This is a genomic window from Nocardioides sp., assembly GCF_035697785.1.
Taxonomy (GTDB): domain Bacteria; phylum Actinomycetota; class Actinomycetes; order Propionibacteriales; family Nocardioidaceae; genus Nocardioides_B.
This window is the reverse complement of record NZ_DASSCL010000051.1, coordinates 1-56,931: the sequence shown is the minus strand read 5'-3', so window position 1 is coordinate 56,931 and position 56,931 is coordinate 1. Positions and strand designations below refer to the sequence as shown.

General features: G+C 72.5%; 54 protein-coding genes (1 of these 54 only partly in view). 35 read left to right on the top strand and 19 right to left on the bottom strand.

Annotated features, from left to right (window positions below):
• Both VFH10_RS05475 and mgrA read left to right on the top strand, forming a co-directional pair.
• On the top strand, nt 1–370 hold the 3' portion of the coding sequence (locus VFH10_RS05475) for a hypothetical protein (RefSeq protein ID WP_325126735.1). It extends 458 nt beyond the left edge of the window; the window shows 370 of its 828 coding nt (coding positions 459–828); its start codon lies beyond the left edge, outside the window; the stop codon is at nt 368–370.
• Nucleotides 371–415: 45 nt separating this feature from the next.
• Complete coding sequence (gene mgrA / locus VFH10_RS05470; RefSeq protein ID WP_325126734.1) at nt 416–1,450, top strand: L-glyceraldehyde 3-phosphate reductase; 1,035 nt, start codon at nt 416–418, stop codon at nt 1,448–1,450.
• A gap of 39 nt (nt 1,451–1,489) precedes the next feature.
• On the opposite strand, the gene VFH10_RS05465 is transcribed toward mgrA, so the two are convergent.
• Nucleotides 1,490–2,077, bottom strand: a complete 588-nt coding sequence (locus tag VFH10_RS05465; protein ID WP_325126732.1) for an MOSC domain-containing protein — start codon at nt 2,075–2,077, stop codon at nt 1,490–1,492.
• 34 nt (nt 2,078–2,111) lie between these two features.
• Here VFH10_RS05465 and ppdK point away from each other — a divergent pair, with 34 nt between their 5' ends.
• Nucleotides 2,112–4,799, top strand: a complete 2,688-nt coding sequence (gene ppdK / locus VFH10_RS05460) for a pyruvate, phosphate dikinase (RefSeq protein WP_325126730.1) — start codon at nt 2,112–2,114, stop codon at nt 4,797–4,799.
• 84 nt (nt 4,800–4,883) lie between these two features.
• Here the strand turns inward: ppdK and VFH10_RS05455 are convergent, their stop codons facing one another.
• Nucleotides 4,884–6,146: an Nramp family divalent metal transporter gene (locus tag VFH10_RS05455; RefSeq protein WP_325126728.1), complete on the bottom strand. Its 1,263-nt coding sequence runs from the start codon at nt 6,144–6,146 to the stop codon at nt 4,884–4,886.
• A 142-nt stretch (nt 6,147–6,288) separates the two neighbouring features.
• Here VFH10_RS05455 and VFH10_RS05450 point away from each other — a divergent pair, with 142 nt between their 5' ends.
• Nucleotides 6,289–7,980 carry an ABC-F family ATP-binding cassette domain-containing protein gene (locus tag VFH10_RS05450; protein WP_325126726.1) on the top strand — a complete coding sequence of 564 codons (1,692 nt, stop codon included), beginning with the start codon at nt 6,289–6,291 and terminating at the stop codon, nt 7,978–7,980.
• Between the two features lie 3 nt (nt 7,981–7,983).
• On the opposite strand, the gene VFH10_RS05445 is transcribed toward VFH10_RS05450, so the two are convergent.
• A complete protein-coding gene (locus VFH10_RS05445) occupies nt 7,984–8,490 on the bottom strand; it encodes a MarR family winged helix-turn-helix transcriptional regulator (protein ID WP_325126724.1) in 507 nt (168 codons plus the stop codon).
• A 64-nt stretch (nt 8,491–8,554) separates the two neighbouring features.
• Here VFH10_RS05445 and VFH10_RS05440 point away from each other — a divergent pair, with 64 nt between their 5' ends.
• On the top strand, nt 8,555–9,799 hold the full coding sequence (locus VFH10_RS05440; protein ID WP_325126722.1) for an MFS transporter: 1,245 nt from the start codon (nt 8,555–8,557) through the stop codon (nt 9,797–9,799).
• Nucleotides 9,800–9,806: 7 nt separating this feature from the next.
• Here the strand turns inward: VFH10_RS05440 and VFH10_RS05435 are convergent, their stop codons facing one another.
• From VFH10_RS05435 to VFH10_RS05420, 4 genes are all read right to left on the bottom strand, one after another.
• The gene (locus VFH10_RS05435) at nt 9,807–10,130 is read right to left on the bottom strand and encodes a hypothetical protein (RefSeq protein ID WP_325126720.1); all 324 of its coding nucleotides are present in this window, start codon (nt 10,128–10,130) and stop codon (nt 9,807–9,809) included.
• A 44-nt stretch (nt 10,131–10,174) separates the two neighbouring features.
• Nucleotides 10,175–12,856, bottom strand: a complete 2,682-nt coding sequence (locus tag VFH10_RS05430) for a multicopper oxidase domain-containing protein (RefSeq protein WP_325126718.1) — start codon at nt 12,854–12,856, stop codon at nt 10,175–10,177.
• Nucleotides 12,853–13,968, bottom strand: a complete 1,116-nt coding sequence (locus VFH10_RS05425) for a hypothetical protein (RefSeq protein WP_325126717.1) — start codon at nt 13,966–13,968, stop codon at nt 12,853–12,855. Before VFH10_RS05425 ends, VFH10_RS05430 begins: the two co-directional genes overlap by 4 nt.
• A gap of 185 nt (nt 13,969–14,153) precedes the next feature.
• Entirely contained in the window at nt 14,154–15,593 is a 1,440-nt protein-coding gene (locus tag VFH10_RS05420; RefSeq protein WP_325126715.1) for a PLP-dependent aminotransferase family protein, read from the bottom strand.
• Nucleotides 15,594–15,654: 61 nt separating this feature from the next.
• Here VFH10_RS05420 and VFH10_RS05415 point away from each other — a divergent pair, with 61 nt between their 5' ends.
• On the top strand, nt 15,655–16,392 hold the full coding sequence (locus VFH10_RS05415) for a hypothetical protein (protein WP_325126714.1): 738 nt from the start codon (nt 15,655–15,657) through the stop codon (nt 16,390–16,392).
• A gap of 36 nt (nt 16,393–16,428) precedes the next feature.
• Here VFH10_RS05415 and VFH10_RS05410 read toward each other — a convergent pair whose 3' ends face one another.
• Complete coding sequence (locus VFH10_RS05410; protein WP_325126712.1) at nt 16,429–17,766, bottom strand: citrate synthase; 1,338 nt, start codon at nt 17,764–17,766, stop codon at nt 16,429–16,431.
• Nucleotides 17,767–18,153: 387 nt separating this feature from the next.
• Here VFH10_RS05410 and rplM point away from each other — a divergent pair, with 387 nt between their 5' ends.
• Genes rplM through VFH10_RS05385 form a run of 5 tightly spaced genes read left to right on the top strand, consistent with a single transcriptional unit; the run spans nt 18,154 to nt 22,654 of the window.
• A complete protein-coding gene (gene rplM, locus VFH10_RS05405; RefSeq protein ID WP_325126710.1) occupies nt 18,154–18,597 on the top strand; it encodes a 50S ribosomal protein L13 in 444 nt (147 codons plus the stop codon).
• A gap of 31 nt (nt 18,598–18,628) precedes the next feature.
• Entirely contained in the window at nt 18,629–19,147 is a 519-nt protein-coding gene (rpsI, locus tag VFH10_RS05400; RefSeq protein WP_325126709.1) for a 30S ribosomal protein S9, read from the top strand.
• Nucleotides 19,148–19,168: 21 nt separating this feature from the next.
• Entirely contained in the window at nt 19,169–20,533 is a 1,365-nt protein-coding gene (glmM, locus tag VFH10_RS05395; protein WP_325126707.1) for a phosphoglucosamine mutase, read from the top strand.
• Between the two features lie 57 nt (nt 20,534–20,590).
• Nucleotides 20,591–21,604, top strand: coding sequence for a GNAT family N-acetyltransferase (locus VFH10_RS05390; RefSeq protein WP_325126705.1), 1,014 nt, complete (start codon nt 20,591–20,593; stop codon nt 21,602–21,604).
• On the top strand, nt 21,605–22,654 hold the full coding sequence (locus VFH10_RS05385) for a GNAT family N-acetyltransferase (protein WP_325126703.1): 1,050 nt from the start codon (nt 21,605–21,607) through the stop codon (nt 22,652–22,654).
• Here VFH10_RS05385 and VFH10_RS05380 read toward each other — a convergent pair.
• The 3 genes from VFH10_RS05380 to coaA are packed head-to-tail and all read right to left on the bottom strand — an operon-like array spanning nt 22,590 to nt 26,069.
• Nucleotides 22,590–23,990 carry a bifunctional metallophosphatase/5'-nucleotidase gene (locus VFH10_RS05380; RefSeq protein WP_325126701.1) on the bottom strand — a complete coding sequence of 467 codons (1,401 nt, stop codon included), beginning with the start codon at nt 23,988–23,990 and terminating at the stop codon, nt 22,590–22,592. The two genes, VFH10_RS05385 and VFH10_RS05380, sit on opposite strands and share 65 nt — an antisense overlap.
• Nucleotides 23,991–24,050: 60 nt before the next feature.
• Nucleotides 24,051–25,049 (bottom strand): GNAT family N-acetyltransferase, encoded by a 999-nt coding sequence (locus tag VFH10_RS05375; RefSeq protein WP_325126699.1) that lies wholly within the window; start codon nt 25,047–25,049, stop codon nt 24,051–24,053.
• A gap of 57 nt (nt 25,050–25,106) precedes the next feature.
• On the bottom strand, nt 25,107–26,069 hold the full coding sequence (coaA, locus tag VFH10_RS05370) for a type I pantothenate kinase (protein WP_325126696.1): 963 nt from the start codon (nt 26,067–26,069) through the stop codon (nt 25,107–25,109).
• Nucleotides 26,070–26,132: 63 nt separating this feature from the next.
• On the opposite strand from coaA, the gene glmS reads away from it, so the two are divergent.
• Entirely contained in the window at nt 26,133–27,977 is a 1,845-nt protein-coding gene (glmS, locus tag VFH10_RS05365; protein ID WP_325126694.1) for a glutamine--fructose-6-phosphate transaminase (isomerizing), read from the top strand.
• Nucleotides 27,978–27,984: 7 nt separating this feature from the next.
• Nucleotides 27,985–28,335 carry a holo-ACP synthase gene (locus tag VFH10_RS05360; RefSeq protein ID WP_325126691.1) on the top strand — a complete coding sequence of 117 codons (351 nt, stop codon included), beginning with the start codon at nt 27,985–27,987 and terminating at the stop codon, nt 28,333–28,335.
• A 26-nt stretch (nt 28,336–28,361) separates the two neighbouring features.
• On the opposite strand, the gene VFH10_RS05355 is transcribed toward VFH10_RS05360, so the two are convergent.
• On the bottom strand, nt 28,362–29,363 hold the full coding sequence (locus tag VFH10_RS05355; protein ID WP_325126690.1) for a class I SAM-dependent methyltransferase: 1,002 nt from the start codon (nt 29,361–29,363) through the stop codon (nt 28,362–28,364).
• Between the two features lie 67 nt (nt 29,364–29,430).
• Between VFH10_RS05355 and VFH10_RS05350 the strand changes: the two genes are divergently transcribed.
• The 11 genes from VFH10_RS05350 (at nt 29,431) to tsaD (ending at nt 37,606) form a co-directional block, all read left to right on the top strand.
• A complete protein-coding gene (locus VFH10_RS05350) occupies nt 29,431–29,622 on the top strand; it encodes a PspC domain-containing protein (RefSeq protein WP_325126688.1) in 192 nt (63 codons plus the stop codon).
• 40 nt (nt 29,623–29,662) lie between these two features.
• Complete coding sequence (locus tag VFH10_RS05345; RefSeq protein ID WP_325126686.1) at nt 29,663–31,054, top strand: NAD(P)H-hydrate dehydratase; 1,392 nt, start codon at nt 29,663–29,665, stop codon at nt 31,052–31,054.
• Nucleotides 31,055–31,082: 28 nt separating this feature from the next.
• A complete protein-coding gene (gene alr / locus VFH10_RS05340) occupies nt 31,083–32,282 on the top strand; it encodes an alanine racemase (protein WP_325126684.1) in 1,200 nt (399 codons plus the stop codon).
• Nucleotides 32,279–33,394, top strand: a complete 1,116-nt coding sequence (locus tag VFH10_RS05335; RefSeq protein ID WP_325126682.1) for an alpha/beta hydrolase — start codon at nt 32,279–32,281, stop codon at nt 33,392–33,394. The genes alr and VFH10_RS05335 overlap by 4 nt, the downstream gene beginning before the upstream one ends.
• Nucleotides 33,391–34,344: a tRNA (adenosine(37)-N6)-threonylcarbamoyltransferase complex ATPase subunit type 1 TsaE gene (gene tsaE, locus VFH10_RS05330; RefSeq protein ID WP_325126680.1), complete on the top strand. Its 954-nt coding sequence runs from the start codon at nt 33,391–33,393 to the stop codon at nt 34,342–34,344. Before VFH10_RS05335 ends, tsaE begins: the two co-directional genes overlap by 4 nt.
• A gap of 10 nt (nt 34,345–34,354) precedes the next feature.
• Nucleotides 34,355–34,993 (top strand): tRNA (adenosine(37)-N6)-threonylcarbamoyltransferase complex dimerization subunit type 1 TsaB, encoded by a 639-nt coding sequence (tsaB, locus tag VFH10_RS05325; protein ID WP_325126678.1) that lies wholly within the window; start codon nt 34,355–34,357, stop codon nt 34,991–34,993.
• Nucleotides 34,990–35,406, top strand: a complete 417-nt coding sequence (locus VFH10_RS05320) for a GNAT family N-acetyltransferase (protein ID WP_325126676.1) — start codon at nt 34,990–34,992, stop codon at nt 35,404–35,406. The genes tsaB and VFH10_RS05320 overlap by 4 nt, the downstream gene beginning before the upstream one ends.
• A gap of 87 nt (nt 35,407–35,493) precedes the next feature.
• Nucleotides 35,494–35,640: a hypothetical protein gene (locus VFH10_RS05315; RefSeq protein WP_325126674.1), complete on the top strand. Its 147-nt coding sequence runs from the start codon at nt 35,494–35,496 to the stop codon at nt 35,638–35,640.
• A gap of 69 nt (nt 35,641–35,709) precedes the next feature.
• A complete protein-coding gene (locus tag VFH10_RS05310; RefSeq protein ID WP_325126673.1) occupies nt 35,710–36,084 on the top strand; it encodes a DUF1304 family protein in 375 nt (124 codons plus the stop codon).
• Nucleotides 36,077–36,517, top strand: a complete 441-nt coding sequence (locus tag VFH10_RS05305) for a MarR family winged helix-turn-helix transcriptional regulator (RefSeq protein ID WP_325126670.1) — start codon at nt 36,077–36,079, stop codon at nt 36,515–36,517. The genes VFH10_RS05310 and VFH10_RS05305 overlap by 8 nt, the downstream gene beginning before the upstream one ends.
• A gap of 42 nt (nt 36,518–36,559) precedes the next feature.
• Nucleotides 36,560–37,606, top strand: coding sequence for a tRNA (adenosine(37)-N6)-threonylcarbamoyltransferase complex transferase subunit TsaD (gene tsaD / locus VFH10_RS05300; protein ID WP_325126668.1), 1,047 nt, complete (start codon nt 36,560–36,562; stop codon nt 37,604–37,606).
• 9 nt (nt 37,607–37,615) lie between these two features.
• Here tsaD and VFH10_RS05295 read toward each other — a convergent pair whose 3' ends face one another.
• Together VFH10_RS05295 and VFH10_RS05290 are read right to left on the bottom strand one after the other, a co-directional pair.
• The gene (locus VFH10_RS05295) at nt 37,616–38,857 is read right to left on the bottom strand and encodes a hypothetical protein (RefSeq protein ID WP_325126666.1); all 1,242 of its coding nucleotides are present in this window, start codon (nt 38,855–38,857) and stop codon (nt 37,616–37,618) included.
• Nucleotides 38,854–39,444, bottom strand: a complete 591-nt coding sequence (locus VFH10_RS05290; RefSeq protein ID WP_325126664.1) for a SigE family RNA polymerase sigma factor — start codon at nt 39,442–39,444, stop codon at nt 38,854–38,856. Before VFH10_RS05290 ends, VFH10_RS05295 begins: the two co-directional genes overlap by 4 nt.
• 135 nt (nt 39,445–39,579) lie before the next feature.
• Between VFH10_RS05290 and VFH10_RS05285 the strand changes: the two genes are divergently transcribed.
• The 4 genes from VFH10_RS05285 to treZ all read left to right on the top strand — a co-directional run bounded on the left by VFH10_RS05285 (nt 39,580) and on the right by treZ (nt 45,493).
• Nucleotides 39,580–40,665 carry an S-(hydroxymethyl)mycothiol dehydrogenase gene (locus tag VFH10_RS05285; protein ID WP_325126662.1) on the top strand — a complete coding sequence of 362 codons (1,086 nt, stop codon included), beginning with the start codon at nt 39,580–39,582 and terminating at the stop codon, nt 40,663–40,665.
• On the top strand, nt 40,665–41,288 hold the full coding sequence (locus tag VFH10_RS05280) for an MBL fold metallo-hydrolase (protein WP_325126660.1): 624 nt from the start codon (nt 40,665–40,667) through the stop codon (nt 41,286–41,288). The genes VFH10_RS05285 and VFH10_RS05280 overlap by 1 nt, the downstream gene beginning before the upstream one ends.
• 93 nt (nt 41,289–41,381) lie before the next feature.
• Nucleotides 41,382–43,757 (top strand): malto-oligosyltrehalose synthase, encoded by a 2,376-nt coding sequence (gene treY, locus VFH10_RS05275; protein WP_325126658.1) that lies wholly within the window; start codon nt 41,382–41,384, stop codon nt 43,755–43,757.
• Nucleotides 43,757–45,493, top strand: a complete 1,737-nt coding sequence (gene treZ, locus VFH10_RS05270) for a malto-oligosyltrehalose trehalohydrolase (protein ID WP_325126655.1) — start codon at nt 43,757–43,759, stop codon at nt 45,491–45,493. Before treY ends, treZ begins: the two co-directional genes overlap by 1 nt.
• A 128-nt stretch (nt 45,494–45,621) precedes the next feature.
• Here treZ and VFH10_RS05265 read toward each other — a convergent pair whose 3' ends face one another.
• Nucleotides 45,622–46,482: a GNAT family N-acetyltransferase gene (locus VFH10_RS05265; RefSeq protein ID WP_325126653.1), complete on the bottom strand. Its 861-nt coding sequence runs from the start codon at nt 46,480–46,482 to the stop codon at nt 45,622–45,624.
• Between the two features lie 77 nt (nt 46,483–46,559).
• Between VFH10_RS05265 and VFH10_RS05260 the strand changes: the two genes are divergently transcribed.
• Nucleotides 46,560–48,251, top strand: a complete 1,692-nt coding sequence (locus VFH10_RS05260) for a glycoside hydrolase family 3 N-terminal domain-containing protein (RefSeq protein WP_325126652.1) — start codon at nt 46,560–46,562, stop codon at nt 48,249–48,251.
• 13 nt (nt 48,252–48,264) lie between these two features.
• On the opposite strand, the gene VFH10_RS05255 is transcribed toward VFH10_RS05260, so the two are convergent.
• The 3 genes from VFH10_RS05255 to VFH10_RS05245 are packed head-to-tail and all read right to left on the bottom strand — an operon-like array spanning nt 48,265 to nt 50,402.
• Complete coding sequence (locus VFH10_RS05255; protein WP_325126649.1) at nt 48,265–48,702, bottom strand: DUF3224 domain-containing protein; 438 nt, start codon at nt 48,700–48,702, stop codon at nt 48,265–48,267.
• A 60-nt stretch (nt 48,703–48,762) separates the two neighbouring features.
• Complete coding sequence (locus VFH10_RS05250; RefSeq protein WP_325126647.1) at nt 48,763–50,010, bottom strand: RNA polymerase sigma factor; 1,248 nt, start codon at nt 50,008–50,010, stop codon at nt 48,763–48,765.
• A complete protein-coding gene (locus VFH10_RS05245; RefSeq protein WP_325126645.1) occupies nt 50,007–50,402 on the bottom strand; it encodes a YciI family protein in 396 nt (131 codons plus the stop codon). The genes VFH10_RS05250 and VFH10_RS05245 overlap by 4 nt, the downstream gene beginning before the upstream one ends.
• A gap of 142 nt (nt 50,403–50,544) precedes the next feature.
• Between VFH10_RS05245 and VFH10_RS05240 the strand changes: the two genes are divergently transcribed.
• The gene (locus tag VFH10_RS05240) at nt 50,545–51,357 is read left to right on the top strand and encodes a helix-turn-helix domain-containing protein (protein WP_325126643.1); all 813 of its coding nucleotides are present in this window, start codon (nt 50,545–50,547) and stop codon (nt 51,355–51,357) included.
• Nucleotides 51,357–51,653: an MmcQ/YjbR family DNA-binding protein gene (locus tag VFH10_RS05235; protein ID WP_325126642.1), complete on the top strand. Its 297-nt coding sequence runs from the start codon at nt 51,357–51,359 to the stop codon at nt 51,651–51,653. The genes VFH10_RS05240 and VFH10_RS05235 overlap by 1 nt, the downstream gene beginning before the upstream one ends.
• 127 nt (nt 51,654–51,780) lie before the next feature.
• Here the strand turns inward: VFH10_RS05235 and VFH10_RS05230 are convergent, their stop codons facing one another.
• Nucleotides 51,781–52,956 carry a class I SAM-dependent methyltransferase gene (locus tag VFH10_RS05230; RefSeq protein WP_325126640.1) on the bottom strand — a complete coding sequence of 392 codons (1,176 nt, stop codon included), beginning with the start codon at nt 52,954–52,956 and terminating at the stop codon, nt 51,781–51,783.
• Between the two features lie 226 nt (nt 52,957–53,182).
• Between VFH10_RS05230 and groES the strand changes: the two genes are divergently transcribed.
• From groES to guaB, 4 genes are all read left to right on the top strand, one after another.
• Nucleotides 53,183–53,476 (top strand): co-chaperone GroES, encoded by a 294-nt coding sequence (gene groES, locus VFH10_RS05225; protein ID WP_325126637.1) that lies wholly within the window; start codon nt 53,183–53,185, stop codon nt 53,474–53,476.
• Nucleotides 53,477–53,607: 131 nt separating this feature from the next.
• Nucleotides 53,608–55,233, top strand: coding sequence for a chaperonin GroEL (gene groL / locus VFH10_RS05220; protein WP_325126635.1), 1,626 nt, complete (start codon nt 53,608–53,610; stop codon nt 55,231–55,233).
• Between the two features lie 156 nt (nt 55,234–55,389).
• Nucleotides 55,390–55,803, top strand: coding sequence for a VOC family protein (locus VFH10_RS05215; protein ID WP_325126634.1), 414 nt, complete (start codon nt 55,390–55,392; stop codon nt 55,801–55,803).
• Nucleotides 55,804–55,951: 148 nt separating this feature from the next.
• Nucleotides 55,952–56,931 (top strand): IMP dehydrogenase (gene guaB / locus VFH10_RS05210; RefSeq protein WP_325126633.1); only part of this gene is annotated, 980 nt, incomplete at its 3' end.

Sequence of the window (56,931 nt, the reverse complement as noted above, 5' to 3'; positions counted from 1 at the left end):
GATCTGGACCGACCTGCGAGTGCTGCGGGAGTACTCGCACGGCAACCTCTCGTCGTACTGGCAGAAGCAGGCGGACGCGATCGCGCAGTTCCCCGCGGAGGCGTCGAAGCCGGAGATCGTGACGTGGTTCGTGCTCGGCGTCACCCGGCTGCACCACCTGCTCGCCACCGACCGGCTCACCTCGAAGGACGGCGCCGGCCGGCACGTCGTGGACGCGTTCGGCGAGGAGTGGCGGATCCTGGCCGCGGAGGCGCTGTCCTACCGCGCGACCGGCGAGCGGATCGGGGTGCTGCCCGACGAGGAGCTGGCCGCGCAGCTGGTCGCCTTCGCGCAGCTCTCGGTGCGGGAGAGCCTGGCGCTGCGGCCCTGACCCGCGGGGTCCCGTGCACCGTCCGCACACGGCAGGATGGGTCTCATGACGACCTACGAGGCTGCGGCCGACCGCTACGACTCGATGGAGTACCGGTTCACCGGACACAGCGGGCTCAAGCTGCCCGCGATCTCGCTCGGCCTGTGGCAGAACTTCGGTGATGACCGGCCCGAGGAGACACAGCGGGCGGTGATCCGTCGGGCGTTCGACCGCGGCGTGACCCACTTCGACCTCGCGAACAACTACGGTCCGCCGTACGGCCAGGCGGAGATCAACTTCGGGAAGTACCTCGCCGAGGACCTCGCGCCGTACCGCGACGAGCTCGTCATCTCCACGAAGGCCGGATGGGACATGTGGCCGGGACCCTACGGCCAGGGCGGCGGCTCCCGGAAGTACGTCCTCGCCTCGCTGGACCAGTCGCTGAAGCGGATGGGCCTCGACTACGTCGACATCTTCTACAGCCACCGCTTCGACCCCGAGACGCCGGTCGCCGAGACGATGATGGCGCTCGACCACGCGGTGCGGACCGGCAAGGCGCTGTACGCCGGCATCTCGTCGTACAGCCCGTCGAAGACCCGCGAGGCCGCGTCGATCGCCCGCGATCTCGGGACGCCGCTGCTGATCCATCAGCCGTCGTACTCCATGCTCAACCGCTGGATCGAGAAGGGGCTGCTCGACGAGTGCGAGGAGCAGGGGATGGGCGTGATCGTGTTCACCGCGCTCGCGCAGGGCCTGCTGACCGACCGCTACCTCGACGGCGTCCCGGCCGACTCGCGGGCGGCGCGCACCGACAGCACGCTGCCCGAGGACCACCTCGACGACGCCACGCTGCGGCACGTCCGCCGGCTGAACGAGATCGCGCAGGAACGCGGCCAGAAGCTGGCGCAGCTCGCCCTGCAGTGGGCGCTGCGCGACCGCCGCGTCACCTCCACCGTGATCGGCGCCTCGTCGGTGCAGCAGCTCGACACCAACCTCGACGCCCTGAACGGCCCCCCGCTGACCGACGAGGAGCTCGCCGCCATCGACCAGAACGCCGTCGACTGCGGGATCAACCTGTGGGCGGGCGTCACCGAGGACTGACCCACCACCGATATCGGTAGTCCCACCGTGGTCCCACCGTCACGGGAGGGATACCGATATCGGGGGTTCGCCGCGGGACAGCACCCGCACCGGGTCGCCCGGACGGACCGTGCCGGGCGTGACGACCCGTCCGTTCATGCCGCGCAGCCGCAGGGCTCGGCCCTCGTCGGTGTTGACGAACCGGGTGGCCTCCTCGCCGTAGCGTTCGACGAACTTCGCGCAACCGGTGTGCGGGTACTTCGTCACCTCCACCACCGCCGACTCGCCGACCGCCAGGCGCGAGCCGGGCGGCAGGTTCGTGACGGAGAGGTCCAGGTCGACGTAGAGCTGGTCACCGGCCCAGGCGCGGTCCTCGTCGGTGTCCGCCAGCAGGGACACCATCCGGTGCCCCATCACGGTGATCGATCGGGCGACGTACGACGCGGTCATCTTCCCCCTGCGCCGGCCCCGCGCGGCCCAGTCGTCGCCCACCAGGCCGTGGTCGGGGTGCAGCTCGCCCGCGGTCACCACCTCGCGCTTCCGCGGGCCCGGACGGCGTACGACGAGGGCCAGCACGCCGACGTCTCGCGGCGCCGACCGCAGGTGGTCCAGATGCGGCTCGAGCGCCGAAAGGGGCCGGTGGTCCATGGACAGGATTCTGTCGTATCGACATAGTCGGGGAATGACGTACGTCTACGACTTCACCGAGGGCAGCAAGGACCAGAAGGACCTGCTAGGGGGCAAGGGCGCGAACCTGGCCGAGATGACGAACCTCGGCCTGCCCGTGCCACCCGGGTTCACGATCAGCACCGAGGCCTGCCGGGCCTATCTCGAGACCGGCGGGATGCCGGACGGTCTCGACGACGAGGTGAGCGCCCACTTGGCCCGGCTCGAGGACAAGATGGGCAAGCGGCTCGGGGACGCCGACGACCCGCTGCTGGTCTCCGTGCGGTCCGGCGCGAAGTTCTCGATGCCGGGGATGATGGAGACCGTTCTCAACGTGGGGCTCAACGACCGCAGCGTGCAGGGCCTCGCGGCGAAGGCGGGCGGGGACGAGCGGTTCGCCTACGACTCCTACCGGCGGCTGCTGCAGATGTTCGGCTCCACGGTGCTCGGCATCGAGCCCCACGTCTTCCACGAGGCGCTCGACGGGCTCAAGGAGGAACGGGGGGTCAAGAACGACGTCGACCTGACCGTCGACGACCTGCGCGAGCTGGTCACGACGTACAAGACCGCGATCCGCGAGCACACCGGCCGGGACTTCCCGCAGGAGCCGCGCGAGCAGCTCGACATGGCGACGCGTGCGGTGTTCGACTCGTGGAACACCGACCGGGCGGTGCTCTACCGCCGGCAGGAGCGGATCCCCGCCGACCTGGGCACCGCGGTCAACATCTGCTCGATGGTGTTCGGCAACGGCGGCGAGGACTCCGGCACGGGGGTCGCGTTCACCCGCGACCCGGCGTCGGGCTCGCAGGGCATCTACGGCGACTACCTGCAGAACGCGCAGGGCGAGGACGTGGTCGCCGGCATTCGCAACACGGTGCCGCTGGCCGACCTCGAGCGCATCGACAAGGCCGCCTACGACGAGCTGCTCCGGACCATGCAGACGCTCGAGGAGCACTACAAGGACCTCTGCGACATCGAGTTCACCGTCGAGCACGGCAAGCTCTGGATGCTGCAGACCCGGGTGGGCAAGCGGACCGCGGAGGCGGCGTTCCGGATCGCGTGCCAGCTCGTGGACCAGGACCTCATCGATGCCGACGAGGCGGTACGCCGGGTGACCGGCAGCCAGCTCGCGCAGCTGATGTTCCCGCGCTTCGACACCGAGGCGGAGCGGGTGAAGGTCGCGCAGGGGATGAACGCCTCGCCGGGGGCCGCGGTGGGCAAGGCGGTCTTCGACTCCAACACCGCCGTGGAGTGGAGCGACCGGGGTGAGGGCGTGATCCTGGTGCGTCGCGAGACCAACCCCGACGACCTGCGTGGCATGGTCGCGGCCCGCGGCATCCTCACCAGCCGCGGCGGCAAGACGTCTCACGCGGCGGTCGTCGCGCGCGGCATGGGCCGCACCTGCGTGTGCGGCGCGGACTCACTCGACGTGGACGTGAAGGCGAAGCGCATGACCACCGCGGACGGGTCGGTGATCGCGGAAGGCGACGTGATCTCCATCGACGGCACGACCGGCGAGGTGTTCGCCGGCGAGGTCCCCGTGGTCGACTCGTTCGTGGTGCGGCACTTCGAGGGCGACGAGGCAGCCGAGGGCGACGAGCTGGTCGGCGCCGTGGCGCGGCTCATGGATCACGCGGACGGGCGCCGACGGCTCGGCGTACGCGCCAACGCGGACACGCCCGAGGACGCCGCCCGTGCGCGCCGCTTCGGCGCCGAGGGCATCGGGCTGTGCCGCACGGAGCACATGTTCCTCGGCGACCGGAAGTCTCTCGTGGAGGACCTGATCGTCGCGGAGTCGACCGAGGAGCAGGAGGCCGCGCTGTCGGCGCTGCTGCCGATGCAGCGCGACGACTTCCACGGCATCCTCGAGGCGATGGACGGGCTGCCGGTGACGATCCGGCTGATCGACCCGCCGCTGCACGAGTTCCTCCCCGACTACACCGACCTGTCCGTGCAGGTGGCGCTGGAGGACGAGCGCGGCAACCGCGACAGCAAGCATCACAAGCTGCTCGGGGCGGTCAAGCGGCTGCACGAGGCCAACCCGATGCTCGGTCTGCGTGGCGTGCGGCTGGGCATCGTGATCCCGGGCCTGTTCGCCATGCAGGCGCGCGCGATCCTCGAGGCCGCCTCGGCGCTGATCCGCGAGGGCCGGGACCCGCAGCCGGAGATCATGATCCCGCTGGTCGCCACGGTGCAGGAGCTGGAGCTCGTCAAGGTCGACATCGTCCGGGTGGCGAGCGAGGTCGAGGACGAGACCGGCGTGAAGCTGAAGTTCAAGGTCGGTACCATGATCGAGCTGCCCCGCGCGGTGATGGCCGCCGGCGACATCGCCGAGCACGCCGAGTTCTTCTCCTTCGGCACCAACGACCTGACCCAGATGACCTGGGGCTTCTCGCGCGACGACGTGGAGGCGTCGTTCTTCAGCACCTACCTGGACAAGGGGATCTTCGGGGTCTCGCCGTTCGAGTCGCTCGACGTCGACGGCGTCGGCAAGCTGGTGCGTACGGCGGTGGAGGCCGGCCGCGCGGCGCGGCCGGACCTGCACCTCGGTGTCTGCGGCGAGCACGGGGGCGACCCGGACTCGATCCACTTCTTCGACGAGGTCGGGCTCGACTACGTGTCCTGCTCGCCGTTCCGCGTGCCGGTCGCACGGCTCGAGGCCGGGCGTTCGGCGGCAGCCGGGGCGGTCTCCGACTCCGCCTGACCCGCGCGAGGGCGGCGGGCAGCGCCGAGGGGTCAACTGTGCAGCGCCACGCCGGCCACGAGGCTGAAGAACTGACTCCTCGCGCTAGATGCCGGTGATTGCCTCGTAGACCTGGTTCACGGCGAGCGCGAGGAAGGCAGCGGCGCAGAGGAACAGGGCGATGTTGGAGTGCAGCTTGTTGCGCCACTCCTCGGGCGTGCGGTCGGTGTTGAGCAGCCACAGCAGCGTGATCGCGAGGAACGGCATGAACAGGGCGCCGAGCACGCCGTACGCCAGGATCAGGAAGACCGGCTCGCCCATGAAGATCAGTGCGATCGGCGGCAGCGTGAGCCAGAGGATGTAGGCCTTGTAGTACTTCCCGCCGGCGCGCGAGTCGGGGTGGTCGGCGTCGTGGCCGCGCACGTGTCCGACGAAGTCGGCGAACATCAGGCTGACGCCGTTCCAGACGCCGACCAGCGACGACATCGCGGCCGCCCAGAAGCCCACCAGGAAGACCGTGCCGGCGGCGGACCCGTAGCGGTCCTCGAGCACGTTCGACAGGTCGAGCATGCCCTCGTCGCCGGTCGCCACCGCGATCTGCGCCGAGTAGAGCAGCTCGGCCCCGACGATCAGGGTGGCCACGACGAACAGGCCGGTGACGGCGTACGCCACCGAGTTGTCGATGCGCATCACGCGCATGAACCGCGGCGTGTCCCAGCCCTTCTCCCGCAGCCAGTAGCCGTACGCCGCCAGCGTGATCGTGCCGCCGACGCCGCCGGCGAGGCTGAGCGTGTAGAGGAGGCCGCCCTCGGGGACGACCGGGACCAGGCCGGCCGCGACGTCCGCCAGGTTCGGCAGCGTCAGCAGCGCCGCCCCGACCATCGAGACGAACATCAGCAGCACCATCAGGCTCAGGACCTTCTCGAAGAGCCCGTAGCGTCCGCTCCACACCAGCGCGAGGCCGACCAGGCCGGAGATGATCCCCCACGCCTTCACGCCGAGGAACGGCATCAGCGCGTAGAGCGCGAGGCCGGTGCCCGCCATCGCGGCGGCGCCGTACACGAAGCCCCAGATCACGATGTAGGGCCCGAAGTACCAGGTCGTCCAGATGCCGAGGCTCGACCAGCCCTCGAAGATCGTCCGGCCGGTGGCCAGGCTGTAGCGCCCTGCGCCCTCCACCAGCACGATCTTCATGAGACAGCCGACGATCGCGCACCAGAGCAGCGCGTAGCCGTACTCGCTGCCGGCCACGAGCGTGGCGACGAGGTCGGCGGCCCCGACGCCGGTCGCCGCGACCACCAGGCCGGGTCCGATCAGGCGCCACTTCGGCGCGGTGGCCTGGGTCGACGCTTGGGTCTGGCTGGACATCACTGACCTCCCTGGGTCCCGAGAAACCGAGCGCCCGGGACGATACCCACCCTCGCGGGCCGTGAAGCCTGCCCGGGGCGGTGCCGTGGGACGGGCGGTAATCCGGGTGCGACGAGCGGTCGGCGTCAGGGACACTGGGCGCGTGGGACACGTCGACGTCGCTGGGGTGCGCTACGAGCTGCCGGACGGGCGGGTGCTGCTCGACGACGTGTCGTTCCGGGTGGGCGAGGGCGCCAAGGTGGCGCTCGTCGGCGCCAACGGCGCGGGCAAGACCACGCTGCTGCGCATCATCACCGGAGACCTGGACCCGCACGCCGGCGCGATCACCCGGTCCGGCGGGCTCGGCGTGATGCGGCAGATGGTGGCCCAGGGGGTCGCCGGTCGGGACTCGGCGACCGTCGCGGACCTGCTGCTGTCGGTGTCGCCGCCCCGCGTGCGGCAGGCCGCGGAAGCCGTCGAGACCTGCGAGCTGGCGCTGATGGAGACTGACGACGAGAAGACCCAGCTGCGGTACGCCGCCGCGCTGGCGGAGTGGGCCGATGCCGGCGGCTACGACGTGGAGGTCGTGTGGGACGTCTGCACGACGGCCGCGCTCGGCCTACCGTTCGAGCGCGCCAAGTACCGCGAGCTCACCACGCTGTCGGGGGGCGAGCAGAAGCGCCTGGTGCTCGAGTTCCTGCTCCGCGGGCCGGACGAGGTGCTGCTGCTCGACGAGCCGGACAACTTCCTCGACGTGCCCGGCAAGGTCTGGCTCGAGGAGCGCATCAACGAGTCCCAGAAGACGATCCTCTACATCAGCCACGACCGGGAGCTGCTCGACAACACCGCCACCCGGGTGGTGACCGTCGAGCTCGGAGCCGCCGGCAACACCGCGTGGACGCACCCGGGCGGGTTCGCGTCGTACCACGAGGCCCGGCGGGCGCGGTTCGACCGGTTCGAGGAGCTCCGCCGGCGCTGGGACGAGCAGCACGCCAAACTGCGCGCCCAGATGCTGATGTACAAGCAGAAGGCCGCCTACAACTCCGACATGGCCTCGCGCTACCAGGCCGCGCAGACCCGGCTGCGCAAGTTCGAGGAGGCCGGGCCGCCGACGGCGCAGCCCCGCGAGCAGCAGGTGAAGATGCGACTCAGGGGCGGCCGCACCGGCAAGCGCGCCGTCGTCTGCGAGCGGCTCGAGCTGACCGGGCTGATGAAGCCGTTCGACCTCGAGGTCTGGTACGGCGAGCGGGTGGCCGTGCTCGGCTCCAACGGCTCGGGCAAGTCACACTTCCTCCGGCTGCTGGCCGGCGGGGGGAGCGACCCCGACGTGGAGCACCGGCCGGTCGGCGACGTGGCCGTCAAGCCGGTCGACCACACCGGCAGGGCCCGGCTCGGCGCGAGGGTGCGTCCCGGCTGGTTCGTGCAGACCCACGAGCACCCGGAACTGGTCGGCCGCACCCTGCTGGAGATCCTGCACCGTGGCGACGAGCACCGCGACGGCATGCCGCGCGAGCCCGCGTCCCGGGCCCTGGACCGCTACGAGCTCGCGCATGCCGCCGAGCAGCGCTTCGAGTCGCTGTCCGGCGGGCAGCAGGCGCGCTTCCAGATCCTGCTGCTGGAGCTCAGCGGAGCCACGTTGCTGCTGCTCGACGAGCCGACCGACAACCTCGACGTCGAGTCGGCCGAGGCGCTCGAGGACGGCCTGGAGGCGTTCGAGGGCACGGTGCTCGCGGTGACGCACGACCGCTGGTTCGCGCGAGGGTTCGACCGGTTCCTGGTGTACGGCGCCGACGGGTCGGTCTACGAGTCCGACGGCCCGGTCTGGGACGAGGGCCGGGTGCAGCGGGCCCGCTGAGGGCTACTCCTCGCTCTCCGCCTGCAGCACCATCTTCCTCAGCAGCCGGTTGAGCGTGCCGAGCTCCTTGCGGGTGAGGGCACCGGCGAGCCGCTCCTCGGCGTCCCCCCGCCGACCCATCGCCGCGCGCCACACGTCGGCGCCGAGCCGGGTGACCTCGATGTCGACGGTGCGCCGGTCGGTCGTGCCCGGGATCCGCTTGAGGTAGCCCCGCTTCTCCAGCCCGGTGAGCCGCCCGCTCATGCCGGCGGGGGAGACGCCGAGGTCCTGGGCCAGCTCGGTCGGAGAGGCGCGGCCGGGGGTGTCCCGGATCATCAGCCGGTGCAGGGTCACGTACTCGAAGTCCTGCAGCCCGGTGTCGGCCACCGCGCGCTTCGTCGTGCGGTCGAGGTACCGGTTGAGGCGCTGGACCCGGAAGATGGCGGCCTCCACCTCGTCGTCGAACGGGATGTCGATCCAGTGGTCGCGCCACCGCTCCACGTGCAGGTCGGCGCTGTCCTTGACGGCCATGCCGAGAGCATATCCGCGCATTGTTCGTTGACGAATAGTTCGTCAGCGAAGTATCTTCGGCGCCATGACCACGTCCGAGACCCTCCCCGGGACCGCCCCGGAGGAGACCATCGGCTCTCCGCTCGCGCACCCGGCGTTCCGCTGGCTGCTGGCCGGCTCCTCGGTCAGCTTCCTCGGCAACGCGATCGCACCGGTCGCGCTCGCCTTCGCGGTGATCGACCTCGGCGGCTCGGCCACCGACCTGGGCCTCGTCGTCGGCGTCTACGCGCTCGCTGACGTGCTCGCGGTGCTGTTCGGCGGGGTCCTCGGCGACCGGTTGTCGCGCACCGTGATGATGCAGGGCGCCGCGATCGCCGCCGCCGGCACCCAGGCGGTCGCCGCGGCCTCGCTGATCGGGGGGTGGGGCAGCATCGGACTGTTGGCGGGGCTCGGCGCCGTCAACGGGGCACTCGGCGCACTGGGCGGCCCCAGCTCCCGGGCGATCACCCAGCAGACCGTGCCCGCCGCCCTGCTCCCCTCGGCGGTGGCCTGGCGGAGACTCAGCCAGAACGTCGCGCAGATCGTCGGCTTCGGCTCGGCCGGCCTCCTGGTGGCCTACCTCGGCTCGGGCTGGTGCCTGGCCATCGACGCCGCCGGGTTCGCCGTCGCCGCGCTCTGCTACGCCTTCGTCCGGGTGCCGCGGGTGGTCGCGCCGAGCGGGGCGGTGTCCATGCTCGGCGACGTCCGAGCCGGAGCGCTCGAGGTGTTCCGGCACACCTGGCTGTGGATGCTGATCCTGCAGGCGCTGCTCTACCACCTGTTCTACGGCGGCGCCCAGGGCGTGCTGGGACCGATCGTCGTCGGCGACGCGATCAGCCGGCCGGCGTGGGGCTGGGCGCTCGGGGCGATGATGACCGGCTTCGCGGTCGGCGGGCTGATCTCGCTGCGCTGGCGACCGCGCCGGCTGCTGTACGCCGGCTGCTGGTTCCTCGCCCTGACCGCCTGCTTCCCGGCCGCGATGGGGCTCTCCGACAGCCTCGTGGTGCTTCTCGTCGGTGCGTTCCTGCACGGGCTCGGTCTGGAGATCTTCAGCGTGGCCTGGGACCTCGCCATCCAGCAGAACGTGGCCCCCGACATGCTCGCCCGGGTCTTCGCCTTCGACATGCTCGGCTCGTTCATCGCCCGCCCGGTCGGGCTGGCCCTGACCGGCCCGGTGGCCGAGCTGGTCGGCTACCGGACCTGGCTCGTGGTGGTGTCCGCGGTCATCCTGGGGAGCTGCGTGGTGGCGCTGCTGGTGCCCGACGTACGACGCCTCGAGCGGGGGTCCTGAGCACTTCTCAGGCGCGAGCCCGCGATGCGCCCTCGACCGGGGCGGGTGAGGCCTGCTCCGCCGTCGTGTCCGACGGGACCCGCTGCGAGGGGACCCTGGGGGTCGGCGCGGACTCCACCGGGACGGACCGGGTAGGGCTCGTGGGAGCGGTGCTGGGCTGGGCGGCGGGCTGCGACGGCGGCGGTGCCTGCTCCGCGGACTGACGCGCGCGCTGCCGAGCGGCGACGATGCGCGCCACCCGCCGGCGCCGCCTGCGGAGCGCCTGGTGGCGCTGCGGCGAGACCTGCATCTGGACCCAGGTGGCCAGGGGGTGTGGCGTGATCGGTGTCATGCCCACGAGGAGAGCTCGGGTGGTCGCGTGATACCTCCGGGGTGCTACCGCACGTCGAAGATCCCGTGGGCACCGCGTTCGGCGTCGAGCATCACGTGCGACACGAACGGGTACCGGCCCGCCTCGGGGAAGGCGAGCTCGACGAACCCGCCCTGCGCGGGGGCGAGGGAGAGGCTCTGCGCCCCGCCCGGCCCGTGCCGGAGGAGGTAGGCACCCTCGGCGTACGTCGTGTCGAACTGGGCGCCGACGACATGGAACGACGTGCCCCGGTTCGGTCCCGCGTCGAGGAGCCAGATCCGCACCCGTTCGCCGACCCGCGCCCGCAGCGGACGGTGGTCGTACTGGTTCGCGTAGCCGTTGAACACGACGGCGTCCGGTGTCTCGGACCGCAGCTTACCCATGTCGACCGGCCCACCCGGCTCGCCCAGGTAGAGCTCGGACTGCGTCAGGACATAGCTTCGGTCGACGTCGGGAAGGCCCGGCGGTTCGATCACCACGGCCCCGAAGAGGCCGCTCGCGATGTGACCCGACATCGGCATCGTGGAGCAGTGGTACATCCAGATCCCCGCCATGGTCGCCGTGAACCGGTAGACCAGCGACTCACCCGGCGGGACGGTGCGCATCGGTCGCTCGGGCGCCAAGGCGCCGGCGTGGAAGTCGATCGAATGCCCGACGGTGCCGTCGTTGACGAGCGTGATCACGAAGGTGTCGCCGACCTCGCCGTGCAGGACGGGGCCGGGCGCGGTCCCGGCGTAGGTCCAGAGCCGGGCCGACACCCCGGGGGCGACTTCGCGCTCGAGCTCGGTGACGGTGAGGGTGCGCCGGTGCACACGTCGGTCCTCGAGGGCTGGGAGCGCCGCGTCGTGAGCGGTGAACGAGGTGCCCGGCGCCGCCATGAAGTCGAGTCCGATGGCCGCGGAGGACCCCCCGTGCTCGTCGGGCCGGGTGGGTGGTCCAGGGTCGGTCCGCCTCTGCTGTGGGCCGTGTGCGTGCCCCGCGTGGTCGCCCACCGGCTCCTCGGCCGACCGTGCCCCGGTCCTCGACTGCGCTGCCGCCCCGGTGGCCTCGACCCGCAGCACCATCCCCATCTGCCGGTGGCCCAGCACCGAGCACCACCCGTCGAGGTCGCGTCCGACCACCCCGACGTCGAGCACGGCGCTCTCTCCCGGCGACAGCCGGCCGGTGTCGTCGCCGGTGTCGAGCACGAGGTCGTGCACGTCCGTGTCGTCGGCGTTGCGGAGCTCTATCACGAGCCGGTCACCGGCGGGGACCGCGATCCGGGCAGGCACGAACCGCATGTCGGCTGCCTCGACCCGCACCGTGGTCGTCCGGCCCGTCGCCTCGATGCCGGCCGACGCCGCCACGCCGACACGTCCCCCGGCGAGCGCCGCCGGGTCGAGGGCCACGCCCACCGCCACCGCGAGCGCCACCGTCGCCAGCCCGGTCACGGCCAGGCCCGAGACCTGTCCCTGCGGGCGGCCCGGGGGCGGGCCCGTGCGCGGCGTGGCCCCGACGCCCGGCCCGACCCGTGCGCGACGCGACGCCCGGATGGCCACCACCAGCAGCGGCAGGAAGCTCGCCAGCCCGCCGAGGACCAGCACCGACACGACGACCCGGACGGTGGCGGGCACCGGGAGTGCGCACACCAGCAGCCCCGCGTTCACGGTGACCACGCGCAGGGCCCCGCCACGGTCGAGCGCCGCGTTGGCGGCGCGCACCGGGCTCGGCCCTCCGCCGAGGGCCATCGGCACGAGGTAGGACAGCGCCCCGAGAAGGACCTGGGCGCCGAACCCCGCGGCGAGGTACGGGGTGACCCACGTGAAGCGGTCCGCGGCCTCGGCCCACGAGGCCGCCATGCCCATCGAGACGGCGAGGGCGAGCACGCAGCCCGCCAACCATCCCATCGCGGCGAGGACGGACCACGTCGGGAAACTCGACGGCGGCTTGAGCCGCGCCGTGGCCAGGAACGAGCCGGCGACGAGGGCGAGACCGACGAGGTACCCGGCCAGCCCGGCGGCTGCCACCGGCCGGGTGCCGGCGGCGGCGCCGACCGCGGCCACCGAGACGGCGACGACGAGCACGGGGAGCGCCCTCCGGGCGGACCGCTCCGCACCGTCGGCCACCCGGGTGCGCAGCATGGTGGGCCACAGGGTGACCAAGGTCCCCACCACCGTGAGCCCCATCCAACCCAGCACGTTGACCACCGCGTGTGCCAGGATCAGCCGCGCGTGCAGCGGGTCGTCGAGGCCGCGCGCCAGCAGGGTGCCGAGCAGCGCACCCACGGGCAGGCAGCAGCACGCCGCGACGTAGAACCGGACCGTGGCGCCGAACCTGGCCGGCAGGGATCGGCGCATCCGACGCACCAGGTCGACGCCGTGCCAGACCACCGCGGAGGCGACCGCCGAGGCGCCGGCCACGGTCACCGGCCACCAGCCCGTCAGCACGCCGGCGACGACGACCAGCACGCCCGCGTTGAGGAACAGCAGGCGTCGCGACTGCAGCCGCCGGTCACTGGGCAGCTCCGGGCAGTGCAGCAGCGCGTCCGCGAAGTAGCGGCTCCACACCAGGACCGCGTGCGTGACCGCCCCGAGCAGCAGCAGGTGGATCGTCAGCCAGCGCGGTGCGGGGACGAACGGATGCAGGACGGCCGTCGTCACCGCGGCCAGCAGCCAGAACACGACCGGCAGGTCGCGCAGCGGCCAGAAGCCCCGCGTCGCCCTGGTCACCGGACCGCCCCGCGTCGAGCCCCGGCGAGCACGGTCGACCACAGCGCCAGGGCGACGAACAACAGGAGGGCGGCGATGTTGGCCAGCCCGCCCAGCTGCCAGGCGAACTCGATGCCCAGACCGTCGCCGACCCAGAGGCGCAGCAGCAGGGATCCGTGCAGCAGCGCGACCGGGGCCCAGAAGGCTGGCGAGTGGTGGAGGGGCCGGCGCAGGACGGCGGGCAGGATCACCGACGCGTGGGCGAGGATCATGGACAGCGTGAAGCCGAGGAAGACGGCGTGCACCGCGGCGTCGTACCGCACGCCCGCATAGGCCGGGCCGCCGACCATCCAGACGGCGCCGGCGACGCCCAGCCACAGGTAGCCGGCCAGCATGCAGGCCGCCATGAACCGTGGCTGCCCGCTCGCGCGGATGGTCCGGCGCGCCACGTCGTGGGCCGACAGCCAGCCCACCAGCACGAGGACCACCAGGCCCAGGAGCGGCACGCCGGCTGCCGGCCAGAGCAGCGTCGCCACCGTCGCGGAGACCAACGCGGCCGAGAGCCAGGTCAGGATCGTCCCGGCCCGCGGCCCCATCGCGATGCGCGCCAGCTCGAGCCGCTCGCCACAGATGGTGAGCACGAGGAACCCGGCCAGCCACGGCAGCAGCACGGGCACGGACACGCCGCCCAGCCAGAGCGCGAGCGACCCCACGGCGAGCACGGAGCCGAGGGCCTGCACGAGCACGGCGTCATCACGCTGCCGCCGCCACAGGGGCACGTAGACACCCGTCAGCGCCACCGCGCCGAGCAGCAGGAGGGCCTGGCCGGCGGCCAGTGGTGCGGGGGAGATCAGCACGAGAGCACCCACCCCCAGCAGGGCGGGGGCCGCGAAGCCCGCCCGCCGTCGCAGGGCCACGGCCCGCTCGAGGGACACCAGCGTGCCGACGAACCCGAAGACGAGCAGCATGCCGTGCGCGTCCGCGAGCCGGTCGACGGACACCGGGGCCGGCAGCCCGAGCAGCAGCAGGGCCGCATCCAGCCCGGCCAGGAGCGCGGCACCGGCGGGCAGCAGGAAGAGCACCCGCCGCCCGGTCGCGGGCGGGGCGGCCGGGCGTCGGACGACGCGGGCCACCCTCGCCTCCGCGCCGCCTCGGGACGGCGGCGGGGCCGGTTCCGGTCTCGCGACCGGGCCGATATTTTTCACGGAATTGAGTGTAATTAAATCTCCGGCGGCCCGCCAACTCGGGGACTCGGGGTGCCACTGCGGTCGGACGGCCTTCGTGCGCGGTCGTGCGGCGCGTTGAGCCGGGCTGTCAGCTAGGCGATGAGGATGCGCAACGGTGTGCCTGCGCCGCGGCCCGGCCGGGAGCGGACCGTGGACCACGCCTCGGCGAGCACGTCGACGGCTACGGCCAGCTCGTCGGCCGGCCGGGTCCACGGGATCCGCACGAAGCGGTCGAGTCCGCCCTCGGGCGCGAAGACGGGTCCGGGCGCCACGACCACCTGGTGCTGCTCCGCCTCGGTCGTGACCGCAGTCGCGAGGGGCTCGGGCAGCCGGCACCAGAGCGCGAGACCGCCACTCGGAGTGCGGAACTGCCAGTCGGGAAGCCGGTCCCGCACGGCGGCGACGAGTGCGTCTCGCTGCGTCCCCAGCCGGGCGCGGTTGGCCGCGAGCACCCGCTCGGAGTCGGCCAGCAACCGGTCCAGGACCAGCTGCTCCAGGACCGGGGCGCCGAGGTCCATGCTCACCCGGGTGTGGGTGAGCCGCTCCATCAGCCCGTCCGGGGCGCGGATCCAGCCGATCCGGAGCCCGCCCCAGAAGCTCTTGCTGGCGCTCCCGATCGTGACGGCGTCGTGGGCATGGGCGGCGAACGGTCGCGGCATCGGCCGGCCGTCGAGCGACAGGGCCTGGTGGGCCTCGTCCACGACCGGGATCGTGTGGGCTCGGCGCAGGGCGGCGGCGTACTGCTCGCGCTGGGGGTCGGTCATCAGGTGGCCGGTGGGGTTCTGGAAGTCCGGGATCAGGTAGGCCAGCCGCGGGGCGGTCTGCCGCAGCAGCGCGGCCGTCGTGTCCAGATCCCAGTCGTCGGGGTCGACGGGCGCCGGCCGCAGCCGCGCGCCTGCCCGGCGCAGCGCGGCGGTGGCGTTGGGGTAGACCGGCGACTCGACGAGCACCCGGTCGCCGGGACCGGTCAGCGCGTGCGCGACGATCGACACCGCCGAGAGCGCCCCGGGCGTCACCATGATCTGTTGGGGGTCGGTCGGCAGTCCGCGGTCGCCGTAGGTCGCAGCGATCGTCTGTTGCAGCCGCGGCAGGCCGGCCGGGAAGTAGCCGTGGCCACCGAGGTACGCCGGCAGCTCGGCCACCGCGTCGGCGTAGGCCCGTGCCACGCCGGGTGGCGCCGAGGGTGCCGCGCAGTTCAGGTCGATCGTGCGACCGGCGGTGTCGGCCCGTGGCAGCAGCGCGCGGTCGTGCGCGCGAGAGCGGCCATCCGGCACCCGGGTGAAGGTCCCCGAGCCGCGCCGGGACTCGGCGTACCCGGACTCGCGCAGCACGGCGTAGGCGCGGGTCACGGTGGTCCGCGAGACGTCCAGCGCGTCGGTGAGCTCGCGCTCGCTGGGAAGCCGGGTGTCCAGCGGGATCCGACCGTCCCCGATGACCAGGACCAGCGCCTCGGCGAGGCCGACGTAGGCGGGGGAGCGCGGGAAGCCCGCGACCAGGGTGGCCACGCGACTGGCACTGATGGAGCCCTTCATGAAGCCACCTTGCCATGATTGGCTATTTATTAGAAGGCCAGTTGCCGCGAAGATGGACGATGTGACGACCACACCGACGGCCCCGACGACCACCACCAATACGCACGCCACCCCGCGACCCGGCCTCACCGATCTCGGCCCCGTTGCCCAGCTGCGCGCCGGCCGGTTGGCTCGTCGGTTGCCGCAGCTCTTCGTGGGACTGGTGCTGTACGGCGTCTCGCTGGCCCTGATGGTCCGCGGTGGGGTGGGTCTGGCGCCGTGGGACGTGCTGCACTCCGGGCTGGTCCGCTACCTGCCGATCACGCTCGGGCAGGCCGTCGTGGTGATGAGCTTCGTGGTGCTGCTGGCCTGGATCCCGCTGCGCGAGACCCCCGGGATCGGCACGGTGGCGAACGCGGTCCTCGTCGGCCTCTCGGCCGACGGGACGCTCGCGCTGCTCGACAGCCCGGACGCGACCATCCTGGGGATCGGCCTCATGGTCGGGGGCGTGCTGCTGTGTGGGTTGGCCACCGCTCTCTACATCGGGGCGCAGCTGGGCCGCGGTCCGCGCGACGGCCTCATGACCGGTCTCGCGCGGCGCACCGGTTGGTCGCTGCGCACCGTCCGCACCGCCATCGAGGTCACCGTGGTCGTCGTGGGCCTGATGCTCGGCGGGGCGATCGGCATCGGCACCCTGCTGTACGCGCTCGCGATCGGCCCGCTCACCCAGCTGTGGCTGCCGGCGTTCACCATCGAGCTCCCGGCGGCAGGCAGAGCGCGCGCAGGAAGCCGCCGCCAGGCGGGCGTCGAGTCGCCGTGACTCACCGGCCTCGCCACGGCGGGGCGGACCCCCCGGCTAGCGCTTCCAGCGCTCCTCTGCCGGCACGAAGTCGAGACCGCGGTCGCCGGTGTAGATCTGCTTGGGCCGCGCGATCTTCTGCTCCTTGTCCTGCACGAGCTCCAGCCACTGCGCGAGCCAGCCGGGCGTGCGGCCGATCGCGAACAGCACCGTGAACATCTCCGGCGGGAACTGGAACGCCTCGTAGATCAGGCCACTGTAGAAGTCGACGTTGGGGTAGAGCTTGCGCTTGACGAAGTACTCGTCCTCGAGCGCGATCTTCTCCAGCTCGAGCGCGATGTCGAGCAGCGGGTTGGTGCCGGTGACCTCGAAGACGTCCTCGGCAGCCTTCTTGATGATCCGGGCCCGCGGGTCGTAGTTCTTGTAGACACGGTGCCCGAACCCCATGAGGCGCTCGTTGCCGTCCTTCACCCCGTTGATGAAGTCGGGGATGTTGTCCTTGCTGCCGATCCGGCGCAGCATCCGCAGCACCGCCTCGTTGGCGCCGCCGTGCAGCGGCCCGTAGAGCGCGGCCACACCGGCGGCCACCGCGGAGTAGGGGTCCACCTGGCTCGAGCCCACCGACCGGACCGCGTTGGTCGAGCAGTTCTGCTCGTGGTCGGCGTGCAGGATGAAGAGCACGTCGAGGGCGCGCACGAGGCGCTGGTCGGCCTCGAACTTCTTCTCGCTCATCTTGAACAGCATGGCGAGGAAGTTCTCGGTGTAGCCGAGCTCGTTGTCGGGGTAGACGTAGGGCTTGCCCTGCGCGTTGCGGAACGCCCAGGCGCCGAGCGTCGGCATCTTGGCGATCATCCGCACGATCTGCATGTGCCGGTTGTCCGCGTCGGAAATGTTGCGCGACTCGGGGTAGAAGGTGGAGAGCGCGCCGACGGAGGCCATCAGCATCCCCATCGGGTGGGCGTCGTAGCGGAAGCCCTCCATGAAGCCCTTCACGTTCTCGTGCACGAACGTGTGGTAGGTGATCTCGTGCTCCCAGGCGTCGTACTGCTCCTTGGAGGGCAGGTCGCCGTGGATGAGCAGGTAGGCGACCTCGAGGAAGTTGGACTTCTCGGCGAGCTGCTCGATGGGGTAGCCGCGGTACTCGAGGATGCCCTTGTCACCGTCGATGTAGGTAACCGCCGAACGGCACGAGGCGGTGTTGACGAAGCCAGGGTCGTAGACGGCGAGGCCGGGGTTCTCCTCGTCGGTGCGGATCTGCCCGATGTCCGCGGCCTTGATGGTGCCGTCGATGATCGGTACGTCGTACTCCACGCCGGTCCGGTTGTCGCGGACGGTCAGGCTCTGGTTCGCCTGCGTGCCTTCGACGCTGGACGCGGTGGCCGTGCTGTCGGTCACGAGGTCTCCTCGCAGTGTGGACCCGACGCGTGGGCCTCCGGAGGGGCGCGGTGCCGGGCTGTCTCGGTGTCGGTCGCCTTCGATGAGCAGTGAACTTCCTTGCTAACTTATGCCCGGCGCGCCCCTATCGTGAAACGTGGGGTCCACGCACCGGCCACGAGTCGGCCCTGGGCGGGCTGCACGTGGGCTGTTCCGGTGCCGGCCGGGTGCCCGTCCTGCCGGGGTGGCCCCGTTTTGACCTGCGCCGCGGCACGCCGGTATTCTTGACGGTCGCGGCTGCTCCCGTGCGATCCCTGGTGTTCCGACCGGGGTCGCGGCACGTGTGGCGCCGGGTCCGCATGAGCGGACCACCACCGACAAACCGATCTCGATCGATAGGCAATGACCGTGCGTACGTACAGCCCGAAGCCCGCTGACATCCAGCGCGAGTGGCACGTCATCGACGCCACCGACGTGGTGCTCGGACGCCTCGCCGTCCAGACCGCGACGCTGCTTCGCGGCAAGCACAAGCCGACGTTCGCGCCGCACGTCGACGGCGGCGACTTCGTCATCGTCGTCAACGCCGACAAGGTGGCCCTGTCCGGGGACAAGCTCGTCACGAAGATGGCCTACCGGCACTCGGGCTACCCGGGCGGTCTGTCCGCGACGCCGTTCGGCGAGCTCCTCGAGAAGGACCCGCGCCGGGCGATCGAGAAGGCGGTCTGGGGCATGCTCCCGAAGAACCGTCTCGGCCGTCAGCTGCTGAAGAAGCTGAAGGTCTACGCGGGCCCCAACCACCCGCACCAGGCCCAGAAGGCCAAGCCGTTCGAGATCACCCAGATCTCCCAGTAGTCGACGCACCACCCAACGAGCAAGGATCACCGTGACTGAATCCACCGGCACTGTCGAGCCAGGCACCGAGGTCGAGGAGACCTACGAGGCCAACGAGCAGGGCGTAGCGTACAGCTCCGAGAGCGCGCCGTCCGACGACGCTCCGGCCCGCCCGGCCACGATCGCACCGGCCCAGGCCACCGGCCGCCGCAAGGAGGCCGTGGCACGGGTGCGCCTCGTCCCCGGGACGGGTCAGTGGACCGTCAACGGTCGCGCGCTGGACTCCTACTTCCCGAACAAGCTGCACCAGCAGGTCGTCAACGAGCCGTTCGTGACCACCGACCTGGTGGGCCGCTTCGACGTCATCGCCCGCATCCACGGTGGCGGCATCACCGGCCAGGCCGGCGCGCTGCGTCTCGGTGTGGCCCGCGCGCTCAACGCCCTGGACCTGGAGGCGAACCGCCCGTCGCTGAAGAAGGCCGGGCTGCTCACGCGCGACCCGCGCGTCATCGAGCGCAAGAAGGCCGGGCTCAAGAAGGCCCGCAAGGCGCCTCAGTACAGCAAGCGCTGATCCGCTCCCGGGTCACTGGGAATGGGTCGCATCTTCGGCACGGACGGGGTCCGTGGGGTCGCCAACGGTCATCTGACCGCCGAGCTCGCGCTCGACCTCTCCGTCGCCGCAGCGCACGTCCTTGCCGAGGCCGGTGCCTTCCGCCACGCGGACGGGCACCGGCCTCGCGCCGTCGTCGGACGTGACACCCGGATCTCGGGCCAGTTCCTGGAGTCCGCCGTCGTCGCGGGTCTGGCGTCCGCGGGCGTGGACGTGCTCCTGCTCGGCGTGCTGCCGACCCCCGGGGTCGCCTACCTCACCGCGGCGCTGGACGCCGACCTCGGCGTGATGATCTCCGCCAGTCACAACCCGATGCCCGACAACGGCATCAAGTTCCTGGCCCGGGGCGGGGTCAAGCTCGACGACGCCATCGAGGCGGCGATCGAGGACCGCCTGCGGGAGCCGTGGGAGCGCCCCACCGGCGGCAAGGTCGGTCGGGTCGAGACCTACGACGCCGCGGTGGCCGACTACGCCAAGCACCTGGTCTCCACGATGCCGCGTGCGCTCGACGGGATCCGGGTCGTGCTCGACTGCGCGCACGGTGCCGCGTCGGTGGCAGGGCCCCTCGCGCTCGCCGAGGCGGGTGCCGAGGTGATCGCGATCAACGACGCCCCCGACGGCCTGAACATCAACGACGGCTGCGGGTCCACCCACCTCGGACCGGTCCAGGAGGCCGTCACGGCGCACGGCGCGGACGTCGGGTTCGCGCTCGACGGCGACGCCGACCGCTGCCTGGCGGTGGACGCCGCGGGCAACGTCGTCGACGGGGACCAGCTGCTCGCCGTGCTGGCGTTGGCGATGCGCGACGCAGGGACGCTCGTGAAGGACACCGTCGTCGTGACCGTCATGAGCAACCTCGGGTTCGTGCAGGCGATGCGGGCCAGCGGGATCGGCGTACGCCAGACCAAGGTGGGCGACCGCTACGTCCTGGAGGCCATGAACGCCGTCGGCTACTCCCTCGGCGGCGAGCAGTCCGGGCACGTCATCATGAGCAACCACGCCACCACCGGTGACGGCATCCTCACCGCCCTGCACGTCCTGGCCCGGATGGCCGAGCGGAGGGCGTCGCTCGCCGAGCTGGCCGGTGTGATGACCCGGCTTCCCCAGGTCCTCGTCAACGTGCCGGGCGTCGACAAGTCCCGGGCCGACGAGGACGCCGTGCTGGCCGCGGCCGTCGCCGAGGCCGAGGCGGAGCTCGGCGACACCGGCCGGGTGCTGCTGCGTCCGTCCGGCACCGAGCCGCTCGTCCGCGTGATGGTCGAGGCTGAGACCGCCGCCCAGGCCGCGGCCGTCGCTGGTCGCCTGGCCGAGGTCGTGCGTGAGCGGCTTGCCCTCTCCGCAAGCTGAACCCCGGCTCGACAAATGGGCTGCACCACGCGCCCTCGGCCCTTAGGCTCGTGCGTCGTGGAGATCCGCGACGTCGACCGGGCCGACGAGGCCGCCCTGCGCGAGTTCTGGGAGGTCGGCAAGGCCGCTGACAACGCCGCGCGGCCGCACGACTGGTGGAGCCCGTGGGAGGGCGCCCGCGTCAACTACCTCAGTCCGCGGCCCGGCCTCCGCTTCGAGATGCTTGCCGCCTACGAGGACGGCCGCACCGTCGGCACGGCCAGCGTGCACATGCCGACCATGGACAACCTGCACCTGGGTTTCGTGGGGATCCACGTGTTGCCCTCGCACCAAAGGCGGGGGATCGGGTCAGCGCTGCTCGGCCGCGCCGAGGACCTGCTGCGCGACGCGGGCCGGCGGGTGTCGATGGGCGACGCCTACGCCCCGGTCGGGGAGGACAGCGCGTCGCTGCGCTTCGCCCACCGGCTCGGCTACACCGACGCCATCGAGGACGGCATGAAGGTCGTGGACCTCGTGGAGACGGAGCCGACCTGGGCAGCCATCGAGGAGGAGACCCGGGCGCGCAGGGGCGACTACCGCCTGGTGTCCTGGACCCGCGAGGTCCCCGACGAGCTGCTGCCGGGATTCATCCACCTCAACGAGGCGTTCAACGACGAGGCGCCCACCGGCGAGATGGAGCTCGAGCGCGAGGTCTGGGACGAGGCGCGGGTGCGTGGCGGCGAGAAGCAGTCGCGGGAGGTCGGGCGGCACGTGCTCGCGGTCGCCGCGCTCGCCCCCGACCAGGGTGGGGGTGCACCCCCGGAGATGGTCGGTGTCACCGAGATCGTGGTCAGCGAGCACGCTCCGCACCGCGGCTTCCAGAGCGGCACGCTGGTGCTGCCCGCCCACCGCGGGCACGCCCTGGGACTCGCGATGAAGGTAGCGAACCACCGGCAGCTCCGCCGGCTGTTCCCCGAGTGCCGTCTTCTGCTCACCGGCAACGCCGGTGTGAACGTCGCGATGAACGCCGTCAACGACCGGCTGGGCTTCCGCGAGGTGGAGCGCTGCATCGAGGTGCAGAAGGAGCTGTAGATGGACACCCTCACCATGGAGATCCGCGCCCTCGACGCCTGGGACGACGCGGCGCTCGCGGCCTTCCACGCGACGTACCACGCGGCCGACGTCCACGGCCGTGAGCACGCCGCACCCTGGATGCTCGAGGAGATGCGCGCCGATCTCAGGGGGTCCCGCACGGGTGAGCGGTTCGCGTGCTGGACGGGCGTGGTGGACCCCGCGACAGACCCCGGCCCCGGCGGGGTGGTCAGCTGCGGGATGCTCGTGCTGCCGATGAAGGACAACCTGGACCTCGCGATCGTGCGGGTGTGGACGCGGCCGGAGAGCCGGCGGCGAGGGTACGGGTCGGCGATGCTCGACCACGTCGTCGCGGCGGCGGCGGCGGCGGGACGGATCACGCTCGTCTCGGAGGCGCACGTGCCGTTCGAGGCCCCCGAGGACGGCGTCGGCTACCCGGACCCGGACTTCGCGTACTCCCGGGGGTGGGGCTTCGACATGTGTGACGTCGTGCGGGTGCTGCCGCTGCCGGTGGACGACGGCAGGCTCTCCGCGCTGGGCGAGCAGGCGGCACCGCATCACGCGGACTACACGCTGCGCCAGTTCAAGGGCCCGGTGCCCGACGACATCGTCGAGGAGTTCGGTCGGCTGGTGGGATCCCTGATGGTGGAGGCGCCCTCGGGCGCGGTCGCGCTCGAGGAGGAGGTGCTCGACGTCGAGAGGATCCGGGCCGACGAGGCGGTGTTCGCGGCCGCCGGGCGCACGAAGTACACCACCGTCGCGGTCGCGCGGGACGGCTCCGTGGTCGCCTACTCCGAGCTGGTCGTCCCGGCGTTCGATCCTGGCGCGATCTTCCAGTGGGGGACGCTCGTGGACCGCGGGCACCGCGGTCATCGGCTCGGCATGGCCACCAAGGTGGCCAACCTGCGGTGGGTGCAGCGCGAGGCGCCCGACCGCGACCGCGTCTACACGATGAACGCGGAGGTCAACCAACAGATGATCGGCATCAACGAGGCGCTCGGCTTCCTTCCCGTCGAGCGTCACGTGAGCCTGCACCGCCGGCTGGCGTGACCCGCGACGCGAGGTAGGCCTCGAGCACCTCGGGCAGGATCATCGTGCTGTCGTGCTCGACGTCCGCGGGCTCGACCGGCAGCAGCCCGCCGTACGCGGCCAGCTCCAGGTCGGAGGCGGTGACGCGGTACGAACCGTCCTCGCGCAGTGGCAGACCCCCGACCACCACCCGATCGCCGTCGACGGAGATCCCGACCATCTGCAGGCGGCCGAGGGTTCGGCCGCGGAAGGTGCGCGGCGTCCGGGCGGCGTACTCCTCGGACAGCCCGGCGCGCAGCATCGCGCGGACCTGGGTCCCGGTGAGCGTCGCGGTTGCGGGGTTGCCGGGTGAGCTGGTCGCGGCCCACACGTCCCTGCGTCGGATCGTCCCCGCGGGCAACCCGGCCTCGCAGTGCGCCGCGATCAGCAGCGCGAAGTCGGCGGGCTGGTGTGCCAGCAGCGCCTCGCAGACGAGCCGGGCGGCAGCGCTGGTCGCGTCCGGGTCGTGGGGGGCGGCCGCGGGAAGGTGCCCGACCGGTTCGTCCAGCCACTCGTCCACGTCCCGCTCGGCCGCGGACAGGGCCTCGGTCACCGCAGGGTCCGCGGGGTCGTCGTCTGCCACCGGCTCCAGGGCCATGTCGACGACGCGGACCCCGGCCTCGTCGACCTCCAGCAGCACCCGGCCGAGGTGCCGGCCGTGGGAGCCCGCCTGCACGATCGGGACGCCCTGGTCACGCTCACCCTCGGTGAGCACGTCGTGGGTGTGCCCGCCGACGATCAGGTCGACCTTGTCGCGGACCGACCAGCTCAGCCCGCGGTCGTGGTTGATGCCGGCGTGACTGAGCACCACGACCACGTCGGCCCCGGCCTCGCGGAGCCGGGTGGCCTCGCGCCGAACGGCGGTGACCCGGCCCCGCTCGCGCAGCCCGAACACGTCGTACTGGTGGTAGTAGTCCGTGATCCCGACCACGCCGACCAGGAAGTCGCCGGCGCGCAACAGGACCGACGGCGCGGCGCCGTCGGGGGTGCGTCCCTCGCGCGTCTCGACGTCGCAGACCAGGGGCGGCGAGCCGAGCGCCTCGGCGTACCGCGGTAGCAGCGCGGGGCCGTAGCGGAGCAGGCCACCGTTGCCCGCGACCGCCGCGTCGACACCGGCCGCGCCCAGCAGGCGCCATCCCGCGACGCCGTGGCTGAGGGCCGAGAGCCGGACGCTGGCCTCCTCGACGTCGCCGCCGTCCATCAGCAGTACCGGGTGACCCGCGGTCTCGCGGATCGCCCGCGCCCTCGCGCTGAGCCGCGCCAGGCCGTCCCACCGGCCGTGCACGTCGTTCCAGTGCAGGATCTCCAGGGTGCTCACGAGGGCCCATCCTGCCGCACGACTCCGCGCGGCCCCGAGCGGCGCGACCTGCAGGGTCTCCTATAGCAGGCGCTTCAGCGTGGGCACCACCGCGACCGGCACGAAGCCGAGCCGGTCGTTGATCGCGACCATCCACGCGTTGGTCTCGGCGTTGGTGGTGACGACCCGCTTGACCTCCGGCTGGCGCTCCTGGAGCCGGCGCAGGTTGGCCACCTTGGTCGCGGCTCCGAGCCGGTGCCCGCGGTGGTCGGGGTGCACGAGCGTGCCCCACTGATGCGCCTCGTCGTCGCCCTCGGCCACGCCGATGTCGGAGTGCGCGACGACCCGGCCGTCGAGCACGGCGACCGTGGAGTACATCGTGCGGCCCATCTTCTCGTTGAGGTCGTACATCTCGCGCACCGTCTCCGGAGTCGAGGCGCCGGCCTCGACGTCGACGTCGCCCATCGGCGCCTCGAGCAGGAACAGGTTGGCCAGCTCGGCGAACGAGGGCAGCAGGTCGTCCGGCAGCCGACCGACGTACGACCTGATCTCGTAGTCGCCGACCTTCTGGTCGACCTCCGCCTGGATCTCGTCGAGGAGGGCGCCGGCCACGGGGAGCTCGAGGTTGCGCTGGATCTCCGTGTTGGCGAGCTTGAAGTCCTGTCGCTCGGCCCATGCGAGGACCGGTGAGGTCTCCCGCTGCTCGAACGGGATGCCGCTGCCGCCGAGCAGCTGGGTGCGGTGCTCGGCGCGGGCGGTCTCGACGACGCCGTCCATGACCACCGCGCCGATTCCGCGGCCGCGCAGCGCCGGCTCGACCGCCACGAACACCCAGGCGGTGTCGACGTTGTCGAGCTTCGACATCATCAGGAAGCCGACGCCGACCATCTGCTCACCGTCGTAGGCGGCGAGGGCCAGGTTCCTGCGCTCGCTGGTCTCCTCGCCGAACAGTCCCTGCACGTCCCGGAACGTCCACATCGGGTTCCAGGGCCTGCCGTCCTCCTTCTCGGCGCGCCACAGGATCTCGTAGAACCGGCGCATCTGGTCTTCGTCGTGGGGGTCCAGCGGTCGCGTCTGCATGGCGACATCCAACACGCATTCCGCGGCCGCGGCGCGGCATTTTCGCGCGTCGGTCGGTCACACCTTGCGGAGGCGGACGAAGCGGACCGAGTGGTCGGCGGCCTTGCGCAGCACCAGGGTGGCGCGGCTGCGGGTGGGCTGCACGTTCTGCTTGAGGTTGGGGCCGTTGATCGTGTCCCAGATGCGGTTGGCCTCGGTCACCGCCTCGCCCTGCGTGAGGTGGCCGTACTTCGTGAAGTACGAGGCGGGGTTGCGGAACGCCGTCTCCCGCAGCCGCAGGAACCGGTCGACGTACCAGCGGCGGATGTCGGCGGTCGCCGCGTCGACGTACACGGAGAAGTCGAAGAAGTCGCTGATCGCCAGCCCGGTGCTGCCGTCCTCGCGGACCCGCGCGGGCTGGAGCACGTTGAGGCCCTCGATGATGACGACGTCGGGGCTCTTCACGACCACCTTCTCGTCGGGGATCACGTCGTAGACGAGGTGGGAGTACGTCGGTGCCTCCACCTCGTCCTTGCCCGACTTGATGTCCATCACGAAGCGGAGCAGCGCCTTGCGGTCGTAGGACTCGGGGAAGCCCTTGCGGCCGAGGATGCCCCGCCGCTCGAGCTCGGCGTTGGGGTAGAGGAAGCCGTCGGTGGTGACCAGCGCGACCGCCGGGTGCTCCGGCCAGTGCGCCAGCATCTGCTGCAGCACCCGCGCCGTCGTCGACTTGCCGACCGCGACGGAGCCGGCCAGCCCGATCACGAACGGCGTGCGCGGCGGGACCGGCTGCCTGAGGAAGTCCTCCTGGGCACGGTGCAGCCCACCGGCCGCACCGACGTACAGGGAGAGCAGCCGGGACAGCGGAAGGTAGACCTGTCGGACCTCGTCGAGGTCGAGCTCGTCTCCGAGGCCGCGCACCCGCTCGATCTCGGTCGGCGTGAGCGGTTGCTCCGTCGCCGCGGCCAGGGACGCCCAGGCGCTGCGGTCGAGCTCGACATACGGCCCGGAGTCGCGCTCGGCGCCCTGCCCTGGAGACATGCCCGGCATTCTGCCGGTCCACCGGCGCCGGCCGGGGTGCGGCCCCACCGTAGGATTGCGCGCATGTGTGGAATCGTCGGGTACGTCGGACCCAAGCAGGCCGAGAAGGTCGTCGTGGAGGGCCTGCGCAGGCTGGAGTACCGCGGCTACGACTCGGCCGGCGTGGCCCTCGTCGTCGATGGTCGGATCGCCTCACAGAAGCGCGCCGGCAAGATCGCGAACCTCGACAAGGCGCTCGCCGACGAGCCGCTGCCCGAGTCCACCACCGGGATCGGGCACACGCGCTGGGCCACCCACGGCGCCCCGAACGACACCAACGCGCACCCGCACCTCGGCCAGGACTCCCGGATTGCCTTGGTGCACAACGGCATCATCGAGAACTTCGCGGTCCTGCGCGCAGAGCTGGAGGCCGCCGGCCATGACCTGCGCTCGGAGACCGACACCGAGGTGGCCGCCCACCTGCTCGAGGCGGCGGTCGCCGGCGGCGACGACCTGACCACCGCCATGCAGAGCGTCTGCCGCCGGCTCGAAGGCGCGTTCACCCTGGTCGCGGTCGACGCGGCCGACCCGTCGCGCGTGGTCGCCGCGCGCCGCAACTCGCCGCTCGTGGTCGGCGTGGGTGAGGGGGAGAACTTCCTCGCCTCCGACGTGGCGGCGTTCATCGAGCACACCCGCGATGCCCTCGAGCTCGGGCAGGACCAGGTGGTCACGATCACCCGCGAGGGCGTCGCGGTCACCGACTTCGACGGCAACGACGCGGAGGCCAAGCCCTACCACGTCGACTGGGACCTCTCCGCCGCGGAGAAGGACGGCTACGACTGGTTCATGCGCAAGGAGATCCACGAGCAGCCGCGCGCGATCGCCGACTCGTTGCTCGGCCGGCACGACGCCGGGGGCGCCCTGCAGCTCGACGAGATCCGGATCAGCGAGGACGAGCTCCGCGAGGTCGACAAGATCATCATCGTCGCGTGCGGCACGGCGTTCTACGCCGGCCTGGTCGCGAAGTACGCTATCGAGCACTGGACCCGGATCCCCTGCGAGGTGGAGCTCGCCCACGAGTTCCGCTACCGCGACCCGATCCTCACCCGCCACACACTGGTGGTCGCGGTCAGCCAGTCCGGCGAAACGGCTGACACGCTGATGGCGATCCGGCACGCCCGCGAGCAGCGCTCCAAGGTGCTTGCGATCTGCAACACCAACGGCTCGACCATCCCGCGCGAGTCCGACGCGGTCATCTACACGCACGCCGGCCCGGAGATCGGCGTCGCCTCGACCAAGGGATTCATGACCCAGCTGGTGGCCTGCTACCTGCTGGCGCTCTACCTCGCGCAGGTGCGGGGCACGAAGTTCGGCGACGAGATCGCCGACATCGTCGCGGAGCTCGACAAGATGCCCGACCACGTGCAGCGGATGCTCGACGACGCCGGGCCGGTGAACGAGCTCGCGAAGGAGCTGTCGTCGACGAAGTCGGTGCTGTTCCTAGGTCGGCACGCCGGCTTCCCGATCGCGCTGGAGGGGGCACTCAAGCTCAAGGAGCTCGCCTACATCCACGCCGAGGGGTTCGCGGCCGGCGAGCTCAAGCACGGGCCGATCGCGCTGGTGGAGCAGGACCTCCCGGTGTTCTGCGTCGTCCCTCCACGGGGGCGGGACTTCCTGCACGACAAGATGGTCAGCGGCATCCAGGAGGTGCGGGCCCGGGGGGCGCGCACGATCGTGCTCGCGGAGGAGGACGACGAGACCGTCGCGCCGTACGCCGACGTGCTGATCCGGCTCCCGAAGGTGCCCACGCTCCTGCAGCCGATGGTCGCGGCGGTGCCGCTGCAGCTGTTCGCCTGCGAGCTCGCGACCGTCAAGGGCCACGACGTCGACCAGCCGCGCAACCTCGCCAAGTCCGTCACGGTCGAGTAGCCGCACCGTGATCGCCGGCGTGGGCATCGACGTGGTCGACATCGATCGCTTCGAGGAGTCGCTCGAACGCACCCCCGCGATGCGGGAGCGGCTGTTCACCGAGGCCGAGCGGTCGCGGCCGCCGGCGTCGCTGGCCGCCCGGTTCGCGGCCAAGGAGGCGCTGGCGAAGGCCCTCGGCGCACCGACCGGGATGGCCTGGCTGGACGCCGAGGTCGTCAACGAGGCGTCCGGCGACCCGCAGTTCGAGATCCGCGGCTCGGTCCTGGCCCGCGCGGAGGCCATCGGCGTCCGTTCGATCCACGTCTCGCTCTCCCACGACGCCGGCATCGCCTCCGCGGTGGTCGTCCTCGAGTCCTGAGGCCACCCTCTGCGTTCGGTGGGGGGTCAGGAGGCGGTGGCGACGAGCGCCATCAGCGGTTCACCGGGCGTGAGGCGGCGGGTGGCGTCCACGGTGAACCCGGCCTCCTCCACCTGGGCGCGCAGGACGTCCATGTCGGGCAGCTCCATCGACCCCTGCTGGGCGCGGATGAGCAGGTCGAAGTGCCGGCTGAACCAGTCGTCGGTGAGAGCGGTCGTCACCACCACCAGCGCGCCGCCCGGGGAGAGCACGTCACGCACCGTCCGGAAGAGCCCCGGGCGGTCGACGACGGGCAGGTAGTAGACCATGTTCGCGAGCAGGGCCACGTCGAACGGCCCCTCGCCCGCGAGCCTCTCCCGCGCCTCGCCGACCAGGACCCGGGCACGCCCGTCGAGGCCCTGCCGCGAGAGGTTCTCCGCGGCGTGCGTGGCCGCCACCGGGTCGAGCTCGATCCCCACGCCGTGCGCGTCGGGCGCCGCCCGCAGCATGGTGGCGAGCAGCATCCCGGAGCCGCAGCCGAGGTCGACCACCGAGCGGGTGGGCCGGGAGGACACCTCCTCGCGCAGCGTCGCCTCGACCATCGGCTGCATGAACCGCGACAGGTCCGCGATGACCTGGGCGCGGTGGTTCACGTCCTGTCGGCCGTCGCCGCCGTCGAGCTGCTGCAGGATGTCGCGGTAGACGCCGGTGTGGAAGTCGCTGAACGCGGTGTACGCCGCACGCGCGACCGGGTCGTCGGCGATCGCGCGTCCGCGCCGCGTGATCTCGTGAGAGCCGCCGTCCGGGCGCACCAGCCCCGCCGCCTCGAGGGTCCGCACGAAGGCCAGCAGCAGGTCGTGGTTCGCATAGCCCAGTCGCGACGCCAGGTCGTGCACCGTCGCGGGGACGCGGAGGGCGTCGAGAACCCCGGTCTCCAGAGCTGCACCCGTCATCGCCACCCGCACCGCCGACTGGCCGGCGCGCACCGCGGCGACCCTGGCGCGGAAGTTCCCGCCCCGCACGACCATGCCGAGCGCACGTACGTCCATCGGGCCACCGTAGGGCCGGTCCCCGGACCGCTGGCAACCCCGCCCCGGACCGGGTAGAGATGGGGGCATGGCTACTTCTCGACTGGTGCGCCCCACGCGAAGCGGATGGATCGCCGGGGTCTGCGCAGGGTTGGCAGACCGATTCGGCATCTCCCGCGGCCTGGTCCGGCTCGGCTTCGTGATCTTCGGTCTGGTGGGTGCCGGCGAGATCGTCTACATCGCCCTGTGGATCATCATGCCCAAGGACGACCGGCCCTGACCTTGCCGGCGAGGTTCCGAAACGCTCTAGCCTGAGCCGCATGCGGAGCGCGCACACGGTCGAGCAGGTGCGGGCCGCCGAGGCCGAGCTGATGGCCCGGCTGCCCGAGGGGGCGCTGATGCGCCGCGCCGCGTCGGGACTCGCACACGCGGTGTCCGATCTGCTCGGGTCGACGTACGGTGCGCGCGTGCTTCTGCTCGTCGGCTCCGGCGACAACGGCGGCGACGCGTTGTACGCCGGCGCCGACCTCGCCCGTCGTGGTGCCGCCGTCGCCGCACGGCTGCTCAGCCCCGAGCGCACACATGCATCCGGTCTCGCTGCGCTCCAGAAGGCGGGCGGCCGAGTCGTCGCCGACGACCGCGCGGCAGTCGGGCACCGGCCGGCCGTCGTCGTCGACGGGATCGTCGGCATCGGCGGCACGGGTGGCCTCCGCCCAAACGCCGCAGCGGCGGTCGACGCGCTGCGCGGTGTCCCGTTCGTCGCCGTGGACGTGCCGAGCGGGGTCGACGTCGACACCGGCCGGCTCGACGGCCCGCACGTCGAAGCGTTGCTGACAGTCACGTTCGGAACCCACAAGATCGCGCACCTCGTCGAGCCCGCTGCCGGCGCCGCGGGCGTGGTCCACCTCGTCGACCTCGGTCTGGACCTTCCGGACGCGGACCTCACCGCCCTGCAGGCCGACGACGTGGCGCGCCTGCTGCCGGTGCCGGGTCCGGACGCGCACAAGTACACCCGCGGGGTGGTGGGGGTGCGCGCCGGCTCGCGGCAGTACCCCGGCGCCGCGGTCCTGTGCGCCGCCGGCGCCCTGTGCGGTCTCGCCGGGATGGTGCGGTACGTCGGAGCGGCGGCCGACGAGGTCCGGGCCGCACACCCCGAGGTGGTGGTCGGCGACGGGCACGTGCAGGCCTGGGTCGTCGGGTCCGGTGGCGGGGACGACGCCGCGGAGGCGGTGGCCGCGGTCGCCACGGACGGCGTACCGCTCGTGCTCGACGCCGACGCCCTGGTGCACGTGCCGCGGGTCGGCGCCGGGGGACCGCACCTGCTGACCCCGCACGCGGGCGAGCTGGCCCGGATGCTCGGCGTGGAGCGCGAGACGGTCGAGGCAGACCAGCTCGCTCACGCCCGAGACGCGGCGCGCCGGTTCGGATCCGTCGTGCTGCTCAAGGGTCGGCACACGCTCGTCGCGGCGCCGGACGGCCGGGTGCGGGTGACCACGGTCGCACCACCGTGGCTGGCCACCGCCGGCGCGGGCGACGTGCTCGCCGGGTTGTGCGGCGCGCTGATGGCGGCCGGGTGCGACGCCTTCGACGCCGGCTCCGTCGGAGCGTGGCTGCACGGCGCGGGCGCGGCCGTGGCCGGGGACCACGGGCCGGTCACGGCTGGAGCCGTCGCCGCCGCGATTCCCGCGGTGTGTCGCTCCCTGCTGGCCTGACGGCGGCTCCTGCGAGAATCGAGGTGCCATGACCAGCCCCGCCCAGCACCACGACGCGCACGGTCGCGCCGAGGTCGTGATCGACCTCGCCGCGCTGAGGCACAACGTGGCGACGCTCAAGGCGGCGGTCGGCGACGCGCTGATGATGACCGTGGTCAAGGCCGACGGCTACGGGCACGGGATGGTCGAGGCCGCGCGGGCTGCTCGCGAGGGCGGGGCCGACTGGCTCGGCGTCGCGGTCCTGGAGGAGGCGCTCGCGCTGCGCGCGGCCGGCGACACCGGACCGATCCTGACCTGGCTGGCGGTGCCCGGCGAGGACTACCGCCCGGCCATCGAGGCGGGTGTGGACGTCACGGCCTACACCGTCGCCGAGCTCGACGAGATCGCCACGGCCGCGCGAGAGCTCGGGGTCCGGGCGCGGGTGCAGCTCAAGGTGGACACCGGGCTGAGCCGCGGTGGCTCCGCGGAGCCGCTGTGGGGCGGGCTCGTGGAAGCAGCGGCCACCGCAGAGGAGTCCGGCGCGGTCCGGGTCACCGGCATCTGGTCGCACTTCGCCTGCTCCGACGAGCCGGAGCACCCGGCCAACAAGCTGCAGGAGGACGCGTTCCGGGAGGCCTGCGCCGTCGCGGAGCTGGCCGGCCTCGAGCCCGAGGTGCGGCACTTGGCCAACTCCGCGGGAGCCCTGTTGCGCCCGTCGTCACGGTTCGACCTGGTGCGCTGCGGGATCGCGTCGTACGGACTGACCCCGGCACCCGACGTCGTCACCTCCGCGGAGCTCGGGCTGGTGCCGGCGATGACCGTGCGCGGCCGGCTCGCCCTGGTCAAGCGCATCGCGGCCGGCTCGGGTGTCTCCTACGGGCACACCTACATCACACCGCGCGACACGAGCATCGGCGTCGTACCCATGGGCTACGGCGACGGCGTGCCGAGGCACGCGTCCTCGACGGCCGAGGTGCAGGTGGCCGGTCGGCGCCGGCCGGTCCGTGGCCGGGTGTGCATGGACCAGCTCGTGGTCGACCTCGGCGACGACGACGTGGTCACCGGCGAGGAGGTGGTGCTGTTCGGGACCGGCGCCGATGGGGAACCCACCGCACAGCACTGGGCGGAGTGGTGCGGCACCATCAGCTACGAGATCGTCACCAGGCTCGGTGCCCAGGAGCCGGCGCAGGCTTCGGCACGAATGCGGCGAGTGCACGTGGACGGCGACGCGAAGGGTGGGGACGAGTGAGGAAGAGGCGTCTGCGGCGACTGGCTGCGGCCGGAGTCGGCGCGGCAGCGGCCGCGGTCGCGACCGGCCTGGTGGTCGAGCGACGGACCGTGAGGGCCCGCAAGGCGGGGGCGGCCGGCGCCGACCGGCTCGGCGGCCTGCGGTCTGAGGAGATCCGGGTCAAGGTCGGGGACGAGGTCACCCTGCACGCGGAGGTCGACGAGGTCGCGCCCTACGACACCGGGGCCTCGTCGGCGCGGGGACCTGTGACACCGACGAAGCACCGCCCGGGCGAGGCGACCCTGGTCTTCGTGCACGGCTACGCGCTCAACCTGGACTGCTGGCACTTCCAGCGTGAGCACTTCCGCGGTCGCCGCCGGATCGTCCTCTACGACCAGCGCTCGCACGGCAGGTCCGACCGCTCGCCGCGCGAGGAGGCGACCATCGACCAGCTCGGCCGGGACCTCAAGGTGGTGCTCGACGAGCTGGTGCCGTCCGGGCCGGTCGTGCTCGTGGGGCACTCGATGGGCGGCATGACGATCATGGCCCTGGCCGAGCAGCACCCCGAGCTGTTCGGCGACCGGGTCATCGGCGTCGCCCTGCTCTCCACGACGGCGGGACGCCTGCGGCCGCACCGGATCATCAGCGCCCACATCCCCGACCTGATCGGGGGGAGCATCGGCAACCGGCTCATCGCCGGCCTGGCCAGAGCCCCCCAGCTGGTGGACAGCGCTCGGCGTCGCGGCTCCAACATCGGGTTCCTGGTCACCGACAAGCTCGCGTTCGGCGACGACGTGCCCTCGTCGTACGTCGAGTTCGTCGACGAGATGCTGGCCGGGACGCCGTTCGAGGTGCTCGCGGAGTTCTTCCCGAACTTCGAGTCCCACGACCGGTTCGCCGTGCTCGCGGCCTTCGAGAAGGTGCCGACCACCATCATGTGTGGAACCAAGGACCTGCTGACCGGCATCGGTCAGAGCCGCAAGATGGCCGAGCGGATCCCGGGCGCCCGGCTGGTGGAGGCCACCGGCGCGGGGCACATGATGATCATGGAGCGGGCCGGCAAGGTCAACGAGACCCTGATGGGGCTGGTCGCGGACGCCGAGCGGCGGGCCACGGCCAGTCGCGCCTCATGACCGCTGCGCTCATGATCGACGTCAACCTGGTCGGGCCGGAGGCGTCCGACGACGTGCTCGGCGTGGTGCACGCGGGCTTCGGCGCGCGCGAGGTGGTCGACCCGCCGTCGTCGGCCCCGGACGAGACCGTCGAGTCGGTGCGGGCCGCTCTCGCCGAGCACGGCGGCCTGCTCGCCACCTCGGAGCTCGGGCCGGTGGGCGGCCTCCTGCTCGCGCCCGACGGTGACGTGCTCTCCCTGCGCCGGGTCTCGGTGCACCCCGACCGGCAGGGGCGTGGCGTCGCCCGGGCACTCGTGCGGCAGGCAGAGCGCATCGCGGCCGCGCGAGGGTTCTCCGCCACCCGGGTGCTGGCCCGCGCCGAGCTGCCGCGCACCGTGCGGTTCTGGCGGCGCCTGGGGTACGTCGAGACCGACCGCGACGGCCCCCTGGTCACACTGGCCAAGGTGCTGCCCGTCGAGGTCGAGTCCCGGTCCGCCGACGAGGCCCGCGAACTCGGGTCCCGGCTGGCCGGCGCGCTCCGCGCCGGCGACGTGGTGATCCTCAGCGGCGACCTCGGCGCCGGCAAGACCACGTTCACCCAGGGCATCGGCGCCGGGCTGCACGTGCGGGGTGACGTCACGTCCCCGACGTTCGTGATCTCCCGCGTCCACCCGTCGCTTGGTGACGGCCCGGCCCTGGTGCACGTGGACGCCTACCGGCTCGGTGGGATCGAGGAGCTCGACGACCTCGACCTGGACACCTCGCTCGACGAGGCCGTCACCGTCGTCGAGTGGGGTGCGGGCGTCGCCGAGGGCCTCGCCGACGAGCGGCTGGAGGTACGGATCACCCGACCCCGGGGCGAGCACGCCGACAGCGTCGACCACGACCCCCGCACGGTGCTCTTCACCCCCGTCGGGGCACGCTGGATCGAGGCCGGGCTCGGCCGGGTGCTGACCGGCGCGCTCGCGTAGCCTCGGTCCCGTGCTGCTCGCCTTCGACACCGCCACGCCGGCCGTCACGGTCGCCCTGCACGACGGCGAGCGCGTGGTTGCGTCGTCGACGACAGTCGACGCGAGGCGGCACGGCGAGCTGCTCGCCCCCACCATCACCGCACTGCTCGACGAGGCGTGGGTGCCCCGACAGGACCTCACCGCGATCGCGGTCGGCGTCGGCCCCGGCCCGTTCACCGGCCTCCGGGTCGGGCTGGTGACCGCGCGCACCCTCGCGGCCGTGCTCGAGATCCCCGTCTACGGCGTCTGCACGCTCGACGTGCTCGCCGCCGAGGCAGTCGACGCCGCCACGGTGGACGGGCCGTTCCTCGTCGCGACGGACGCGCGGCGCAAGGAGGTCTACTGGGCGTCGTACGACGAAGCGGGCCGGCGCCTCGACGGTCCGCATGTCTCCCGGCCCGCCGACGTCGCCACCGACCGGCCCGTGGTGGGACGCGGCGGGCTCATGTACCCCGACGCCTTCCCGCGCCCGGTGCGGCCGGAGCACCCCGACGCCCGCGTGCTGGCCGCCGTGGTCAGCGAGGAACGAGCCGAGCTGCTCGACCCGGAGCCGCTCTACCTGCGCCGCCCCGACGCGGCGACACCGGGGAAGCCGAAGAAGGTCTCGTGACCGTGCGGCCGGCCACCGTCGCCGACGTGGCGGCCGTGGCCGCCCTGGACCGCGAGCTGTTCGGTCCGGACGCCTGGACCGCGGCCCAGGTCGCCGAGGAGCTGCTCGGCGAGCACCGGCGCGCGTGGGTGGCGGGGGAGCCCCTGCACGGCTACGTCGTGACCCGGACCGTCGGGGACGTGACCGACCTGCAACGGATCGCGGTGCACCCCCGCCACCGCCGCCGCGGCCTGGCCCGCGAGCTGCTCGCCGCGGCGGGCGACGGCCGCCGGATGCTGCTCGAGGTCAGTGCCGACAACACCGACGCGGTCGCGTTCTACGCCGCGGCGGGGTTCGTCGAGATCGGCCGACGCCGCCGCTACTACCGCGAAGGCAGCGACGCCCTCGTCATGCAGCGCGCCGCCACCGGATAGCCCGATCGGGCCATCTCGAACCACCCGATCGGGGGACTAGCCGGACGCGTCGGCGCTCGTTGGTCCCGTTGGAGGAAGGAACGTGCCGTGACCGACCCGCTGGACATCGAGCTGGAGGACCCGGAGCTGCAGGAGGAGATCCTGCTGGTGGCCGAGCTGATGGCGGCCGCGGCTGCCGCGGAGACGCAGCTGAGCCAGGCCAGGATCGACGAGCTGCTGGGCGAGGTGGACTGAGCCGGCCCTTGACAGTGGTTAGAGACTCGAACAATATGGTTCGAGACTCGAACTAATGGGATGGTCGGCATGAGCGCACTCGTTCAGGTGATCGCGGCGTTGATCGCGACGTGTCTCGTCGTGGTGGGGCTGTTGGAGATCTTCGCCTACCGCAACCCGCGCCTGTACCCGATCTTCGTGATCGAGCCCGACGACCAGGACGCGGTGCGCATGTGGGCGATCTGCGTCGGGTTCTACAACCTCGTCTTCGCCGCGGGCATCTTCCTGGGGCTGGCGCTGCTGCACTGGGGCGACCCGGCGGCCGGCCGCGCGCTGGTGCTGTTCCTGACGGGGGCGCACGTCCTGCTCGGGATCGTGCTGGTGGCGGTCCAGCCCCGGCTGTGGCGCAGCGCGATCGGCGAGGCGCTGCCGCCAGCCGTCCTGCTCGGGCTGACATTTGCCTGAGCGCGAGGACGACCAGAACATCGGGCTGCTGCTGTTCTACCCCTACCGGGCGATGGAGGACCGGGTCCGGGCCCGGCTCGCGGAGCACGGCTACGAGGTGACGACGGCGCAGGGCCGGGTCTTCGCCCGGATCGGGCCCGACGGCACGAGGCTCTCGGACCTCGCCGCGCAGGCCCAGATCACCAAGCCCACGGCGGGCTTCATCGTCGACCAGCTCGAGAGGGCCGGGCTGGTCGAGCGCGTCCCGGACCCCACCGACGGGCGGGCCCGGCTGGTAGTGATCACCGACAAGGGTCGCGAGACCATCCCCGTGGCCGCCGCGGAGGTCGCCGCGATCGAGGCGGAGTGGACCGCGCACGTCGGCGAGCGCCGGATGGCCGAGCTGCGCCGCACCCTGGTCCGGCTCCGCGAGATCACCGACCCCTACCGGTGACCGCCCCGTCGGGGCGGTGCACTCCTCGGCACAATGGGCGGCATGAGTGACGGACCGCTGGTCATCGGCATCGAGACCTCCTGCGACGAGACCGGGGTCGGGGTGGTCCGCGGCCAGGAGCTGCTCGCCGACGCGGTCGCCTCGTCCGTCGACGAGCACGCGCGCTTCGGCGGCGTGGTGCCCGAGGTGGCCTCGCGGGCGCACCTCGAGGCGATGGTGCCGACGATCGAGCGCGCGTGCGAGACCGCCGGCATCAAGATGTACGACGTCGACGCCGTCGCCGTCACGAGCGGACCCGGGCTGGCCGGCGCGCTGCTGGTCGGCGTCGCGGCTGCCAAGGCCCTCGCCGTCGGCCTCTCCAAGCCCCTCTACGGCGTGAACCACCTCGCCGCGCACGTGGCGGTGGACCAGCTCGAGCACGGAGCCCTCCCCGAGCCGTGCGTGGCCCTGCTGGTCAGCGGCGGCCACTCGTCGCTGCTGCGCGTCGGGGACGTGACCCGCGACGTCGTACCCATGGGGGCGACCATCGACGACGCCGCCGGCGAGGCCTTCGACAAGGTCGCCCGGCTGCTCGGTCTGCCGTTCCCCGGCGGCCCGCACATCGACCGGGAGGCGCGGTCCGGCTCGTCGGTGGCGATCGACTTCCCGCGCGGTCTCACCTCGCGCCGCGACCTGGAGCGGCACCGCTTCGACTTCTCGTTCTCCGGTCTCAAGACGGCTGTCGCCCGCTGGGTCGAGACGCGCGAGGCCGCCGGGGAGCCGGTCCCGGTGGCCGACGTGGCGGCGTCGTTCCAGGAGGCGGTGTGCGACGTGCTGACCCGCAAGGCGGTGGACGCGGCCGCGGCCGCCGGGATCGAGGACATCCTGCTCGGCGGCGGGGTGGCCGCGAACTCCCGGCTCCGGGTGCTGGCCGAGGAGCGCGCGGCCGCCAAGGGGATCAGGCTGCGGGTTCCCCGGCCGGGGCTGTGCACCGACAACGGCGCGATGGTCGCGGCCCTGGGGTCCGAGCTGGTGGCCCGTGGCCGTCAGCCCTCGATGCTCGACCTGCCCGCGGACTCCTCCATGCCCGTCACGCTCGTCACCGCGTGACCCCCGTGGTCACGGCGTGATCTGGAACCTCCACGGCGACGAGTCGTCGTAGCCCTTCCTGGTCGGCTCCAGCGCCTTCTCGACCGTGCCGCCCACCCGGAGCCGGACCAAGGTCCAGGTGCCGTCCTGCATCACCGGGGTCAGGAAGGTCGTCGGTGATTCCCACACGGTGTCCTGCATCCACGACCCGTCCGGCGTCGTGAACTCCCGGACCACCTCACCGGTCTCTGCGTCCAGCACGGTCGTGGTGTTCGTGCCCAGGCCGTCGACCTGCGGGTCGACAGCGAGGACGTAGCGGCCGTCGGGGCTGAACGCGTCGAGCCGGTACTCGCAGGTGTCCCAGACGACCGTGTCGGTCGCGGCCTCCACGACGGCGGCGCAGTACTCGCCCTTGAGGTCGTCGATCTTCGACATACCAGCCACGTAGCCGGTCACGTCGTTGGCCGTGCGTACGTCGAGCACCGAGGTCAGCTCGCGAGGCTCGGAGCTCCAGTCGGTGACGTACGCCTTCTGGGTGGCGCCCCGGTTGTTGAGCACGGTGAGGTCGTAGGCGACCGTCTCGGGTCCGACGAAGCCGGCGAGCTGCAGGTCGCCCTCGAGGGCCACGACGTTGCTGGTGTAGCCCTCGTCGGGGCTGGCGCCGGTACGCGGCCGGAGCTGGAGGTCGACGCCCCCTGTGGCGTAGAGGACGGTCGCGACCGACTGGCCGTCGGACGAGATCGCCCCGGCGAGGCCGTCCCAGGGACCCTCGACCGTCCGGCCGTCCGCGTCGACGATCGTCGTCGTCCCGCGCTCCCCCTCGCCGCCATTGAGGCCCATCACGCCGTCGGCGTAGGGCAGCAGGTAGGAGTACTGCGCGGGCAGCTCGACCGTGGAGCCATCGAGCCGGTGCAAGGTGGTGCCGTCGGCGTACAGGATCGCGGGGTCCTGGCCGCGCGGCGAGGACCCCGCGTCGATCTCGACCTCGACCGGGACCTGCGGCTCGGTCTGCCCGGTCGGCTTCGTGGTCGTCGGCCGGTCGGCGGGCAGCGGCCGCTGGCCGTTGTCGACACCGTCCAGGTCGATCCCCGTCGGGATGGCCACGGCCAGCGCGACCGCGGCGGCGACGGCGAGGCCGCTCGCGGCGCGGCGCCGGCGCTGGATGCCGCGGGCGCGGCCCTTGACGTCGTCGAGGCCCAGGCCGGTGCCGGACATGTCGTCGGACCGCTCGCGCAGAGCGCGGGAGAGCTCGTCGGTCTGATGGTTGCTCATCGCTCCTCCTCGGTCGCGTGCGTGGCGTCCTGGGCGAGCACGGGGTGGTCATGGACCCGGGACCGCATCGCGGCCAGGGCCCGGCTGGCTTGGGACTTCACCGTGCCGACGGAGATGCCGAGCGTCTCGGCGATCTCCGCCTCGGAGAGGTCCTCGTAGTAGCGCAGGACGATCACCGCACGCTGCTTGCGCGGCAGCGTCTGCACGAACTCCCACAGCGCGTCGCGCTGCTCGTGGTCGTGGTCGTGGTCGTGGGCGACCGTCTGGTGGTCCGGAAGGCTGTCGGTGGTCAGTTCGCGCTTCTTCCACGCGCGCCGCCACAGGGAGTGGTGCTCGTTGACGATGATCCGGCGGACGTAGCCGTCGAGCACCTGCCGGTCGTGCACCCTGTCCCACGACAGGTACAGCTTGGCGAGGGCGGTCTGCACGAGGTCCTCGGCGGTGTGCCGGTCCCCGCTGATCAGGTACGCCGTACGGAGCAGGCCCGGCTGCCGAGCGGCCATGTACGCCTCGAACTCGGCATCCTTCTCGTGCTGTGCCTGCGCCTTCACGCGCGCTCCGACCCCCGGCTCGACTGCGAGCTGCATCTGTTCTCACCATCCTTCCGTGCTTCTCACGACCAGGACGCGATTCGCACGCGGGAGGTTGCATCCGCGTGTCGGGACGGTTCGCCCGGCCTGGCTAGGGTGCGGGTGTCCGTCGTTCGCACTCGAGGAGATCGCATGCAGCAGGTCCGTGGCGTGGTCGCGCGTGGCAAGGGTCAGCCGGTGTCGTTGGAGACCGTGCTGGTGCCGGACCCGGGGCCGGGCGAGGCGGTCGTGCAGGTGCAGGCCTGCGGGGTGTGCCACACCGACCTGCACTACCGGGAGGGTGGCATCAACGACGACTTCCCGTTCCTGCTCGGACACGAGGCCGCGGGTGTGGTCGAGGAGGTCGGCGAGGGCGTCACCGACGTGGCGCCGGGCGACTTCGTAGTGCTGAACTGGCGGGCGGTGTGCGGCGGCTGCCGGGCCTGCCTGCGCGGCGAGCCGTGGTACTGCTTCGCGACCTACAACGCCACGCAGAAGATGACCCTGGCCGACGGGACCGAGCTGTCCCCGGCGCTGGGCATCGGCGCGTTCGCGGACAAGACGCTCGTGCACGCGGGCCAGTGCACGAAGGTCGACGAGTCCGCCCGCGCCGCGGCGGTCGGCCTGCTCGGCTGCGGCGTGATGGCCGGGCTGGGGGCGGCGATCAACACCGGTGGGGTGACCCGGGGCCAGTCGGTGGCCGTGATCGGTTGCGGCGGGGTGGGGATCGCCTCGGTCGCCGGGGCCCGGCTGGCCGGGGCGGCGCGGATCATCGGTGTGGACATCGACGACCGGAAGCTCGAGATGGCTACCCGGATGGGGGCCACCCACACCGTGAACAGCAAGCAGGCCGACCCGGTCGCCTCCATCCGGGAGCTCACCGGCGGGCACGGCGCGGACGTGGTGATCGACGCGGTCGGCCGGCCCGAGACCTGGGAGCAGGCGTTCTACGCCCGGGACCTCGCCGGCACGGTGGTGCTGGTCGGCGTACCCACCCCCGACATGCGGATCCCCGACATCCCGCTGCTCGACGTGTTCGGCCGCGGCGGGGCGCTCAAGTCGAGCTGGTACGGCGACTGCCTGCCCTCGCGCGACTTCCCGATGCTGGTGGACCTCTACGAGCAGGGCCGGCTCGACCTCGACGCGTTCGTCTCGGAGGAGATCGGCATCGACGGGGTGGAGGCCGCGTTCGAGCGGATGCACCACGGCGACGTGCTGCGCTCGGTGGTGGTCTTCTGATGGCGGCCGCCGGGCTGCGCGTGGACCGCGGCGTCACGTCGGGGACGTTCAGCCTCGACGGCGAGACCTTCGAGGTGGACAACAACGTCTGGGTCGTCGGCGACGACGTGGAGTGCGTGGTGATCGACGCCCCGCACGACGTCGACGGCATCCTCGGCGTGGTCGGCGACCGTCGGGTGAAGGCGATCCTCTGCACGCACGCGCACGACGACCACGTGCGCGTCGCCCCGGCGCTGCGCGAGCGGGTGCGGGCACCGATCTTCCTGCACCCCGACGAGCGCGTGTTGTGGGAGCTGACGCACCCCGAGGAGCTGTGGGACGTCGACCTCGCCGACGGTGACGCGATCGAGGTAGCGGGCGCGACGCTGCGAGTGATCCACACGCCCGGACATGCTCCCGGCGCGGTCTGCTTCCACGCCACCGAGCTCGGCTGCGTGTTCACCGGGGACACGTTGTTCCAGGGCGGGCCGGGGGCCACCGGCCGGTCCTACTCCGACCGGGACACGCTGGTCGCGAGCATCCGAGAACGGCTGCTCGGGCTGGCCGACGAGACGGTCGTGCACACCGGGCACGGCGACGACACCACGATCGGGGCCGAGCGGGCGGGTCTCGCCGACGCCTGACGGTCCTGACAGCGGGCCCGCCGCGCGGCGTGAGTCCCGTCACCGTCGGCGATTCGGCGTGTGCTCCCGGTGGGCCGCGGGTAAGGAGACCAGGTGACTGCGACGTACCGCCTCCAGCTGCACGCCGGCTTCACGTTCGCCGACGCCGAACGCGTCGCGCCGTACGTCGCGGACCTCGGGGCGACCCACCTCTACCTCTCGCCGGTCCTGGAGGCCGTGCCCGGGTCGATGCACGGCTACGACGTCGTCGACCACACCCGGGTCAGCGACGCGCTCGGTGGCCAGCCCGGGCTGGAGCGGCTCGCCGACACCGCCCGGCAGCACGGGCTCGGGCTGGTGGTCGACGTGGTGCCGAACCACATGGCGCTGGTCGCGCCGCTGCACCGCAACGCCCCGCTCTGGCGCGTCCTCGCCGAGGGCCGGGACGCCGAGACGGCGCACTGGTTCGACGTCGACTGGGACGCCCTCGACGGCCGGATCGGGCTGCCCGTGCTCGGCGACACCCTCGAGGCCACGGTGGCCGCCGGCGAGCTGGTGCTCGACGAGCACGCCGGCAGTCCGGTCCTGAGGTACCACGAGCACGTCTTCCCGGTGGCGGAGGGCACCGCCGACGCCGGCGACCAGGACGTCCGGGCCGTCCTCGACCGGCAGCACTACCTGCTCGCGAGCTGGCGGGAGAAGGGCCGGGCGCTCAACTACCGCCGGTTCTTCGACATCGACGGCCTGATCGCGGTGCGGGTCGAGGACCCCGACGTCTTCGAGGCCACCCACCGGGTGCTGCTGGACCTGAACCACCGAGGCGTGGTCGAGGGGTTCCGCATCGACCACCCCGACGGTCTCGCCGACCCGGAGGGTTACCTGCGGACGCTGCGGCGGGCCACCCGGGTCGGGACCGCGCTCTGGGTCGAGAAGATCCTCGAGCACGACGAGCAGCTGCCCACCGCCTGGATGTGTGACGGCACCACCGGCTACGACGCCGTCCGCGCGATCACCGCCGCGCTCGTCGACCCCACGACCGCACCCCTGCTCGAGGAGACCTGGAGACAGGCCGGAGGCGGTGACGACTACCCCGCGACGGTCGAGGCCGCCAAGCGCGAGGTCGTCGGCGGCTTGCTGGTCCCCGAGCGGGCGCGGCTGGTCCGCCGGGCGGCCGAGTTCCTGCCCGGCACCGACGCCATCCGCCTGGACGAGGCGGTCACCGAGCTGCTGGTCGCCTGCGACGTCTACCGGGCCTACGCGCGGCCGGCCCGGCCGGCGGAGGGCGAGGCCGCGGAGCGGCTCGAGGAGGCGCGAGACCGCGCCACCGCGGCCCGGCCCGACCTGGCGGACCTGATCGGCCGGCTCGTCGACGTGGCCGCCAAGCCGTCCCCCTCCGCAGCCGGGGAGGCCGACTTCGCGGTGCGTCTCCAGCAGACCTGGGGGCCGGTGATGGCCAAGGCCGTCGAGGACACCACGTTCTACCGCTGGCACCTGCTCACCGCGCTCAACGAGGTCGGCGGGGACCCGTCGATGATCGGGTCAGCCGGGCCCGAGGCGCTGCACGAGTGGGCCGAGGCACAGCAGGCGCGCTGGCCGCTCGGGATGACGACGCTGACCACCCACGACACCAAGCGCAGCGAGGACGTGCGCGCGCGGATCCTCGCGGTCGCCGGTGACGCCGAGTCGTGGTCACTGTGCTCGGAGGCGTACGCGCAGGCCGCCGACCTCTACCGCGTCGACCGGCCCACCGGGCACCTGCTGTGGCAGACGCTCGTCGGCGCCGGGGACATCGGCCTCGAGCGGTTGACGGCGTACGTCACCAAGGCCGCCCGCGAGGCCAAGCAGCACACCGCCTGGGTCGACGGTGACACCGACTACGAGAGGAGGCTCGCCAGGCTCGTCGACGCCGCGTTGCAGCCCGGCCAGCTCCGGGCGCTCGTGGACACCGCGCTGTCCCACAACCGGGAGGCGGTGCGCGCGCTCGTGCTGGGCCAGAAGCTGCTCCAGCTCACCGTCCCGGGGGCCCCCGACAGCTACCAGGGTTGCGAGGTCGTGAACCTCTCGCTGGTCGACCCGGACAACCGTCGCGAGGTCGACTACGAAGGGCTGCGGGCTCGGCTCGGTGCCGTCTGCGAGTCCGGCAACACCCCGGGCGACCTCGATGACGAGAAGCTGCTGCTCACCCACCGGACGCTGGCGCTGCGCAAGGACCTGCGGCACTGCTTCGGCGACACCGGCGCCTATCACCCGGTGCCCGCGACCACCCGTCACGCCGTCGGCTTCACCCGCGGCGAGGAGGTGGCCGTGCTGGTGACGCGCGCGCCGCGACGGCTGGAGGCGGGGGGCGGCTGGGGCGAGTCGACCGCGACGCTGCCCGACGGGCTGTGGCGCGACGAGCTCACCGAGACCCTCCACGAGGGCGGCGCGGTGCGGTGCGCCGACCTGTTCGTCGGACTGCCGGTGGCGCTGCTGCGCCGTGTGCACATCTGATGCGCCGCGCGGTCCGGGTGTGGGCGCCGCACGCGTCCGGTGTCGACCTGGTGCTGGCCGACCGGCGCGTCCCGATGACCCGAGACGGCGAGCACTTCGAGGCGGAGGTCGACGCCCCCGACGGGGCCGAGTACGCCTTCTCGCTCGACGGTGGTGAGCCGCTGCCCGACCCCCGCGGCGTCCGGCTGCCGGACGGTCCGGGCGGCCGGTCGGCGTTCTTCGATTCGACCGCGTTCGGCTGGACCGACGACGCCTGGACCGGGACGCCGCTCGAGGGTGCGGTCCTCTACGAGCTGCACGTCGGCACGTTCACCCCCGAGGGCACCCTCGACGCGGCGGCCGGCCGCCTCGACCACCTCGTCGAGCTCGGCGTCACGGTCGTCGAGCTGCTCCCGCTCGCGCCGTTCCCGGGCGCGCACGGCTGGGGGTACGACGGGGTCGCGCCGTACGCCGTGCACGAGCCGTACGGCGGGCCCGAGGCCCTGCAGCGCTTCGTCGACGCCGCCCACGCGCACGGTCTCGGGGTCTGCCTCGACGTCGTCTACAACCACCTGGGTCCCGACGGGAACCGGCTGCCGGAGTTCGGGCCATACCTCACCGACGCCCACGGCACGCCCTGGGGCGACGCGGTCAACCTCGACGCGCCCGGGTCCGACGAGGTCCGTCGCTGGGTGCTCGACAACGTGCGGCAGTGGCTGGAGGACTTCCACGTCGACGGCCTCCGGCTCGACGCCGTGCACGAGCTGCACGACGACCGGGCGCTGCACCTCTTGGAGGAGATGTCGCGAGACGTGGACGAGCTCGCGGAGCGCACCGGGCGTCTGCGCTGGCTGGTCGCCGAGTCCGACCGCAACGACCCGGCGACCGTCACCCCGCGCGGGGCCGGGGAGAAGGTTGGTGGGCTGGGGCTGCACGGACAGTGGGCCGACGACGTCCACCACGCGCTGCACGTCGCCCTGACGGGTGAGACGCAGGGGTACTACGCGGACTTCGAGGCGCCAGACGCGCTGGCGACGGTGCTGCGCAGCCCGTTCTTCCACACCGGGTCCTACTCCACCTTCCGCGGCCGCGGGCACGGCCGGCCGGTCGACGCCGCCAGCCTGCCGGGCTGGCGGTTCGTCGCCTCGCTGCAGACCCACGACCAGGTCGGCAACCGGGCGACCGGGGACCGGCTCTCGCAGCTGGTCGGCCCGGACCTGCTCGCCTGCGGTGCGACCATCCTGCTCACCTCCCCGTGGACACCGATGCTGTTCATGGGGGAGGAGTGGGGAGCCGGCACCCCGTGGCAGTTCTTCACCGACCACACGCACCCTGAGATCGCCGAGGGCACCCGGCGCGGCCGGCGCGCGGAGTTCGGCTCGCACGGGTGGGCGGAGGAGGACGTGCCGGACCCGCAGGACCCCGACACCTTCCACCGGTCCCGGCTGGACTGGTCCGAGCCGGCCCGGGAGCCGCACGCCCGGATGCTCGCCTGGTACCGAGACCTGATCCGGCTCCGTCGCGCCACCCCGGACCTCCGGGACGGGGACCTCTCGCGGCTCGACGTCCGGTGGGACCAGGCCACCGGCTGGTTCGTGTCCCGTCGGGGAGACCACCTGGTGCTGGTCAACCTCGGCGAGCGGGCGCAGCGGCACGACGGAGGTCAGGTCCTGCTCGCTTGGGGCGACGTCGCCACCGAGGCCAGCGCCCTCGTCGTACCACCTCGGGCGGCCGCCGTGGTGCGGGCGCCGCTGTAGCGTCGCGGCCGGGGGGTGGTGAATTACCACGGGACCGTGGTGAACTGCCGCCTCCCGTGGTGAGTTCTCCACGGGAACGGGACGATTACCACGGGACCGTGGTAATCGGCCGGCGGGACGCTCTCCGGCTAGCCGGACTCGCCGGGCCGCATGAGCGCCGTCGTCCAGTCGACGTGCCGCAGCCCGCACGACTCGTACGCCTTCACCGCCCCGGTGTTCGCCGCCGGTGTCTGCACCCGGACCGCACTGGCGCCCGCCCGGGCCAACGCAGCCATGACTGCGAGGTTCACCCGGCGCCCGTACCCGGACCGACGGTGTGCCGCATGGGTGCCGACCGGCTCCAGGATCGCGCACCGCCCGACCCCTGCGAACCATCCCGTCGCCGCCGCGGCGGCCTCGCCCTCCGGGGTCCAGGTGACCTGGTCGAACCGCCGGTCGTACGTCGGGCCCTCCGCCATCCGGTGCCACAGCTCCGGTTGGAACGTCGAGCCGGGGGCGAACGCGGAGCGCTGGACGGCCGTGCGCGCCGCCACGTCGGCCTCTCCCTCGACGGGTCGCGTGTCGGGATCCGTGCGCCGGGCGTCGTCCGGGCCGAGCTCCCGGTAGAGCAGCACCCACGGGTCCGGGTCGACCGACCAGCCGCGCTCCAGCAGCAGCCGTCGCACGGCCGAACCGCCTAGGGCGTCGACGTACTCGAACTCGACCATGACGCCGGCCAGCGCCTCCGCCAGCTCGGCTGAGCGGTCGTGGGCAGGCGCGACCGCGGTGCGCAGCACCACGTCCTCGGCGAGGCCCACCGCGACCGGCTCCCCGTCCCGCTCCCAGAGCAGGAACGCGTCGTCGAGGCCCGGGTCGGCGAGCCTCAGGTGCCAGCCGACGTCCCCGGAGTGCAGGTTCGCGGTGAGCGGCGCCTGCTCGGTCCAGGCGTCCAGCGGCCCGACCAGGGCCCGGGCCAGCTCCCGGCCGCCGCGGCGGAGGGTGATCGTCACGCATCAGACCGTAGGGGTGGTCCGGACCGCACCCAACCGATTTGTCCGGCCGGGCGCCGAATGGCAACGTTCTTGGGGTGTCTCGAGCGGTGCGGTTCGGCGCGGCGGCCATGGCCGCCCTGCTGGTGCTGTCCGGATGCACGGGAGGCACCGGCGCCGAGGAGCCGGATCGCGCCGTGCTGGCCGGCGAGGCGCTGACCGAGGACCTGGCGCCCCGGGCCTGGGCGGCCTCCCCGGCGCGGGCGGACACGTCGTCCGTCGAGCCGCTCCCGATCGGCACCGGCTGGGGTCCCAGCGGGGCGGAGATCGAGCGCGCCCGGGAGTTGGTGGGCAGGCTCTCCCTGCGCGAGCGGGCGGGACAGGTCATCGTCGCCCGGTACGCCGGGTCGACGCCGCCGTCGCGGCTGGTGAACGGGCTGCACCTGGGCGGCGTCGTGATGTTCGACGACAACGTCCGGAGCACCGACCAGGTCCGGTCCAGCAACCGCGCGCTGCAGCGGTCCGCCCGCGCCGCGGGTCGCCGGTTCCCGGTCACCGTGGCCGTCGACCAGGAGGGCGGCATCGTCGAACGGGTCACGACCGGCACCCGGTTCCCGGCGTTCATGACCGCCGGCGCCGCCGCGGACGCCCGGCTGACCCGGACCGCCTCGAGGGCCTCCGGAGCGGAGCTCGCCGGCCTGGGGTTCACCACCGACTACGCGCCCGTCGCCGACGTCACGGTCGGCAGCGGCGACGCCGCGATCGGGTCCCGGTCGGTCGGCGCCAGTCCCGGCCAGGTGGCCGAGCACGTGGTCGCCGCCGCGAAGGGCTACCGGTCCGCGGGCGTCGTGCCGACCCTCAAGCACTTCCCGGGCCACGGGGCGCTCACCGCCGACAGCCACCTCACGCTTCCGACGCAGGACCGGTCGGTCGCCGAGCTGGAGCGCACCGACTACGTCCCGTTCCGGGCCGGCGTCGACGCGGGGCTGCCCAGCGTGATGGTCGGGCACATCAACGTGCCCGCCGTCGACCGGGGCGTGCCCGCCTCGCTGTCCCGTGCGGTCATCACCGGGCAGCTGCGCGACCGGCTCGGCTTCGAGGGCCTGGTCGTGACCGACGCCCTCGACATGCAGGCGGTCGCGCAACGGTTCGCCAGCGACCGCGCGGCCGTCCGGGCGCTGGCCGCGGGCGCCGACGTGGTGCTGATGCCGCCGTCGCCTCGAGCGGCCCGCGACGGCATCGTCCGGGCGGTGCGCTCCGGCCGGCTGTCCTCCGAGCGGCTCGTCCAGGCCGCCACCCGTCAGGTCGCCCTGCTGCTGCACCAGCGGGCGCGCGAGGCGTCCCCGCGGCCGCCCGGTGCGGGGCGTGGTGTCTCGGCACGGTGGTCGGCGGCCGCGGTCACGTCGGTGTCCGGCCCCTGCCAGGGCAGGCTCGTGGACCGTCGGGTGCTCGCCCGGGGCGCCACGTCCGACGTACTCCGGTTCCGGGCGGCCGCCGCCCCGGCCGGCCTCCAGGTCGTCTCGAAGCTGCCGAAGAAGAACAAGAAGGCACGCAGGCAGATCACGACCGTCCGGCTGGTCGGGACCAGCGGTGGTCCGGCCACCGGCGACGTAGTGGTCGCGCTGGACCGCCCCTACGTCCTCGGGACCGGTCGCGCGCCGGTGCGGCTCGCGACGTACGGCAGCACGCCGGGCGCGATGAGCGCCCTGGTCGACGTGCTGGTCGGCCGGGCGGAGGCGACGGGCCGGCTCCCGGTGCCGGTCCCCGGCGCCCCGCGCCCTGGCTGCTAGGGCCCGGAGCGCGTCACAGGTCGTAGCGCAGCTCGAGCTCGTAACCGTCCTCGCTGTGCCCGGCGATCCTCAGGTCGGCCTCGCCGCGGAGGCTCTCCAGCCCCCCGGTGCCCATGCCCGGCACCACCTCGAGCCGCGCGGTGACCGAGCCGGCGTCCTGGGAGCCAGTGTGCCGGAGCACGAAGGAGCCGTCGTGGCCGTCGAGGCTGCCGGTGACCTGTTCGAAGCCGACCACCGGGCCGCCCTCGGGGCGGTACGCGATCAGGTAGGTGAGCGTGGACGTCGCGTCGAGGGCGCCGGTGTACTTGTAGGACACCTCGGCGCGGGAGAAGCCGCGGTTGGGGTAGTAGGCGTCGCCGGCCTTGGTCCCGTCTCCGTCGATGTCGACGAGGAGGTCCTCCGACCAGGAGGCGACGGTGAACCGGCATGCGGCGGTGCGTGAGTAGGACATGGCTCCGACGCTACGAAGGCTCCCGGTCCCGTTCTTGAAGGAACGCGACAGGCTGCCTGCTCAGCTGCGCGAGAGGCGATCGACCTGCGCGTTGAGGTAACGCTGCTCCGGAAGGCTCGCGGTGAGCCGGGCGGCCTCGCGGTACGCCGGGAGCGCGGCATCGGTGTCGCCGGCCATCTCGAGCAGGTGCGCGCGCACGGCGTGGGTGCGGTGGTGCCGTCGCATGGCCGGGTCGTCGAGCAGGGTGTCGACCAGCGCGAGCCCGTCCGTAGGGCCGCGTGCCATGCCCACCGCGACGGCCCGGTTCAAGGTCACGGCCGGGCTCGGCGCCACGTCGTGCAGCATCGCGTAGAGCAGCGAGATCTGCAGCCAGTCGGTCTCCGGCCAGGTGCAGGCCTCGGCGTGCACCGCGGCGATCGCGGCCTGCAGCTGGTAGCGACCGGCGTGACCGCGCGGCAGCACCTCCTCGAGCAGCGCGACTCCGTCCGCGATCATCGCCCGGTCCCAGTGTGTCCGGTCCTGGTCGCTGAGCGGCACCAGGCCGCCCGCGCCGTCGACGCGCGACGCCGTGCGGGCGTGGGTGAGCAGCATGAGCGCGAGGGCACCGCTGACCTCGTCATGGTCGGGGAGTGCCTCGTGCAGCAGCCGGGTCAGCCGGATCGCCTCGTCGGCGAGGTCGGTGTCGACGAGCCGGTCGCCCGACGTGCGGGTGTAGCCCTCGTTGAAGACCAGGTGGCACACGTCCAGCACCGCGGCCACCCGCGCCGGCAGCTCCTCCGGCGTCGGCATCGTGAACCGCGCACCCGCCTCTCGCAGGGTCGCGCGGGCCCGGGTGAGCCGTTGGGTCATCGTGCGGGCCGGCACGAGGTACGCGGCTGCGATCGCCTCCACCGACAGGCCCGAGACGGCCCGCAGGGTGAGCGCGACCTGGGACGGGCGGCTCAGGCTCTCGTGGCAGCACATGAGCAGCAGCCGCAGCGAGTCGTCACGGTCAGTCGCCACCCCCGGCCCGTCGACTGCCCGCTGCGCGTCCTCGTCGAGGCGGGTGGCGAGCGCGTCGGTGAGCTCGCGCCGCTCCCGCGTCGTACGAGCGCGTTGACGGTCGACGAGCCGGCGGGAGGCGACGCGCACGAGCCAGCCGCGCGGGTTGTCCGGGGTGCCGTCAAGGGGCCACTGCTGCAGCGCAGCGACGAGCGCCTCCTGCGCGGCGTCCTCGCAGTCGCCGTAGTCGCCGTGCCGGCGCAGGAGCGCGCCGAGGACGTGTGGCGCCTCGCGCCGCCACACGTCATCGACGCAGGGAGCGCTCACCCCTCGTCGCCGCCGGGCCACATCGTCGGCCGGAGCTCGACGGTCTCGCCCGGTCCGCTGAACCTGGCCGCGACCTCCTCGGCCCGCTGCTGCGTCTCCACGTCGATCAGGAAGAACCCGGCGAGGTGCTCCTTGCTCTCCGAGTACGGCCCGTCGGTCGCCACCGGCCGGCCCTTGTCGTCCCAGCGGTAGAGCCGCGAGGACGTCGGGTCCCCGAGCGCCTCGCCGGTGACCAGCTCGCCGTTCTCGTGCAGCTCGCCCAAGAGCTTCTCGAAGTCGGCGTCCATCTGGGCCCGCTGCTCGGCCGGCAGCGCCTGGAACTCGGCGATGTAGCTGCCGGTCGGGTGTCCCCACGGCTGCGGGTTGGAGTGGATCAGGATGACGTACTTCACGGCTGCTCTCCTCGGTTCGTGTCGGTGGCCTCGAGGCCCCTTCAGCGGTACGTCGTCGCCGGATCGTCGATGTCGACATCGGCTCGCATCCTGACCGAGAGCGTGTCGGCCCGGCCCGGGCGCCACGCTATCGTCGTGCGTCGTGGCACCAGTGTCGTCGCCGCCCGGCAGCCCGGCAGGCAAGCCCGACGCGATCCTGCACCCGTCCGAGGCGGCGCGGCGGATCGACGTCGACCGGATGCCCGCCTCGAGCCGGTGGGCCCGTCTCGTCGACTACCACTGGTACGTCGGATGGGCGCTCGACGAGCCCTACGAGCAGCAGGTCGTGCCACAGCCGAGGATCCACGTCGCCGCGGAGCACGGCCGGCTGCTGGTGCACGGGATCTCCCGCGTCCCGTTCCGGCGCAGGCTCGACGGCACCGGTCACACGCTCGGCGCGGCGTTCTTCCCGGGCGGGTTCCGGCCGCTGCTGCGCGGACCGGTGAGCGGCCTCGCGGGACGCGTCGTACCCGCGGCGGAGGTGCTCGGTGTCGACGATCGCCCGGCTGCCCGCGCGATCCTCGACGCCGCCGACGTGAACGCCATGGCGACGGCGATGGAGGGCTACCTCGACGAGGTCGGAGCCGACCCGGACCCCGCCGTCGACGAGGTGCGGGCCCTGGTCGCGCTCGCCGAGGACGACCGGACCCTGATCCGGGCCGAGCAGCTGGCCGAGCGCGGATCCATGAGCCTGCGGTCCCTGCAGCGGCTGTTCGGCGAGTACGTCGGCATCGGGCCCAAGTGGGTCGTGGCGAGATGTCGCATCCTCGACGCTGCCGCCGTCGCGCACCGCGGCGACCCGGTCGACTGGGCAGCGCTCGCCGCCGACCTCGGCTTCGCCGACCAAGCACACCTGACCCGCGCGTTCACGCGCGTGGTGGGCACCCCGCCCGAGACCTACCGCAAGGAGGCGTGATGGACCACGAGGCGGTACGCCGGGTCGCGCTGGCGTTCGACGGCGCCGAGGAGCGCGACCACCACGGGTTCCCGTCGTTCCGAAGGCGCCGGATCTTCGCGACACTGCCCGACGGGGAGCACCTGCACGTGATGCTGCCCGAGGAGGAGATCCGGGCCGCCGTCGCCGAGTGGCCCGGCTGGTCAGAGGAGAAGTGGTGGGGGAAGAAGCTGACCGCGCTCCGTGTCGACCTCGCCGCCTGCGACCCCCAGGTCGTGGCCGAGCTGCTCGAGGACGCCTGGCGCGAGAACGGCTGAGGGGCCGGGGGCCGGGCCAAATACCACGGTCCCGTGGTAATCGACCGGTTCCCGTGGCGAACTCCCCACGGGGAGCGGCAGTTCTCCACGGTCCCGTGGTAATTGGCCCCCCGCCCGAAGCGGACCCTCAGAAGGGCCGGACGAGCAGGGTCGTGCCCTCGCCGGCGACCCGCGTCATCACCAGCGTGGCGTCGTCGTCACCGACCAGCGCGAGGCGCTTGCGGAGCTCCTCGGGCACCACGTCGACACCGCGCTTCTTGATGGTGACCGAGCCGATGCCCCGCTCGCGCAGCGCGGCCCGCAGCGGCTTCTCCCGGAACGGCAGCTCGGCCAGCACCTCGTAGGAGCGGGCGAACGGCGTGGAGAACGCCTCGTCGCTCGTCACGTAGGCGATGTGCGGGTCGACCAGCCCGCCATTGACGCCGGCCGCCACCGCCGTGACGAGACCGGCCCGGATCACCGCCCCGTCCGGCTCGTAGAGGAAGCGGCCCACCGGGCGCAGTCCCTGCTCGCCGGGGTCGTCCTCGTCGGTCAGCGTGGCCAAGCCGCCGGCCTTGATCACGGTGGCCCGGCGCCGGGCCGTGGCGAGGGCAGGCGACCACAGCGACGCCTCCTTGACGTCCCCGTCCTCGCTGACGAACTCCGCCTCGACCCCGTGCGGGACGATGTCGTGCGGGATGCCGGGCGCGACCTTCACGCACGAGGGCCGGGCCAGCAGCCGCTCCACGAACGACCACGGCGGCGACCACCCGTCCACGTCGAAGACCCGCCCCGCGGCACCCCGGCGCGCCGGGTCGGCGAACACCACCCCGAAGCCGGCCGTGTCGAGCCCCTCGGCGTCGGCGACCTGGACGGCGCCGCCGAGGTCCAGCGCCGCGAGGTTGGCGCCGGCCACCGCGACGCGCAGCGGGTCACGGTCCACGCCCGCGGCGGTCAGGCCCGCCCGGGCGAACGCGACCAGGTCGCCGCCGATGCCGCAGCCCAGGTCGAGCACCGCACCGGGCTCGGCCATCGCCACCCGGGCCGCGCGGTGCTCGGCGACCCGCAGGCGGGTGGCCTGCTCGAGACCGTCGGGCGTGAAGTACATCCGCGCGGCGAGGTCGGCCCCGAGCTTGGCGACCGCCTTCCGACGCAGCTCCACCTGCGTGAGGGCGGCGGCCGCTGCCTCGGCACCGGCGTGCCGGCGGAGCACGGTCGCGGTGCGCAGCGGGTCCCCGCCCACCTCGTCGTACACCTCGTGGGCGCGGGCCAGCAGCTCCTGTCCCTCGGGGGTCAGCAGGCCGCGGAACGCGTCGAGGTCCATGACCGCATCCTCGCAGCCGCCGGGCGTGCAGTCGGTCGGGGATTCCGTGCACACGAGTGCTGGCACTCGACTTGACCGAGTGCTAAGAGCGGCATAGATTCGCGTTAGCACTCTCCTCGTGAGGGTGCCAACCAGTGAGCCGGGCACGACCCCCGCGACGGCGCGCGCGGCTCCGCACACAACTGCGATACAGCCTCTCGACTATTTCGAAAGTGGAGGTCGACACGTGTCGGTCAACATCAAGCCTCTCGAGGACCGCATCGTCGTGAAGCCCCTCGACGCCGAGCAGACCACCGCCTCTGGCCTGGTCATCCCGGACACCGCCAAGGAGAAGCCCCAGGAGGGCGAGGTCCTGGCGATCGGTCCGGGTCGCATCGACGACAACGGCAACCGGGTCCCGCTCGACGTCAACGTGGGTGACAAGGTCATCTACAGCAAGTACGGCGGCACCGAGGTCAAGTACAGCGGCGACGAGTACCTCATCCTCTCCGCCCGCGACGTCCTCGCGGTCATCGCCTGATCCAGGCGGACGAAGCATGACGCAGCCCCGGCTGGCCTGAGAAGGATCGGGCTGGTCGGGGCCGAGTCATTTCACGGGTGGTCACGGGTACGCCGGGCCACCACCTCTGACTGAGAAGGAGCATCGACGAGATGCCGAAGATCCTGGAGTTCGACGAGCACGCCCGCCGCTCCCTCGAGCGTGGCGTGGACGCTCTCGCCAACACCGTCAAGGTGACGCTCGGTCCCAAGGGCCGCTACGTCGTCCTCGACAAGAAGTGGGGCGCGCCCACCATCACCAACGACGGGGTGACCGTCGCTCGCGAGGTGGAGGTCGACGACCCGTTCGAGAACCTCGGTGTACAGCTCACCAAGGAGGTCGCCACCAAGACCAACGACGTCGCCGGTGACGGCACCACCACCGCGACCGTCCTCGCCCAGGCGATGGTCCACGAGGGCCTGCGCGCGGTGGCCGCCGGTGCCAACCCGATGAGCCTCAAGCGCGGCATCGACCAGGCCGTCGAGGCCGTCGGCCAGGCGCTGCGCGACGCCTCCCGCGATGTCGACGACAAGGCCGACATGGCCGCCGTCGCCACCGTCTCCTCCCGCGACTCGCACATCGGTGCGCTGCTCGCCGAGGCCTTCGACAAGGTCGGCAAGGACGGTGTCATCACCGTCGAGGAGTCCAACACCATGGGCACCGAGCTCGACTTCACCGAGGGGATGCAGTTCGACAAGGGCTTCATCTCGCCGTACTTCGTGACCGACGCGGAGCGCATGGAGGCCGTCCTCGAGGACCCCTACATCCTCATCCACCAGGGCAAGATCGGCGCCATCTCGGAGCTGCTCCCGCTGCTGGAGAAGGTCATCCAGGCCGGCAAGCCGCTGTTCATCCTGGCGGAGGACGTCGAGGGCGAGGCGCTGTCGACCCTGGTCGTCAACAAGATCCGCGGCACCTTCAACGCCGCCGCGGTCAAGGCGCCCGCGTTCGGTGACCGCCGCAAGGCCATGCTGCAGGACATCGCCACCCTCACCGGCGGCCAGGTCGTGTCGTCCGAGGTCGGCCTCAAGCTCGACCAGGTCGGCCTCGACGTGCTGGGCCAGGCCCGTCGCGTCGTGATCACCAAGGACGACACCACGATCGTCGAGGGTGCCGGCGACGCCACCGAGGTGGCCGGCCGGGTCAACCAGATCAAGGCCGAGATCGAGAACACCGACTCCGACTGGGACCGCGAGAAGCTCCAGGAGCGTCTCGCGAAGCTGGCCGGCGGCGTCTGCGTCGTCAAGGTCGGCGCGGCCACCGAGGTGGAGCTCAAGGAGAAGAAGCACCGCATCGAGGACGCCGTCTCCGCGACCCGCGCCGCCATCGAGGAGGGCATCATCGCCGGCGGTGGCTCCGCACTGGTGCACTCCGCCGCGGTGCTCGCCGACGGCCTCGGCCTCACCGGCGACGAGGCGACCGGTGTGCGCATCGTCGCCAAGTCGGTCGACGAGCCGCTGCGCTGGATCGCCGAGAACGGCGGCGAGAACGGCTACGTCGTGGTCGCCAAGGTCCGCGAGGGCAAAGCCGGCGAGGGCTACAACGCCGCCACCGGCGAGTACGGCGACCTGGTGCTCCAGGGCGTGCTCGACCCCGTCAAGGTGACCCGCTCCGCTCTGGTCAACGCCGCCTCCATCGCGGGCATGCTGCTCACGACCGAGACCCTGGTCGTCGAGAAGCCCGAGGAGGAGGACGACGCGCCCGCCGCGGCCGGTCACGGCCACGGCCACGGGCACTGAGCCCCCGCAGCACCCACGCGAACGCCGCCCCGACCGATCGGGGCGGCGTTCGCATTTCCCGGCACCGTTGCTCGAGCCCGTCGGGCGGACCGATGAGTTCGGCGGCCCGGTCCGGTCCGTACCAGTGAAGGAGTCAACGCGCCCCGGAGGAGTCCCATGCCCCGAATGATCTTCGTGAACCTGCCCGTTGACGATCTGGCGAAGTCCATCGGGTTCTTCACCGACCTCGGCTTCACGTTCAACGCGCAGTTCACCGACGAGAACGCCACCTGCATGGTGGTGGGCGAACAGGCGTTCGTGATGCTCCTCGTCCGCCCGTTCTTCGCCTCCTTCACAGACAAGGAGGTCGCCGGCCCGACGGTCACCGAGTGCTCGGTGGGGCTCTCGGCCGACACCCGCGGAGAGGTCGATGGCCTGGTCGACCGAGCGCTCGAGCTCGGCGCCACCCCGGCGGGCGAGACCCAGGACCACGGCTTCATGTACGGCCGCAGCTTCCACGACCTCGACGGCCACCTCTGGGAGCTCATCTGGATGGACCCGGCCGTCACCGCCCCGCCCCCCGACTGCTGACCCGCCGAGGAGTCACCAAGTCAGCCTCGTGGCCGGTGTGTCGCGGCACACGTGACCCCCTCGGTCCCGGGCGAGCCGGGACCGGGGCGACCGATGGCCCGGCCGTAGACTGGGGACCCGCCGCCGCCACCCGCCCCGGAAGGCATCCATGACCGCTTCGATCGAGCCCGGCACCCCCACCGGCGTACCGGACAAGTTCGCCGCCCTCGGCCTCACCTACGACGACGTCCTGCTGCTCCCCGGCGAGACCGACGTGGTGCCGAGCGAGGTCGACACGACCACCCGGCTGACCCGCGAGCTCGACCTCCGGATCCCGCTGGTGTCGAGCGCGATGGACACGGTCACCGAGTCGCGGATGGCGATCGCGATGGCCCGCCAGGGCGGCATCGGCGTGCTGCACCGCAACCTCTCGATCGAGGACCAGGCCTACCAGGTGGATCTGGTGAAGCGGACCCAGACCGGGATGATCTCCAACCCGGTCACGATCGGCCCCAAGGCGACGCTCGAGGAGCTCGACGAGATCTGCGGCGAGTACCGCGTCTCCGGCCTGCCGGTCATCGACGAGGACCGCACCCTGCTCGGCATCATCACCAACCGCGACCTCCGCTTCGTCCCCGTCGCCGAGTGGGGCTCCCGCCTCGTCGGCGACGTGATGACCCCGATGCCGCTGATCACCGCGCCGGTGGGCATCAGCCGCGACGACGCGACGGCGATCCTTCGCCAGCACAAGCGCGAGCGGCTCCCGATCGTCGACGACCAGGGCCGGCTCGCGGGGCTGATCACCGTCAAGGACTTCGTCAAGGGCGAGCAGTTCCCGCACGCGTCGTACGACGACCACGGCCGCCTGCTGGTGGCCGCAGCCATCGGCTACTTCGGCGACGCCTGGGACCGCGCCACCACCCTCGTGGAGGCCGGCGTCGACGTGCTCGTGCCCGACGTGGCCAACGGCCACGCCCGGCTGATGCTCGACATGATCCGCCGGCTCAAGAGTGACCCGGCCACCCGGCACGTCCAGATCATCGGCGGCAACGTCGCGACGCGGGCCGGCGCCCAGGCGCTCGTCGAGGCCGGCGCCGACGCCGTGAAGGTCGGCGTCGGGCCCGGCTCCATCTGCACCACCCGGGTCGT

Coding starts and splice junctions, on each gene's coding strand:
- alr (WP_325126684.1), top strand. CDS start 31,083: ATGACCAGCCCCGCCCAGCACCACGACGCGCACGGTCGCGCCGAGGTC.
- treZ (WP_325126655.1), top strand. CDS start 43,757: ATGCGCCGCGCGGTCCGGGTGTGGGCGCCGCACGCGTCCGGTGTCGAC.
- VFH10_RS05290 (WP_325126664.1), bottom strand. CDS start 39,444: ATGCAGCTCGCAGTCGAGCCGGGGGTCGGAGCGCGCGTGAAGGCGCAG.
- VFH10_RS05355 (WP_325126690.1), bottom strand. CDS start 29,363: ATGGACGTACGTGCGCTCGGCATGGTCGTGCGGGGCGGGAACTTCCGC.
- VFH10_RS05435 (WP_325126720.1), bottom strand. CDS start 10,130: ATGACACCGATCACGCCACACCCCCTGGCCACCTGGGTCCAGATGCAG.
- VFH10_RS05420 (WP_325126715.1), bottom strand. CDS start 15,593: ATGAAGGGCTCCATCAGTGCCAGTCGCGTGGCCACCCTGGTCGCGGGC.
- VFH10_RS05375 (WP_325126699.1), bottom strand. CDS start 25,049: ATGCAGACGCGACCGCTGGACCCCCACGACGAAGACCAGATGCGCCGG.
- groL (WP_325126635.1), top strand. CDS start 53,608: ATGCCGAAGATCCTGGAGTTCGACGAGCACGCCCGCCGCTCCCTCGAG.
- VFH10_RS05230 (WP_325126640.1), bottom strand. CDS start 52,956: ATGGACCTCGACGCGTTCCGCGGCCTGCTGACCCCCGAGGGACAGGAG.
- VFH10_RS05455 (WP_325126728.1), bottom strand. CDS start 6,146: ATGTCCAGCCAGACCCAAGCGTCGACCCAGGCCACCGCGCCGAAGTGG.
- VFH10_RS05285 (WP_325126662.1), top strand. CDS start 39,580: ATGCAGCAGGTCCGTGGCGTGGTCGCGCGTGGCAAGGGTCAGCCGGTG.
- VFH10_RS05445 (WP_325126724.1), bottom strand. CDS start 8,490: ATGGCCGTCAAGGACAGCGCCGACCTGCACGTGGAGCGGTGGCGCGAC.
- VFH10_RS05350 (WP_325126688.1), top strand. CDS start 29,431: ATGGCTACTTCTCGACTGGTGCGCCCCACGCGAAGCGGATGGATCGCC.
- glmS (WP_325126694.1), top strand. CDS start 26,133: ATGTGTGGAATCGTCGGGTACGTCGGACCCAAGCAGGCCGAGAAGGTC.
- ppdK (WP_325126730.1), top strand. CDS start 2,112: ATGACGTACGTCTACGACTTCACCGAGGGCAGCAAGGACCAGAAGGAC.
- VFH10_RS05215 (WP_325126634.1), top strand. CDS start 55,390: ATGCCCCGAATGATCTTCGTGAACCTGCCCGTTGACGATCTGGCGAAG.
- VFH10_RS05345 (WP_325126686.1), top strand. CDS start 29,663: ATGCGGAGCGCGCACACGGTCGAGCAGGTGCGGGCCGCCGAGGCCGAG.
- tsaD (WP_325126668.1), top strand. CDS start 36,560: ATGAGTGACGGACCGCTGGTCATCGGCATCGAGACCTCCTGCGACGAG.
- VFH10_RS05440 (WP_325126722.1), top strand. CDS start 8,555: ATGACCACGTCCGAGACCCTCCCCGGGACCGCCCCGGAGGAGACCATC.
- VFH10_RS05280 (WP_325126660.1), top strand. CDS start 40,665: ATGGCGGCCGCCGGGCTGCGCGTGGACCGCGGCGTCACGTCGGGGACG.
- VFH10_RS05255 (WP_325126649.1), bottom strand. CDS start 48,702: ATGTCCTACTCACGCACCGCCGCATGCCGGTTCACCGTCGCCTCCTGG.
- VFH10_RS05295 (WP_325126666.1), bottom strand. CDS start 38,857: ATGAGCAACCATCAGACCGACGAGCTCTCCCGCGCTCTGCGCGAGCGG.
- VFH10_RS05465 (WP_325126732.1), bottom strand. CDS start 2,077: ATGGACCACCGGCCCCTTTCGGCGCTCGAGCCGCATCTGGACCACCTG.
- VFH10_RS05310 (WP_325126673.1), top strand. CDS start 35,710: ATGAGCGCACTCGTTCAGGTGATCGCGGCGTTGATCGCGACGTGTCTC.
- tsaE (WP_325126680.1), top strand. CDS start 33,391: ATGACCGCTGCGCTCATGATCGACGTCAACCTGGTCGGGCCGGAGGCG.
- coaA (WP_325126696.1), bottom strand. CDS start 26,069: ATGTCTCCAGGGCAGGGCGCCGAGCGCGACTCCGGGCCGTATGTCGAG.
- VFH10_RS05235 (WP_325126642.1), top strand. CDS start 51,357: ATGGACCACGAGGCGGTACGCCGGGTCGCGCTGGCGTTCGACGGCGCC.
- mgrA (WP_325126734.1), top strand. CDS start 416: ATGACGACCTACGAGGCTGCGGCCGACCGCTACGACTCGATGGAGTAC.
- glmM (WP_325126707.1), top strand. CDS start 19,169: ATGGGTCGCATCTTCGGCACGGACGGGGTCCGTGGGGTCGCCAACGGT.
- VFH10_RS05385 (WP_325126703.1), top strand. CDS start 21,605: ATGGACACCCTCACCATGGAGATCCGCGCCCTCGACGCCTGGGACGAC.